This is a genomic window from Pseudomonas mangrovi (genome assembly GCF_003052585.1).
GTDB lineage: Bacteria > Pseudomonadota > Gammaproteobacteria > Pseudomonadales > Pseudomonadaceae > Aquipseudomonas > Aquipseudomonas mangrovi.
Map to the genome: position 1 here is coordinate 14,015 of NZ_QASN01000015.1, position 53,643 is coordinate 67,657.

44 protein-coding genes and 1 pseudogene are annotated in these 53,643 nt (G+C 63.1%); 19 read left to right on the forward strand and 26 right to left on the reverse strand.

Annotation, left to right across the window (positions count from 1 at the left end; genetic code table 11):
• Positions 1 to 729: 729 nt before the first annotated feature.
• The 3 genes from DBO85_RS08470 (at position 730) to DBO85_RS08480 (ending at position 4,515) form a co-directional block, all read left to right on the forward strand.
• Complete coding sequence (locus DBO85_RS08470) at positions 730 to 1,170, forward strand: c-type cytochrome (RefSeq protein WP_108106834.1); 441 nt, start codon at positions 730 to 732, stop codon at positions 1,168 to 1,170.
• Between the two features lie 3 nt (positions 1,171 to 1,173).
• Complete coding sequence (locus tag DBO85_RS08475) at positions 1,174 to 2,592, forward strand: cbb3-type cytochrome c oxidase subunit I (protein WP_108106835.1); 1,419 nt, start codon at positions 1,174 to 1,176, stop codon at positions 2,590 to 2,592.
• A gap of 81 nt (positions 2,593 to 2,673) precedes the next feature.
• Positions 2,674 to 4,515 (forward strand): nitric oxide reductase activation protein NorD, encoded by a 1,842-nt coding sequence (locus DBO85_RS08480; protein WP_108106836.1) that lies wholly within the window; start codon positions 2,674 to 2,676, stop codon positions 4,513 to 4,515.
• A gap of 169 nt (positions 4,516 to 4,684) precedes the next feature.
• Here the strand turns inward: DBO85_RS08480 and DBO85_RS08485 are convergent, their stop codons facing one another.
• From DBO85_RS08485 to DBO85_RS19110, 11 genes are all read right to left on the reverse strand, one after another.
• Positions 4,685 to 5,101, reverse strand: coding sequence for a GFA family protein (locus DBO85_RS08485; protein WP_108106837.1), 417 nt, complete (start codon positions 5,099 to 5,101; stop codon positions 4,685 to 4,687).
• A gap of 270 nt (positions 5,102 to 5,371) precedes the next feature.
• Positions 5,372 to 8,857 (reverse strand): autotransporter domain-containing protein, encoded by a 3,486-nt coding sequence (locus DBO85_RS08490; protein WP_108106838.1) that lies wholly within the window; start codon positions 8,855 to 8,857, stop codon positions 5,372 to 5,374.
• A 108-nt stretch (positions 8,858 to 8,965) separates the two neighbouring features.
• Complete coding sequence (locus tag DBO85_RS08495; RefSeq protein WP_108106839.1) at positions 8,966 to 9,955, reverse strand: helix-turn-helix domain-containing protein; 990 nt, start codon at positions 9,953 to 9,955, stop codon at positions 8,966 to 8,968.
• A gap of 179 nt (positions 9,956 to 10,134) precedes the next feature.
• The gene (locus DBO85_RS19090; protein WP_146168187.1) at positions 10,135 to 10,488 is read right to left on the reverse strand and encodes a hypothetical protein; all 354 of its coding nucleotides are present in this window, start codon (positions 10,486 to 10,488) and stop codon (positions 10,135 to 10,137) included.
• A gap of 128 nt (positions 10,489 to 10,616) precedes the next feature.
• Entirely contained in the window at positions 10,617 to 11,141 is a 525-nt protein-coding gene (locus tag DBO85_RS19095) for a hypothetical protein (protein WP_146168188.1), read from the reverse strand.
• Positions 11,095 to 12,189 (reverse strand): saccharopine dehydrogenase family protein, encoded by a 1,095-nt coding sequence (locus tag DBO85_RS08500; protein ID WP_108106840.1) that lies wholly within the window; start codon positions 12,187 to 12,189, stop codon positions 11,095 to 11,097. The genes DBO85_RS19095 and DBO85_RS08500 overlap by 47 nt, the downstream gene beginning before the upstream one ends.
• Positions 12,190 to 12,518: 329 nt before the next feature.
• A complete protein-coding gene (locus DBO85_RS08505; RefSeq protein ID WP_108106841.1) occupies positions 12,519 to 13,022 on the reverse strand; it encodes a YfbM family protein in 504 nt (167 codons plus the stop codon).
• A 106-nt stretch (positions 13,023 to 13,128) separates the two neighbouring features.
• Complete coding sequence (locus DBO85_RS19100) at positions 13,129 to 13,521, reverse strand: hypothetical protein (protein WP_146168189.1); 393 nt, start codon at positions 13,519 to 13,521, stop codon at positions 13,129 to 13,131.
• A gap of 80 nt (positions 13,522 to 13,601) precedes the next feature.
• The gene (locus DBO85_RS08510; protein ID WP_233356579.1) at positions 13,602 to 14,213 is read right to left on the reverse strand and encodes a DUF7822 domain-containing protein; all 612 of its coding nucleotides are present in this window, start codon (positions 14,211 to 14,213) and stop codon (positions 13,602 to 13,604) included.
• Positions 14,214 to 14,336: 123 nt separating this feature from the next.
• A complete protein-coding gene (locus DBO85_RS19105) occupies positions 14,337 to 14,735 on the reverse strand; it encodes a hypothetical protein (protein ID WP_146168190.1) in 399 nt (132 codons plus the stop codon).
• Positions 14,736 to 14,845: 110 nt separating this feature from the next.
• On the reverse strand, positions 14,846 to 15,205 hold the full coding sequence (locus DBO85_RS19110; RefSeq protein ID WP_146168191.1) for a hypothetical protein: 360 nt from the start codon (positions 15,203 to 15,205) through the stop codon (positions 14,846 to 14,848).
• 264 nt (positions 15,206 to 15,469) lie between these two features.
• Between DBO85_RS19110 and DBO85_RS19675 the strand changes: the two are divergent.
• Together DBO85_RS19675 and DBO85_RS19680 are read left to right on the forward strand one after the other, a co-directional pair.
• Positions 15,470 to 15,898 (forward strand): annotated as a pseudogene (locus DBO85_RS19675) (phage integrase N-terminal SAM-like domain-containing protein); the annotation flags it as partial.
• 241 nt (positions 15,899 to 16,139) lie between these two features.
• Positions 16,140 to 16,385 (forward strand): tyrosine-type recombinase/integrase, encoded by a 246-nt coding sequence (locus DBO85_RS19680; protein WP_407681456.1) that lies wholly within the window; start codon positions 16,140 to 16,142, stop codon positions 16,383 to 16,385.
• Between the two features lie 163 nt (positions 16,386 to 16,548).
• Here DBO85_RS19680 and DBO85_RS08525 read toward each other — a convergent pair whose 3' ends face one another.
• The 3 genes from DBO85_RS08525 to DBO85_RS08535 form a co-directional block, all read right to left on the reverse strand.
• A complete protein-coding gene (locus DBO85_RS08525; RefSeq protein ID WP_108106843.1) occupies positions 16,549 to 17,691 on the reverse strand; it encodes an acyl-CoA dehydrogenase family protein in 1,143 nt (380 codons plus the stop codon).
• 11 nt (positions 17,692 to 17,702) lie between these two features.
• Positions 17,703 to 18,899, reverse strand: coding sequence for an acyl-CoA dehydrogenase family protein (locus DBO85_RS08530; protein ID WP_108106844.1), 1,197 nt, complete (start codon positions 18,897 to 18,899; stop codon positions 17,703 to 17,705).
• A 90-nt stretch (positions 18,900 to 18,989) separates the two neighbouring features.
• Positions 18,990 to 21,092 (reverse strand): 3-hydroxyacyl-CoA dehydrogenase NAD-binding domain-containing protein, encoded by a 2,103-nt coding sequence (locus DBO85_RS08535; RefSeq protein WP_108106845.1) that lies wholly within the window; start codon positions 21,090 to 21,092, stop codon positions 18,990 to 18,992.
• Positions 21,093 to 21,337: 245 nt separating this feature from the next.
• Here DBO85_RS08535 and DBO85_RS08540 point away from each other — a divergent pair, with 245 nt between their 5' ends.
• Positions 21,338 to 22,246, forward strand: a complete 909-nt coding sequence (locus DBO85_RS08540; protein ID WP_108106846.1) for a D-hexose-6-phosphate mutarotase — start codon at positions 21,338 to 21,340, stop codon at positions 22,244 to 22,246.
• 220 nt (positions 22,247 to 22,466) lie between these two features.
• On the opposite strand, the gene tagQ is transcribed toward DBO85_RS08540, so the two are convergent.
• From tagQ to tagH, 12 genes are all read right to left on the reverse strand, one after another.
• Entirely contained in the window at positions 22,467 to 23,354 is an 888-nt protein-coding gene (gene tagQ / locus DBO85_RS08545) for a type VI secretion system-associated lipoprotein TagQ (RefSeq protein WP_108106847.1), read from the reverse strand.
• A 62-nt stretch (positions 23,355 to 23,416) separates the two neighbouring features.
• Complete coding sequence (locus tag DBO85_RS08550; RefSeq protein WP_108106848.1) at positions 23,417 to 25,111, reverse strand: formylglycine-generating enzyme family protein; 1,695 nt, start codon at positions 25,109 to 25,111, stop codon at positions 23,417 to 23,419.
• On the reverse strand, positions 25,104 to 26,306 hold the full coding sequence (locus DBO85_RS08555) for an ABC transporter permease (protein WP_108106849.1): 1,203 nt from the start codon (positions 26,304 to 26,306) through the stop codon (positions 25,104 to 25,106). The genes DBO85_RS08550 and DBO85_RS08555 overlap by 8 nt, the downstream gene beginning before the upstream one ends.
• The gene (locus DBO85_RS08560; protein ID WP_108106850.1) at positions 26,306 to 27,022 is read right to left on the reverse strand and encodes an ABC transporter ATP-binding protein; all 717 of its coding nucleotides are present in this window, start codon (positions 27,020 to 27,022) and stop codon (positions 26,306 to 26,308) included. The genes DBO85_RS08555 and DBO85_RS08560 overlap by 1 nt, the downstream gene beginning before the upstream one ends.
• The gene (locus DBO85_RS08565) at positions 27,022 to 30,057 is read right to left on the reverse strand and encodes a serine/threonine-protein kinase (protein ID WP_108106851.1); all 3,036 of its coding nucleotides are present in this window, start codon (positions 30,055 to 30,057) and stop codon (positions 27,022 to 27,024) included. Before DBO85_RS08565 ends, DBO85_RS08560 begins: the two co-directional genes overlap by 1 nt.
• Positions 30,058 to 30,065: 8 nt before the next feature.
• A complete protein-coding gene (locus DBO85_RS08570; protein WP_108106852.1) occupies positions 30,066 to 30,788 on the reverse strand; it encodes a PP2C family protein-serine/threonine phosphatase in 723 nt (240 codons plus the stop codon).
• 10 nt (positions 30,789 to 30,798) lie between these two features.
• Positions 30,799 to 31,467: a type VI secretion system-associated protein TagF gene (tagF, locus tag DBO85_RS08575; protein WP_108106853.1), complete on the reverse strand. Its 669-nt coding sequence runs from the start codon at positions 31,465 to 31,467 to the stop codon at positions 30,799 to 30,801.
• Positions 31,464 to 34,979, reverse strand: coding sequence for a type VI secretion system membrane subunit TssM (tssM, locus tag DBO85_RS08580; protein ID WP_108106854.1), 3,516 nt, complete (start codon positions 34,977 to 34,979; stop codon positions 31,464 to 31,466). The genes tagF and tssM overlap by 4 nt, the downstream gene beginning before the upstream one ends.
• Entirely contained in the window at positions 34,976 to 36,352 is a 1,377-nt protein-coding gene (locus tag DBO85_RS08585) for a DotU family type VI secretion system protein (protein ID WP_108106855.1), read from the reverse strand. Before DBO85_RS08585 ends, tssM begins: the two co-directional genes overlap by 4 nt.
• A gap of 3 nt (positions 36,353 to 36,355) precedes the next feature.
• Complete coding sequence (gene tssK, locus DBO85_RS08590) at positions 36,356 to 37,690, reverse strand: type VI secretion system baseplate subunit TssK (RefSeq protein ID WP_108106856.1); 1,335 nt, start codon at positions 37,688 to 37,690, stop codon at positions 36,356 to 36,358.
• A 16-nt stretch (positions 37,691 to 37,706) separates the two neighbouring features.
• Positions 37,707 to 38,180 carry a type VI secretion system lipoprotein TssJ gene (gene tssJ / locus DBO85_RS08595; protein ID WP_108106857.1) on the reverse strand — a complete coding sequence of 158 codons (474 nt, stop codon included), beginning with the start codon at positions 38,178 to 38,180 and terminating at the stop codon, positions 37,707 to 37,709.
• Positions 38,181 to 38,214: 34 nt separating this feature from the next.
• Positions 38,215 to 39,927, reverse strand: a complete 1,713-nt coding sequence (tagH, locus tag DBO85_RS08600; RefSeq protein WP_108106858.1) for a type VI secretion system-associated FHA domain protein TagH — start codon at positions 39,925 to 39,927, stop codon at positions 38,215 to 38,217.
• A 365-nt stretch (positions 39,928 to 40,292) separates the two neighbouring features.
• Here tagH and tssA point away from each other — a divergent pair, with 365 nt between their 5' ends.
• The 13 genes from tssA to DBO85_RS08665 all read left to right on the forward strand — a co-directional run.
• Positions 40,293 to 41,318, forward strand: a complete 1,026-nt coding sequence (gene tssA / locus DBO85_RS08605; protein ID WP_108106859.1) for a type VI secretion system protein TssA — start codon at positions 40,293 to 40,295, stop codon at positions 41,316 to 41,318.
• Positions 41,319 to 41,408: 90 nt separating this feature from the next.
• On the forward strand, positions 41,409 to 41,924 hold the full coding sequence (gene tssB, locus DBO85_RS08610) for a type VI secretion system contractile sheath small subunit (RefSeq protein ID WP_108106860.1): 516 nt from the start codon (positions 41,409 to 41,411) through the stop codon (positions 41,922 to 41,924).
• A 17-nt stretch (positions 41,925 to 41,941) separates the two neighbouring features.
• Positions 41,942 to 43,435 (forward strand): type VI secretion system contractile sheath large subunit, encoded by a 1,494-nt coding sequence (gene tssC, locus DBO85_RS08615; RefSeq protein WP_108106861.1) that lies wholly within the window; start codon positions 41,942 to 41,944, stop codon positions 43,433 to 43,435.
• 211 nt (positions 43,436 to 43,646) lie between these two features.
• Positions 43,647 to 44,135, forward strand: coding sequence for an Hcp family type VI secretion system effector (locus DBO85_RS08620; protein WP_108106862.1), 489 nt, complete (start codon positions 43,647 to 43,649; stop codon positions 44,133 to 44,135).
• A 68-nt stretch (positions 44,136 to 44,203) separates the two neighbouring features.
• On the forward strand, positions 44,204 to 44,635 hold the full coding sequence (locus tag DBO85_RS08625) for a T6SS effector amidase Tae4 family protein (RefSeq protein WP_108106863.1): 432 nt from the start codon (positions 44,204 to 44,206) through the stop codon (positions 44,633 to 44,635).
• Positions 44,632 to 45,054 carry a hypothetical protein gene (locus DBO85_RS08630; protein ID WP_108106864.1) on the forward strand — a complete coding sequence of 141 codons (423 nt, stop codon included), beginning with the start codon at positions 44,632 to 44,634 and terminating at the stop codon, positions 45,052 to 45,054. The genes DBO85_RS08625 and DBO85_RS08630 overlap by 4 nt, the downstream gene beginning before the upstream one ends.
• Positions 45,055 to 45,124: 70 nt before the next feature.
• Positions 45,125 to 45,916, forward strand: coding sequence for a type VI secretion system accessory protein TagJ (locus DBO85_RS08635; RefSeq protein ID WP_108106865.1), 792 nt, complete (start codon positions 45,125 to 45,127; stop codon positions 45,914 to 45,916).
• Positions 45,913 to 46,425, forward strand: coding sequence for a type VI secretion system baseplate subunit TssE (gene tssE / locus DBO85_RS08640; RefSeq protein ID WP_108106866.1), 513 nt, complete (start codon positions 45,913 to 45,915; stop codon positions 46,423 to 46,425). The genes DBO85_RS08635 and tssE overlap by 4 nt, the downstream gene beginning before the upstream one ends.
• Positions 46,422 to 48,281 (forward strand): type VI secretion system baseplate subunit TssF, encoded by a 1,860-nt coding sequence (gene tssF, locus DBO85_RS08645; protein ID WP_108106867.1) that lies wholly within the window; start codon positions 46,422 to 46,424, stop codon positions 48,279 to 48,281. The genes tssE and tssF overlap by 4 nt, the downstream gene beginning before the upstream one ends.
• Positions 48,245 to 49,270, forward strand: coding sequence for a type VI secretion system baseplate subunit TssG (tssG, locus tag DBO85_RS08650; protein ID WP_108106868.1), 1,026 nt, complete (start codon positions 48,245 to 48,247; stop codon positions 49,268 to 49,270). The genes tssF and tssG overlap by 37 nt, the downstream gene beginning before the upstream one ends.
• Before the next feature lie 206 nt (positions 49,271 to 49,476).
• On the forward strand, positions 49,477 to 52,176 hold the full coding sequence (gene tssH / locus DBO85_RS08655) for a type VI secretion system ATPase TssH (RefSeq protein ID WP_108106869.1): 2,700 nt from the start codon (positions 49,477 to 49,479) through the stop codon (positions 52,174 to 52,176).
• A gap of 101 nt (positions 52,177 to 52,277) precedes the next feature.
• Positions 52,278 to 52,601 (forward strand): hypothetical protein, encoded by a 324-nt coding sequence (locus DBO85_RS08660; RefSeq protein ID WP_108106870.1) that lies wholly within the window; start codon positions 52,278 to 52,280, stop codon positions 52,599 to 52,601.
• A 159-nt stretch (positions 52,602 to 52,760) separates the two neighbouring features.
• Positions 52,761 to 53,643: type VI secretion system Vgr family protein (locus DBO85_RS08665; protein WP_146168193.1), on the forward strand; the 883-nt coding region annotated here is incomplete at its 3' end.

A 53,643-nucleotide genomic window follows, 5' to 3' on the forward strand; every position in this document is an offset into this window, starting at 1 on the left:
TTACTTTCTTGTTGGGCAAGCAACAAGAAAGTGACTCGGCCGAGGGGCCGAAATCCGCCCGTTCAGACCACTGAGAACAGCGGCCAACCCCTGAACTGGGCGCACGCAGACCGTGTGGCCGTTGGCGCCTGAGAGCGGCTCCAGCGAACTTCTGACATTGCCGTAGGGCGACGCTCGATCACCACCTCAGCGTACCGGTCCCGCCCACGGCGGATTACGCCGCATGGCGGCTAGTCCGCCCTACGACCTCACGACTCTCGACATGAGTTTCAGGCGACTCCGAGCCAGGTCCCCTTACAGCAGGCCGGCCTCTGGAGCGGCACCGAGGGGAGGGAAGTCTGGCCGCGTAGCGGACAGACCCGGATGTCGGGGTGCCCTTCTTCTTTGGTTACTTTCTTGTTGGGCAAGCAACAAGAAAGTGACTCGGCCGGGGGGCCGAAACCAACTCGTTCAGCCCACTGAGAAAAGCGGCCAACCCTTGAACTGAGGACAGCGCATTGCGCTGTAGCGTGGTGCCAGACCGTAACCCGGCGTGTCGATCTCACTCCCGGCGGATTACGCCGCGTGGCGGCTAATCCGCCCTACGGCTGCCGCTGCAGGCCCGACATCGCGGCGACAGCAGCCCCACCCCAATCCCGACTATCCCGTTTGGTCTTTCTTGATTGCCATCAAGCGGTTTTGCCGGGGGTGCTTTCCATAATGGCCACGCATAGCCACGAGGATGCATCCATGTCAGAGACCTTCACCAAGGGCATGGCGAGAAACATCTACTTCGGAGGGAGCCTGTTCTTCTTCCTTCTGTTCCTCGCACTGACCTATCACACAGAGCAGACCTTTCCCGAGCGCACCAACGAGTCGGAAATGACCGAGGCGGTAGTGCGCGGCAAATTGGTCTGGGAGCAGAACAACTGCATCGGCTGCCACACCCTGCTTGGCGAGGGCGCCTACTTCGCGCCGGAGCTGGGCAACGTGTTCCAGCGGCGCGGCGGCGAGGCGGCCTTCAAGCCGTTCCTGCAGGCCTGGATGAAGGCGCAGCCACTGGGCGCACCAGGTCGTCGGGCGATGCCCCAATTCAATCTCAGCGAGCAGGAGGTGGACGACATGGCCGAGTTCCTCAAATGGACCTCGAAGATCGACACCAACGACTGGCCGCCAAACAGGGAGGGCTGAGAGATGACTACCTTGAATCCGCATCTGAAATTCGCCTCACAGGCGGTCGCCAAACCCTACTTCGTGTTCGCCATGATCCTGTTCGTCGGCCAGGTGCTGTTCGGCCTGATCATGGGCCTGCAGTACGTGGTCGGTGACTTCCTCTTCCCGCTGATCCCGTTCAACGTCGCGCGGATGGTGCATACCAACCTGCTGATCGTCTGGCTGCTGTTCGGCTTCATGGGCGCGGCCTACTACCTGATCCCCGAGGAAGCCGACCGCGAGCTGCACAGCCCGAAGCTGGCAATCATCCTGTTCTGGGTATTCGCCGCCGCCGGTGTGCTGACCATCCTCGGCTATCTGCTGGTGCCCTACGCCGGGCTGGCCAAGCTGACCGGCAACGAGCTGCTGCCGACCATGGGCCGGGAATTCCTCGAACAGCCGACGATCACCAAGGTCGGCATCGTGGTGGTCTGCCTGGGCTTCCTCTACAACGTCGGCATGACGCTGCTGAAGGGGCGCAAGACGGTCATCAGCACGGTGATGATGACCGGCCTGATCGGCCTGGCGGTGTTCTTCCTGTTCTCCTTCTACAACCCGGAAAACCTCGCCCGCGACAAGTACTACTGGTGGTGGGTGGTGCATCTCTGGGTGGAAGGCGTGTGGGAACTGATCATGGGTTCGATGCTGGCCTTCGTCCTGATCAAGATCACCGGCGTCGACCGCGAGGTCATCGAGAAGTGGCTCTACGTGATCATCGCCATGGCCCTGATCACCGGGATCATCGGTACCGGTCACCACTACTTCTACATCGGTGCGCCGACGATCTGGCTGTGGCTGGGCTCGATCTTCTCGGCCCTGGAACCGCTGCCGTTCTTCGCCATGGTCATGTTCGCCTTCAGCATGGTGAACCGCCGGCGCCGCCAGCACCCGAACAAGGCCGCCTCGCTGTGGGCCATCGGCACCACCGTGACCGCGTTCCTCGGCGCGGGTGTGTGGGGCTTCATGCACACCCTGGCACCGGTGAACTACTACACCCACGGCTCGCAGCTGACCGCCGCGCACGGCCACCTGGCCTTCTACGGCGCCTACGCGATGATCGTGATGACCATGATCAGCTACGCCATGCCGCGACTGCGCGGGTTGGGTGAGGCACCGGACGAGCGCGCCCAGCGCATCGAGATCTGGGGCTTCTGGCTGATGACCCTCTCGATGGTGATGATCACCCTGTTCCTCACCGTCGCCGGTGTGGTCCAGGTCTGGCTGCAGCGCATGCCGGCCGACGGTGCCGCCCTGTCGTTCATGAACACCATGGACCAGCTGGCGCTGTTCTTCTGGTTGCGCCTGATCGCCGGGGTGTTCTTCCTGATCGGTCTGGTCTGCTACCTGCTCAGCTTCCGCCAGCGCGGACGGGCAGTGCTGGCGGCCCCGGCCGCAGCCTGAGGCAACCTGAGGTGAGTGTTGCACGGCCCGGCTGATCCAGCGGGCCGTGCTTTTTTTCGCATGGCGAAGGTGAGGTGACGCATGGGTTTCAGTATCGAACTCGAGGAATGGGTCGGCAGCGTCTGGCACCGTTTCATCACCCGCCACGCCAGCCCCGATTTCCCCGAGGCGCGGGTGGAGCTGCAGACGCTGCAGCGACCGCTGGCGCTTCTGTATCGCGCCCTTGGCGGCGCTGCCGGCGTTTCCCTGGAGGCCGCTAGCGCGCGAGAACTGCTGCTGCGGCGCAATCTGCTGCAGCAGGTGGCCGGCACCTGCCAGCAACTGCCGGTGGCCTGGTGCGACAGCGACAACCTGCGCCTGCCTGCCAGTCTCGCCGTGTACCCGGAAACGGCGCTGAACGCCGAGCTGTATCGCTGGCTGGCGTTGCTCGCCGCCCGTTCCGGCGAGATGCGCCACTGGGCCCGGGACAACCAGCGCTGGACCTGCGAGCTGCTCGACGCCTACCCGGCGCTGCAGCAGCGCTATACGAATCTTGTTGAGGGACACCTGCTGCTGCGCCCCGATCCGGCCCAATTGCCGGGCGCCGAGGGTGAACTGGAAGACGCCCTGCAGCAGGCGCTGCGCACACCGGGCAGCGTCACCAGCTTCCCGCGTAGCGAACGCGCCCCCTGGCCGCTGCCGCTGTGGCTGTACCCGGCGCAGAACCTGGCTGCGCCGCAGGTCGCTGCGCTCGGTGACGAGGACGAGGGCGCGCTGAAAGCACCGGACTCGGCGCAGAAGGTGGTGCGCAAGCGCGCCAGCCGGGTCGAGGAAAACACCGGCAAGGGCGGGCTGCTGCTGTTCCGCCTGGAGAACCTGTTCAGCTGGAGCGAGCACGTCGACCTAGACCGTTGCGGTGACGACAGCGAAGACCTCGACGCGGCGCGGGTCGCCGAGGATCTCGACGAGCTGTCGCTATCGCGCCAGCGTGTACGCAAGGGGGGCGGGCTCAAGCTCGATCTCGACCTGCCGCCGGCGGATAGCGATGACATTCCGTTGGGCGAGGGGATCAAGCTGCCGGAGTGGGACTATCGGCGCCAGGTGTTGCGCGAGGATTACGTCAACCTGCAGCTGATGCTGCCGCGCGGCGCCGAACCGCAGCCGTTGCCACAGCGCCTGGCACCCCTGGCGCGGCGCATTCGCCGCCAGTTCGAGCACCTGCGCAGTGATCGCCAGTGGCAGCGCCAGCAGCCCCAGGGCAGCGAGCTGGACCTGCAGGCCTGGCTCGACTTCCATGTCGAACGCCAGCACGGCCAGTGCGCCGAGCGCGGCCTGTTCATGGAGCAGCGGCAGAACCGTCGCGACCTGGCCTGCCTGTTGCTGGCCGACCTGTCGATGTCCACCGACGCGCACCTGGACGACGAGCACCGGGTGATCGAGGTCATCACCGACAGCCTGCTGCTGTTCGGCGAGGCGCTGTCCGCGGTGGGTGACGACTTCGCCCTCTACGGCTTCTCCTCGCTGCGCCGCCAGCAGGTGCGCCTGCTCGAGCTGAAGAGCTTCCGCCAGCGCTACAGCGACGACACCCGCGGCCGTATCCAGGCGCTCAAGCCCGGCTACTACACCCGCATGGGCGCCGCCATCCGCCAGGCCACCAGGCAACTGGCCGAGCGCAAGCAACGGCGCAAATTGCTGTTGCTGGTGACCGACGGCAAGCCCAACGACCTGGACCTCTACGAAGGCCGCTACGGCGTCGAGGACACCCGCCAGGCGGTGCTGGAAGCGCGCCGCGAAGGGCTGCTGCCGTTCTGCATCACCATCGACCAGGAAGCCGGCGCCTACCTGCCGTACATGTTCGGCGCCAACGGCTACACCCTGATCCGCGAACCGGCGCAGCTGCCGATCCGCCTGCCGCAGCTGTATCGGCAGTTGACGCAGCGTTGAAACACGGCGCCTGGTTGATTGCGCAGAGCTCGCGCCGCTGCGCTGCGTGAGACTGGATGGGGTGGTGTGTCACTCAGAGGGGGCTGGCAGCAGGTCTATCTACAGCCTCAACGTCTGGCTTTGCGGCGTACCGGAGCGCAGCGTAGGTGCGTCCGCCAACAGCCAATGGTCATGTGCTGGTAGCTCGATCTGGCAGCCCCTCGAACGCTGGCACTTTCCCTGAACTCCCATTCCAAGCAGCTTTGTTTGATGAAAATATGTGTGCTGTTGGCGCCATGGAGATTTCAGTGTCCAAACACCCTGCGGGAACGACGAGCAAGCCTGGTATCTGAGTACTTGGCAATGCCGAGCCACACAACTTACAAAAGCTCTTGTTATGACGGGTGCCTGGAAGCGTAAAGGACGTCACAGTGTCTGCACCCGACCGCCAGACCAATTTTGCTGACTGAGAGAATAGATTTGCCGCATGAGCCGACCCCGTATCTTTTTGGCAATGCCGACAATGACACAGGTAAAAGCTATCGAAGTCACCTTTAACCTCAAAGCTCACGGCACCACACAGACAAGAGCCGAGATGAACAGTCATCAGAACCTCTTCCGTGGCCTGTGGATGAAATACACATAACGATAAGCTAAGGGGCGGGCTTTAGCCCCCCAGCGAGCGATTAGAGCGACTTGTTATACGATTCTCAAGGTTGCGCATATAGAGCAATAGACAACACTTGAATTGCTGGGCCTTCTATTTCCATGATCAGTTCTGGAATGCCGAAGCCTTGTTGTAAGCCAAGAAGAATAATAGGGGCAGACCACGGTTTTCAGCGAACCAAAATTAATCGTGGTCTGTCCCCTATTATGGCTAGATCTCCCAGTTCAGGGTTAGGTTGCCGCCGTTGCTGCTGAGGTTGTCGCCGAACTGGCCGGTATAACCGGCGCGAATCGTAACCCCGGGGGCAATGCGATAGCTCGCGCCAAGGTCGACCAACGCCGTATCGCGGCTGATGCTGGCACCCTCCACCGTGAAGGCCGAACTCCCTAAGAAATTAAGAGAGGCCTGAGGGTTCACATCGCTGTAGTTGTGTTGCCAACCCAAACCAGCATCCAGTTGAAACTGGCCATTATTGAGTAATACCTGACTACGCAGGCCCAGCGTGGTGGCAGTCATATCCTCATTTTGGCTGTCACCATGCAGGGCTGCATTACCGCCTTTCTCAGTAAAACTGTCGCTGGCCACCTGGCTCCAACTCAGGCTGGCATAGGGCTCAAGCTGGATGTTTGCCCCCATATTCATGGCATAACCCAGCTCGGCAAATACCTGCTGGCTGGTCGCATCGTAATCTGCACTCAGCGACTGGCGCATACCGGCTGTGTCGATGTCACGCTCGGTGTCGATGGAATGGATACCGTAAATACCACCCAGCGTCATGCGCAAGACGCCTGCATCCAATGGCAGTGTCCGACGACCATAAAGGCCAAAGCTGTAGCTGTCGATGTCAGCATGCGAGCTGCGCCCATCCACGCTCAAGCGATGATCGCCATAACGTAAGGCACCGCCGAGTATCCAGTCGTTGGGCATGGCCAACTCACCGCCCACGGCCACCGAACTACCACGTTGAATCGCTTCAGCACTATTGCCGTTACCCTCATTGCGCCGGGTGGCGCCTTCGGTTTCGATCCACAGCGGCAAGGCAGTCCGTTTGCTCTCATCCAGCTGATTGCCGGAGCGCTGGAGCAGGCTGTGACTGAATTCTTGGCCGTTCTGCAGTACGGCACCGCTAGCGCTGGCATACAACTCGCCAGAAAGCGCATTTAGCGTGCCAGGCACTTCACTGGTCTTCAGGCCGAGGATCACGCTTTGCAAGGCGCCGCCTGTTGGCAGACTGTCCAGTGCGCTCGCGGTAGCAATCTGGTTTTTACTCTGACCAAAGCCAGCCACGGCTAGATCGTTACGCAGCAGAGCAAGATAAACATTATTCAGGTCATAGGTCAGGGTTGGCGTGAGGAAGGCGTAATCCGACGTTGCGCCGGCGAAGGTAGTACCGGCAAAACCGCCAGTGGCGCTGAGAATGGTGTAAGTGGAGAGCGGTCGATAGGTGCCGTTTTCGCCAATATGCTGCACTTGCCCGGCCAAGGTTGCCACACCGTTGACCTGAATCAGATCGCTGCCTGCGCCTGTCGGATCGGTCTCAACTTGATAGATAGAGCCGCCGTTGAAGGCTAGGTCACCATTTACCACCTGGGTGCCAATGGAGTTGCCCGGCGCATACACGCCACCACTGGCCAGGGTCACACTGCCCACAGAGCCGGTGCCTTGCAGGCGCCCACCATTGTTGACCTGCACATCACCCATCAAGCTGCCATTTACCGCGAGCGTACCGTCATTAATCGTGGTGTTGCCGATATAGGTATTAGCCGCGGAAAGCGTCAGCCGGCCTGCACCAGACTTGATAAAGCCGCCCGTGCCACTCATCACCCCGGCATACACACCATCAGCCGTTTGGTCAAAGTTGACCACGGCGTTATTGAGGATATTGCCCTGCAGGGACGTGCTGTTGCCTTGTAACGTGCCAGCAGAAACCGTGGTGCCGCCGCTGTAGGTGTTAGCGCCGGAAAGGTTAAGGGTGCCGGCGCCTTGTTTGGTCACAGTACCGGTGCCACTAATGACACCCGCATAACTTGAATCATCGGAGCGGTTAAAGGTCAGCGTGCTGTTGTTGATGGTGTTGCCTGTACCCAGAGAGCCCGTGGTGCCGCCAGTACCAACTTGTAGGGTGCCGGAGGTGATGGTTGTATTGCCTGAGTATGTATTGTTGCCGGTTAACGTGGTGGTGGCGGAGCCGGACTTTGTGAAAGTACCCGTGCCACTGATATCACCAGAAAAGGTATAGGCATTACTACGGCTTATAACAAAGCCGGCGTTATTGATCACATTACCGGTAAGGGATCCGTCCGTACCAAGCAGGGCTAAAATACCTGCTGATATCGTCGTGCCTCCAGAATAGGAGTTATTGCCAAGCAGAACGACACTACCTGCTCCACTTTTTACCAGCCCCCCGGTGCCACTAATGCTGTCGTGGTAGTTGATAGTAGTACTTGATGAATCTACGCTGAGCTCCAGCGTGGCATTATTGGTGACGTTGCCTATATCAGTTATTGCAAAATTGTTCGCTATCAAGGTGCCTTGAGAAACAACTGTGCCACCCGTGTAGTTATTGTTTGATGCATTCAGCAGCAATGTGCCTGTACCGGTTTTAGTCAGGGTGCCGCTACCGCTAATCTGGCCACTTTGGGTGAGTGTGGTGCCAGCATTCGTATTAAAGGTACCGCCACCTGCGGCCAGGGTGGTGGCGCGGCTGCTTGTAAAGCTGCTGGTAGTTTGTAACGTGCCTCCATCTAATGTGAGTACACCAGTGCCCAAGTTATTGTTTGCGCTGATGCTGATGGTGCCGCCATCGATAGTAGTCCCACCGCTGTAGGTATTAGTGCCGCTCAGGGTCAGGGTGCCAGCCCCTTGCTTGGTTAGCCCGCCAACGCCTTGTAGGCCTACAGAGGTAGTGGCATTGAAGCCATTGGTGTCGATAAATCCGCCACCTGCTTTAAAAATAATATCGCCAGACTCAAAGTTTTCGAATAGGTTGTTTTGGGCGGTGCTTAAACGGAGTATGCCGCCGTCAAAGTTAACGGTTCCTGCACCTTGCCCATAATAGCCTTCAACAATATTTCTCGTGATCAACAGCCCACGACTTCCTGCCACACCCTCTATATTAAGAACCCCTGTATTCAGGGTGTCATTTGTAACATTAACATTAGCGCTAGTAACACTGGCGCCATTACGAACAGTTAAAGTACCAGATGTTGCTTGATCCATCGTGCCCGAGCCACCGATAAAAAGATGGTACGTCTGTATGCTTGCGTTACTCCCATCAACTATCACAGTAGCCCCGTCAAGGGAACCTATTCTAAAGGCATTATCCGCAATCAATGAGCCATTGGTAATATTAAGCGCGCCGAATGTAGAAAATCCAACTGAAATGTTATTTACATCAGCAGAGTAACCATCAGATATTAACGCGGTTCTATTATTGGCTATAAAGGCATAGTCAAAATCAGTAGGTAGTTGAGCTAGATCCCAGTTTCCAGCGACGCTCCATTCTGCGTTATTACTGTTCCAATTTAGAGAGACCGCATTGGCTGAGGGGCTGAGCAATAAGGATCCCAGTGCGGAGATCAATAGACACGCCAATCGCGAACTAGTTTTATTCTTTCCGCGGGCTCTTGCTGTTTCTGGCACAGCAACCCAGGCGCCCAGCGCTGCGTTGAATAGGGAGCAATAGCTACGATTCATGGCAGACCTCTGTGCCCAAAAGATCAAATCATATTAGTAGTATGAGTCTGCGACTATCCGATTTCCGCAATGAGAAAGAGGGGGGCTAGCTAGTCAAGTGGGTGAAAGTCAGGAGGAGAGGGTTGCAGAGGGCGATTCGTCGAATAACGTTCTGTAGTCGATGGCAAAGCGGCCTAGGTGCAAAAAGCCAAAGCGCATAGCCACGGCTGTAACCGTTGTGGTTTTTGGGTCTGCCGTGCGCAAGGTGGCGCGAACCCGATTGAGGCGATATAAGCGAAGATAGGCAATGGGTGACATATCGACATAGGTGCGAAAGGCGTATTGAAGTGTACGTTCGGAAACGCCAATCGCTCTGCAGATGTCGGTGATTGTCGGCACCACATCGACTGCCAGGCTGGCTTCGACGAAAGTGCGGGCCATGCGGCAGGCGTTAAAGCCGCGAGCACGCTCACTGGCTTGTGCTGGAGGCTCATCCGAACTTGGCGCTGTGGCGACCTGCAAAATACTTTCTAACAACAAGTGACGCAGCTGGCTTTCATTCACTGCAGCAGAGGATGTGCTGAGTTTGCTCGTTGTGTTGAGCCATAGGTTTATTGCGTGTTTCAGCGCTGCTTGGTGGGCCGTTTGTAGCTGTTGCAGTTGTTCGGGGGTGCTTTCCCACTTTGCCGGGTTCCGCGTACGTGCTCCATCCAGGAACTCATCCTGATTGAGGCAAACGTACGCGGTTTGTGCGCCGGCGGGTACATAAATGTCGAATTCAGTATGTGCGGGCATAAAGAACACGGTGTCCCTCTCAGCCGCCGCAAAATCGGAAAAACGGAAGTTTGGATCTGGTGTGCAGTACGACAGCGTGCAGAGGTTCGCCGGCATAACCCCTAACTTTTGCACAGCTGCTGTTTGCGACTCGCGGACGATGTGTTGGCTGCCGAGGTCCAAAATTTCCATCTGCGCCAACTGCTGTCCACGCCCGAGCTGGTAGCACTCCATCTCAATCCATGGCTGCAGCGCCGCCTGAATGCTGGCGTCTTCTACCTTGGCTGAAAGCAACAGTTGTCTGGAGTTTGCGATTGAATCCCCGTGCTGCTGATTCAATACCATAAGGTCTACTCTCTGCCAATTTACTGATGAGTTTACAGAATGTGTGAGTGGCTAGGGGCAGTTGTCGGATCTGCCTGTCCCAGACTCTCCTTTCATAGTGTGTTTCGAAGATACTGTTACACACATAGCATTTGGTTTAGCCCCTCCCAGCGAGTGAAACGAACGGTTTGAACCGGTTGTTATGCAGTTGACCACCGATGCCCCAGCGGTAAGCACTCTTCACAAAGCAATTTTCCGTTCAGTAATGCCCCGTCGAAAATTATGATTTGAATGTCATCGTTTAAGTTGAGGCCGGCTGGGTTTGTTGCTCGGTCAATCATGTAATGCCCGCATTTATCGCAATTGCAAATTGAGTATTTTTGCTTATTTAGAAAATGGGTCTCGCCGTACTGGTATTCAAACCCGTATTTTGAAAATAATGCAGTTATCTCTTCTCGCAAGCGCTCAAGTTGTTCGCCTGGAATATCTTTTTCGATATCGCTTGTAGAGTACTCAGCAGTGCAGTTGAACTTTGTTATGGCGAGATTTTTCATGTGCCACTCCTGAGATGCATAATGCTTTTGTTATGGGGAGGCGAAACGTAGCGAGGAGCGAGTGAAGTGTAACCATCCCAGCCCTGAAGGGGCGATCACCAACTCATTGTTATATGAGATGATAACCATCACTTTACTGGTTTAGTTCCAACTGTTGGTGAATACATATCTTTAGCGTGTTTTATATGGCCATAAATCAGAAACGGAACCAGCCCCGCTAGAACAACAATGTAGTGAGCCCAAGTTATCGGCTTAGAAAATTCTAAAAATATCCAGGCCAAGAAAAAGTACCCTATAAATATAACGAAGAATACTTTGGATGAGTCGCTGGAAAATACCCATTCTTCATTCGTAAGTGTGTCTTGAATATTCTTTCCGCACTTTGGACAGAGAAAGCCAATTTTATAGCCTTCCTTGTACCCATCAATCGCCTCGATGGCAGGAAACTCTTCTTTACAGTAGAAGCATTGATAATTCATAAGACCATAACGCTCGCAACACTGGACAATTTGGAGCGAAGCGGAAAATTGTTCCGAGTGCTTGCGCTTGTTATAGGCGAACTGCATCATCACCGCAATTATCTCAATCCAACCAAATAGCGGACATTCAGGCGTTTGCCTCTGTCCAGCTAATATCCATTTCTTCAAGAGCATCTAAGTACTCTTTTTTACTGATAATTCCCACGCATGCTGTTGCGCCTCTATCTTTTATTTCGTCATTGGCTAATTTCTTCGCCAATAAAATTGCTGGCATACAGGGTATGAATGGGCCATCACCACTTCGGGCTGTTAATTCAAATCGTATTGTCTTGTCCTCGCCATTCTTATCTTTCCCTGACAAGTCCATATGAAAAGCGCTGTTCGCACTCCCAAACCAATCGAATAGAAAAGACAACTTTAGAAGAGTTGGTGCTGATGACTCCAAGCTTCTTACCAGTCCGATACGCACCAACCATGACAAAGCCCATAGGCTGACATGAATAAAAGGAAGCTCTAGGCCAGCGTAAAACCGTACTGTTTTAAGTTCTTTATACATCTTTGGAAACAGCTCTAGATCAGGAATGTTACAGTTCCCAAGCAATCTCCATCCCAGTCCAGGATATTTTCTTGATCGCAGTCCTTGCCATCCATAAATATATTTCTCTTCGCCATTAATTAGAGTTTTAAATGGCTTTCCAGTGTAGCTTAATATTGCGGCGGTGGTGGCGACACCACGAGTTGTTTTTTGAGCTGTCGTTATACCGTAATCAAGGCTCTCTAGTGTCTTGAAATCATCTCGGTAGTGATCAATCAAGGCGGATGTGAGGCAAGGCACAGAACTAGCTCCGCTCACAACAAGTCTATCAGCTTTCCTGGCCTTTTGATCAAGGAGGCCAATTTCAGAAACAAACTCTCGTCCATCGGCCAGATCTATGTAATGAGCACCACAATTGATACAGGCTTCCGCGACATAATAACCCTGCGATTGAAATGGCCCTGAAGTATGAATAACAATGTTAGGCCTAAGTGCTTGCAATCGCTCTTCGAGGTTGCTGTGAATATCTATAAATGCAGCTTCTGCATTAATTTCTTGTGCTAGGGCTTCGGCCTTATCCAAAGAGCGTCCAGCAACAATAAGATTTATATTGCTTTGCTTTGCCAAGCTCCGAGAAATAAAGCTTCCAAAATTTCCGTATCCACCAATGATAAGAACACGTTTCAATTTTGCACCTCAAAGCGTCCTTTGTAACTATAGAGTTATTAGGGTCGGAGTGACTTTTTGCAACACCATCCAAGGGGAAAATTTAATTCACTCCGTCCCTTTAACCCCTGTACATTAATGCCATGTCGTAATCACCATCATATGGCGATGCACTGATTGTTGCGCGGAGATTCATGCGGATGCCTTCTAACGCCCGCGGTAAGCCGCGCCGGAGTGCGAAGCACGGAGGGCACCCGCAAGCGGAGCTTGTGGGCGTCGGCTTGACCAACCTGTTAGGCCTGGGGCGCGAAGGCACAATGTTAAGCGTGCCCCTTGGCACCGGATCGCGTTCATTGATCTGCGGTGAAAAGAATGAAACGACCATCTATGGACGCGCTTGCATACAATTCACGCACGCCTTGGAACCAGCCCCATGTGTATTCGAAGTCTTCTTCCGATAGATCAGCGTCGTAATTTTGCGCATTGATGTTGTTGTACAGAGCCCGAAAGGTAGCTGCGTCAATTGCCTCCAATGCCTTTGCAATGTCTCGAACTTGCTCAGGACTTTTGAGACTGACGATGTAGTCGTCTTTGAAGTACAACCGCTTCCCACCAAGTACCGTGTGGTTAAGCGGGTAAGTTCCTCCAGTCCATGTAAGCATCCCGTCTGACAAAGCTCGATGCATTGCATCCCATGATTTGTCGCTTTCAGCAATAAAGGATCTCGGCTCTTCAAAGTACCGCGGCTCGATTTCCTCCACTAAGTACGTGATGCGAGCTTGTTCATCCTCAAATGACTGTAGTGCTTTTGCCTCCTCTTCGGTAAGTGCGAAATGAACACCGAGACAGCTCATGTACTTGCTCCACGTTGGATTTTGAGAGGCCTAACGTTTGGTTAAGGGGCCGGCTTTAGCCGGTCCCGAGTGAGCGAAGCGAACGACTTGAACCAGTAGTTAGGTTTCACGAATACCTCGGTGGTAGCTCGCCGCCAGACTTGATAGCCTCAAAAACTGCATTAGGGTTTGACTGACACCAGTAGCGGAAAAACAGAGTTCCTTTTGAGCTATTCCAGATTTGGCCCGCAGTAATATTTTGCTCTGTGATTAGTTTTGGCTCTACCCACTGTTGCGCAACGACACCGACACAGCCTTTTCCGTAGCCTTGGGTATCTATTAGCCAAGTTGCATTTCCGCCTGCAATACTGGCTAGAGAGCAGGCTTTTTGAGCTAAATTTAGGACTTCGGTCAAGGCTGTTTCAGCCGGAACTGAGAGAGCCGCCATATGTGACTGGCAGTCGTCACCTGCGCAGACACTATCACGGTCAACTTTTAGTTCGATTAGCGGCTCGGTCATTTATAGTGGGACCTAACGTTTGGTTAAGGGGCGGGCTTTAGCCCGTCCCAGTGAGCGAAGCGAACGGTTTGAACCAGTTGTTATGCATTGGTGAAGTCGAAATATAAGATGTTTGACCAATTCCCCAGCCCCAATGAGTAAATGGACTGCATTGGGTCATATTCTTGTTTTGGAAGTTCTGGGGTGCGACCCAGTAACCTTGCAAAGAAGCTAACTGGCTTAGGTGGCTCTGCTGGGGGCGGTAATAGAGATTGCAGCGCCAGATCTATTTCAGGCTGAAGATCTTTTATCTGCGCTAGAAGCGTTAGATTTTGTTCTTGAAGCGGAGAGTCTCCCATGTCAAAAATTTCTCCGCACTCTAAGACAAAGTATTCGCTTTTATTCTCGGGCCTGTTCAGAAACTCAAGTGCTTCAGCAATTAATGGCTGGGCGGGCGTGACCGTTATTTTTGACAGGAAAGTTTCAAGATTTTTGACACCGGAAGCGTAGTTACCTACCAGCGCTATTTCTTCTTGATTTTCCCAAACTGAAGATGGGCATGTCTTCGGATTGGATGAAAGGAGAAGCTTAAAAACGATTGGTATGTAGTAGTTCCACTCCGAGATACCAATCAATTTCCGGCCATTGTCTTTAGCATTTGGGCCTGGGATAACGTTGGTTGAATAGAGGTAGCTACGGTTGGCCACGGTCATTACTCCGATGCATAACGCCAAGCTCACCGGAACATTTTACGGAGAGCATTTTTGTGAAAAAATGAAGCAACGCGGAATGCACAAAAACGAGCGCAGTAAAATGTTTCCGAGTGCAGCTTTTTGTTATGCGTCAATGAACTCTATCAATGGTTGGGATTCTGTGAGTACATTAATGCAATTATTTGTTGTAGCTACAAACCATTCAGTTATTTCGACGGCTTTACTTACGCTTAATATTCCTGGCTCGACAGCCTCCCCATTGGACCATCCACCAGATAGTATTTTGAAGACATGGTGAGGAGTGCTAAATGCTTTTGATTCCCAATAATGAATAAGATCGCCTTCATCCAGATATCGAAAACCTCTAGCATATTCAAAATACACCCTTAAGTCTCTGCGGTTTCCACTCTCATCTTTTGTGTCGATTAAAATGGTAAGGCCTTCTTTCGAATCGCTCACACTATAGATATCACTTTCGTGACGTTCATTTGTGTGTTTTGGGCCAATCGCTTCTACTTCCATGCTTGATACCTACAGTGCATAACGCCGCCAGCACAGGCCGGAGCACGCAGTGCGGAGGTCCAGCCCCGAAGGGGCGATTGTGCCTGGCCTTGTTATGTTTTGGTCCTTGCTCATATGACCTCAAGTGTGCCATCGCTACGAGTAATATTGATGCTCTCGTATTGCGATACCTCTGTGTGTATGTAGAGAGCTATACCACCAGTTAACGTAATTTTTAGCACCAGTTCATTTTCATTGCTGATGCTAGTTACCTCTTTCTTAGGTACATAGATAAGGTCTTTTGTGCTTACCCACTCACCATCAAACCAGAGCGATTTAATTCCATTTACCTCACCTTCTAGTTTATGTAGAGATTGGATCACTACACCTTTCTCGAAGGCAATTTGAGCATCATAGGGGCCAACCGACACAAGATTTACTTCTTGGCCAATTAACTCCTTTAAATGTGATTCATTCGGTAATTCGTACATATCTCAAGAAACATAACAGTGATTAGACCGCGTGCAGTGTTAATGCATAACGGTCGCGTCTATATAACTCCGGGTTTTTCCGGAGATCCATTTTTGAAAAAACCTTTCAAAACAATCACTCAGACGCAGCGATGAACGGCCGTTTGGATTCGCTTGACGTCTGCTTTTTGTGAATCTATTACTACTGTACATCCATACAGCAAGGCAAAACACATGGACAGTGTAGTCAACCGCCCGCGTCTGCAGGAGCAGTTCCGCTCGGTGATGCGGGCTCATCATTACAGTGTGCGAACCGAAAAGAGTTACTGGTACTGGATTCGCTTCTACCTGCGCTTTCATCAAATGCGCCATCCCCTGGAACTGGGCACGACGGACGTGAATCGCTTTCTGAGCTGGCTGGCCACTGAACGGCAGGTGGCCGCGGCGACCCAAAGCCTGGCGCTCAACGCTTTGGTGTTTCTCTATGCCAGGGTACTGGAGAAGCCATTGGGCGAGCTGGGTGAGGTGATCAGGGTGCGACGGCCGCCACGCTTGCCGGTGGTGCTCACGCATGAAGAAGCACTCGGAGTCATTCAGCGCTTGCGGCCACCGCACGATCTGCTGACCTCCTTGATGTACGGAGCGGGCTTGCGCGTGGTGGAAGCGACACGTCTGCGCATCAAGGACATCGACTTCAACCAGCAACTGATCGTGGTGCGCAATGGCAAGGGAGGGAAGGACCGTACTACCCTGCTGCCGCCGAGCCTGGCCGTTCCGTTGGCTGAGCGCATCGAGTTGATCCGTCGACGCTGGAAGGGGCGGGAAGATTTCTTTCAGACGCCGGTTTCCTTGCCCTTTGCGCTGCGCCGCAAGTATCCCGATGCCGGCAACAGCCTGGCCTGGCAGTGGCTGTTCCCCACGGCGGGGGGTCTGTCTGGACGAGGATGGTCATACGGTGCGCCACCATGTCCATGTCACCTCGATCCAGCGAGCGGTCCAGCAGGCGGTGCGCGCTTGCGGCCTGGGCAAGCCGGCCAGCTGCCACAGCTTTCGGCACACCTTCGCCACCGAGCTGCTGCGCCGTGGCAGCGATATCCGCACGGTGCAGACCCTGCTCGGGCACGCCGACGTGCGCACTACACAGATCTACACCCATGTGCTGGGCCAGGCGTTCGCGGGGGTGCGCAGTCCGCTGGGCTAGCGGAATGGCTGGGGGGAGATGGGGAAGTCGGCTGGTCACGGCTGTCCTTGCCGGCGGCGAATGTCGTCCTGGGAGGGTGGAGGTTAAGCCGTCGCAAGGCCGCGCGACAAGGCACAAAAAAGCCGGGCGCAAGGCCCGGCTTCTTCGTTGCTGGCAGGGCTGATCAGGCCACTTCCAGATCCTTGGCGTAGGCCTTGAGCGCGGTGTCTTCGTCACCGAACTCGTGGCCGATCATCACCAGGGCCTTGGCGTAGTGCGCGCCGTTGTATTCCCAGGTCATGCCGATCCCGCCGTGCAGCTGGATCGCCTGCTCGGCGACGAAGCGCGCGCCGCGGGTGACGATGTACTTGGCGGCGGTGAGCACGCGGGTGCGTTCGGCGTTGTCCTCGGCGTCGGCGTGGCAGGCGGCGAGCATGGCCATGGAGGTGGCCTGTTCCAGCTCGGTCTGCATGTCGACCATGCGGTGCTGCAGGACCTGGAACTTGCCGATGGGCACGCCGAACTGCTTGCGGGTCTTCAGGTAATCCAGGGTCAGGTTGCACAGCTCCTGCATGTAGCCGACCGCCAGCGCAGCCTGGGCGGCGATGGCGCGACCCTGCTGGTAGCGCAGGGCGGCAAAGGCTTCGCCCTCTTCGCCGAGCAGGTCGTCGAGCGCGACCTGGACGTTGTCCAGCAGCAGCTCGCAGGCCTTGCGCCCGTCGATGGTCGGGAACACCCGGCGCTTGACGCCGGCCGCGCTCGGATCGACCAGGAACAGGCTGATGCCGGCCTCGTCGCACTGGCCGCCCGAGGTACGCGCCGAGACGATGATCTTGCCGGCGCTGTGGCCGCCGATCACCACCGCCTTGCGGCCGTTGAGCAGGTAGCCGCCGTTGGCGGCCTTGGCCGTGGTGCTGACGTCGGCGAGGTTATACAGGCTGGTCGGCTCTTCCAGAGCCACGGCCAGCTGCAGGCTGCCGGCGGCGACTTCGGCCAGGACGTTTTCCTTCTGCGCGTCGCTGCCCAGCTGGGCGAGCAGGCCGCCCCCGTGGATCACCGATTGCAGGTAGGGCTCCAGGGTCAGGCCGCGGCCCAGCTCGGTCATGATCAGCATGGTTTCCACGCCGCCACCGCCGAAGCCGCCCAGTTCCTCGGAGAAGGGCACGGCGGTCAGGCCGAGCTCGCCAAGCTGGTTCCAGAAATCCTGGGAGAAGCCCAGTTCCGACTTGCTGTATTGCTCACGCTTCTCGAACGGATAGGCGTCACGAACCTGGCGGGCCGCGGTGTCCTGCAGCATCTGCTGCTCTTCGCTGAGTTTGAAATCCATGGTTCGACTCCTTACAGCTCAAGAATCATCTTGGCGACGATGTTTTTCTGAATTTCATTGGAACCGCCGAAGATCGACAGTTTGCGCATGTTGAAGTAGATCGGCGCGACGCCCGGAGTAGCGTCCTCGTGCAGCTTGTCGCCGTCGTAGTCCAGCTCCAGTTCCTCTTCCAGGAACGGCAGTGCGTAGGGGCCGATGATCTTGCGGCGCAGGTTGGTGATCGCCTGGCGGATCTCGGTGCCCTTGACCTTGAGGATCGAGGACTCGGCGCCCGGCACGCCGCCTTCCTTGGCCGCGGCCAGGATGCGCAAGGTGCTCATTTCGATGGCCATCAGCTGCATCTCGACTTCGGCGATCTGCAGGCGCAGCAGCGGGTCGTCGAGCAGCGGCTTGCCGCCGGACTGCAGGCGCGTCGCGGCACGCTTGAGGCCCGCCAGCGCGGCCTTGGAGGCGCCGATACCGGCCAGGCCGGTGCGCTCGTGGGTCAGCAGGTACTTGGCGCAGGTCCAGCCCTTGTTCTCTTCACCGACCAGGTTCTCGACCGGGACCTTGACGTCCTGGAAGAAGACTTCGTTGACCTCGTGGTCGCCGTCGAGGGTGATGATCGGGCGCACGGTGATGCCCGGGGTCTTCATGTCGATCAGCAGGAAGCTGATGCCGCGCTGCTGCTGGGCTTCCGGGTCGGTGCGGACCAGGCAGAAGATCCAGTCGGCGTGCTGGCCCAGGGTGGTCCAGGTCTTCTGGCCGTTGACGATGTAGTGATCGCCATCACGCACGGCGCGGGTCTTCAGCGAAGCCAGGTCGGAACCGGCGCCCGGCTCGGAATAACCCTGGCACCACCAGTCGGTTCCGTCGAGGATGCGCGGCAGGTAGTGGGCCTTCTGCGCCTCGGTACCGAACTTGATGATCACCGGGGCGACCATGTTCACGCCGAACGGAATCGAGCGCGGCGCGCCGAAGGCGGCGCATTCCTCGTCGAAGATGTGCTTTTCGACCGGGCCCCAGGTGGTGCCGCCGAATTCGACCGGCCAGCCCGGCGCGTACCAGCCGCGCTTGCTGAGGATTTTCTGCCAGCGCTGGTGATCTTCCTTGGAAAGATGCTTGCCCAGTTTGACCTTCTGCGCGATGTCGGTCGGCAGTTCGGCGCTCAGGAAGGCGCGCACTTCGTCACGGAAGGCGAGCTCTTCGGCGGTGTAGTTGACGTTCATAGGTTCCTCGTCCCGATCAGGCGATATCGAAGAGTGCCCCGTGGGGCGTTGCCGACCGCCGGCATGCCGGCGGTCGTGGTCTGGTTTGCGTTACTGGCCGTTCCAGTCACTGAACGTGCGGCCTTCGCTGGCGAGCTTCACCAGCAGCGGCGCCGGCTTCCACCAGGCGCCATGCTCGGCATGGAATTCCTGGATCCGCGCCAGCACCTTGTCCAGGCCGATCTGCTCGGCATAGAACATCGGGCCGCCGCGGTAGGCGGGGAAGCCGTAGCCGTTGAGGTAGATCACATCGATGTCGCTGGCGCGCTGGGCGATGCCTTCCTCGAGGATCTTCGCGCCTTCGTTGATCAGCGCGTAGATCGTCCGCTCGATGATGTACTCGGCGCTCAGCTGGCGGCGCTCGATGCCCTGCTCCCTGGAGGCGGCTTCGAGCAGCGGCTGCAGATCCGGGTTCGGCTGCGGGTTGCGGTTGCCGGCTTCGTAGACGAAGAAGCCCTTGCCGGTCTTCTGTCCCAGCCAGCCGGCTTCGCAGAGCTTGTCGAGCAGCACCGGCAGCTTGTATTCGGCCGGCAGCTCCTGGCGCTGGCGCTTGCGGATCGACCAGCCGATGTCGAGGCCGGAGAGATCGCGCATCGCGGTCGGGCCCATGGCCATGCCGAAGTCCTTGAGCGCGCCGTCGACCTGTTCGGGCGTGGCGCCCTCTTCCAGCAGGAATTCCGACTCGCGGCCGTACTGGAAGACCATGCGGTTGCCGACGAAGCCGTCGCAGACGCCGACCACCACCGAGACCTTCTTCAGTTTCTTGCCGATCGCCAGCGCGGTGGCCAGCACCTCGTCGGAAGTCTTCTCGGCGCGCACCACTTCCAGCAGGCGCATGACGTTGGCCGGGCTGAAGAAGTGCAGGCCGACCACATCCTGCGGACGCTTGGTGAAGCCGGCGATGACGTTCAGGTCCAGCGAGCTGGTGTTGGAGGCGAGGATGGCGCCCGGCTTGCACACGGCGTCCAGTTGTTCGAAGACCTTCTGCTTGACGCCCATGTCTTCGAACACGGCTTCGATGACCAGGTCGACATCGGCCAGATCGGCGTAGTCGGTGACGCCTGTGACCAACGCCATGCGCTTGTCCATGGCGTCCTGGGTCAGGCTGCCGCGCTTGACGCTGGCGGCGTAGGTCCCCGAAGCGCGCTCCATGGCCTTGTCGCGCGCTTCGCTGGAGATTTCCAGGATGCGCACCGGGATGCCGGCGTTGGCGAAGGACAGGGCGATGCCGACGCCCATGGTGCCGCCGCCGATGACGGCGACCTTGTCGAAGGCGCGGGTCGGGGTCTTCGGGTCCAGGCCTTCGACCTTGGCCGCCTGACGCTCCGAGAAGAAGCTGTAGACCAGCGCGGCGCGCTGCGGGGAACTCAGGCACTCGGTGAACAGTTCGCGCTCGCGCTTCAGGCCTTCGCTCAGCGGCAGGCTGAAGGAGGCTTCCACGGCGGCGATGCAGCGCAGCGGCGAGAACAGCCCGCGCATGCGCTTGGCCACCTCGGCGTGCTTGGCGGCGACCAGGGCGGCGTTGTCGACGCCTTCCAGGGCGGCGCTCTGCTCGCCGGTACGACGCGCGCCACGGCCTTCGGCGATCAGCTTCTGTGCGTAGGCAATGCCGGCTTCACGCAGGTCGCCTTCGAAGAGTTCGTCGACGATGTTGAACTGCAGTGCTTCGGCGGCCTTGATCGGTGCGCCGGAAACGATCATGTCCAGCGCCTTGGCCACCCCGGCCACGCGCGGCAGGCGCTGGGTACCACCAGCGCCCGGCAGCAGGCCGAGCTTCACTTCCGGCAGGCCGACCTGGGAATCCTTGCGCGCGATGCGGTAATGGCAGCCCAGCGCGACCTCCAGGCCACCGCCCAGGGCGGTGCCGTGGATCACCGCCACCGACGGCTTGCTGCAGGCCTCGAGACCTTCGATCACCTCCGGCAGCGACGGCGCCATCGGCGGCTTGCCGAACTCCTTGATGTCCGCGCCGGCAATGAAGGTGTTGCCCTCGCAGACCAGCACCACGGCCTGCACGGCGGCATCCGCCTCGGCGGCGGCGAAGGACTTCTGCAGGCCTTCGCGAACGGCCTGGCCCAGGGCGTTGACCGGTGGGTTGTTGACGGTGATGACGGCGATCGGGCCGCGGCGTTCGAGGCTTACCACTTCAGACATGGACACTCTCCGAGGGTGAATACGCGAGCCCGGATGGTTGAAAAAACACACATCCTTGGCACGACTTTATCGAGCCAAAGTAAAATATTGTTTCGCAGAGCAGAATACAAGCGTCACTTTTAATAAAGATGTTGCGCGGGTGCCCATAAAGCTAGACCAGTTGCCGGCGCTGTCGAACCCGTGGGCGCCACGCACGTCCAAGGCATCTGCGAGAATGCCCACCGCCATTGCACAGGGGATGAAAAATGACCGGCGCGAGCAGCAACAAAGTCGAACGAGTGGAGATGGGCGAGCTGACCTGCTGGCGGGTGCATGGCGCGCAGGGCGAGCTGCTGATCACCCAGCAGGGTGCGCAGATCCTCGAGTACCGCGAACACGGCCAGCAGCCGCTGATCTGGCTCAGCGAACAGGCCGCCCTGAAGGCGGGCCAGTCAGTGCGCGGCGGCGTGCCGGTGTGCTGGCCCTGGTTCGGCGACCTGGCGCGCAACCCGCAGAGCGTGCAGGCGATGCATGACGGCAGTGTGCCGGCGTCCGCGCACGGGCTGGTGCGTGGCATCGACTGGCAGCTGGGTGACATCCGCGAAGGCGACGGCGAAATCGTCCTCAGCCTGAGCTGCCCGACAGACGATCTGCCCGGCTGGCCGCTGGCCCCCGAACTGACATTCGAAATACGTTTGGGCGAGCACTTGAGGCTCGAGCTGATCAACCACAACCGCAGCGACCGGCCGCAGGCCTTGAGCCAGGCGCTGCATACCTACTTCGCCATCGGCGACATCCACCAGGTACGGGTCGAGGGCCTGGATGGCTGCCGTTACCTGGAAGCCCTGGAAAACTGGCAGGAGCGCCGCCAGCAGGGGGATGTCAGCTTCAGCGGCGAGACCGACCGCGTCTACCTGGACGTGCCGGGCAAACTGCACATTGAGGACCCGGCCTGGCAGCGACGCATCCATATCCACGCCAGCGGATCGAGTTCCGCGGTGGTCTGGAACCCCTGGATCGACAAGTCCCAGCGCCTGTCGCAGTTCGCCGACGACGCCTGGCAGCGCATGCTCTGCATCGAAACCGCCAAGGTCGCCGATGACGTCCTGCAGCTGGCGCCGGGTGAAAGCCACCGCCTGCAGGTGGAATACTGGAGCGAGCCGCTGCACGGCTGACGCCCGGGCCCTGAACGGGCACGCAGCTCGTGCACGTCAATGGCGCGCAGATTCGCGTGTAGGTTGGTGCGTAGGGTTGGCGCGTAGGTTGGCGCCGAGCCCTGCGAGGCCCAACAAACCCGATTTCCGCACCCTTCACCGCCACAAAAAAAGCGCCGCCCCCTCACGGGAGCGGCGCTGCTGTTCCTGCATCAGTCGGCCCGCCATGCGAGCCTGGCCATCAGGCCTTGCTGCAGCTTGGCGGAGCCCAGTCGCCCATGTCCGGGTTGTTGCACACATCGGAGACCATGCTGCGGCCGCGACTGGCGACTTCACGGCTCTCGGCACGCTTGGTCTGAACCTGCTGCACGGCGCGCTCGGTGGTAACCGCTTCCTGCGGAACCTGGCGCACCACGCGCGGCTGGCTGGCCACCGGAGTCTTGGCTGCCTCGGCGACCACCTGGCGCTGCACGCCGACCTGCTGCAGATCCTGCTCGTAGGCCTGGGTGTAGGTCTCGACGTTCTCGCCGACGCGACCGTCAACCTGGGCCAGCAGCGCATTGGTTTCCTGCAGGCCGCTGACGATCTCGTTCAGCCGTGCGCGGCCTTCGCTGTCGCTGATCGCACCGGATTTGCGCGAATCGCGCAGCGCAGAAAACTCGCGCTGGTAGCAGCTCTGGGCGGCGCTGGCGTAAGCCACGCTGCGGTCGATCTCGCCAGCCGTGCGGCTGAAGTCGCCGGCGTAGGAGGCGATGCGCTGGCGGTCGTCGGCGATCTGGTTCTGACGCTCGTTGTAGTAGGCGGCAGTGCCACCGAGCAGGGCGCCGCCGGCGGCGCCGATGGCGACGTTGCGCGCGCGGTCGTCGCTGTCTCCTGCGACTGCACCGGCGACGGCACCGAGCAGGCCGCCGGCGATGGCACCGGTGGCGACCGACTTCTTCATCGCCGAATCGGAGCTGCGCAGGTGGCTGACCGGCTCGTAGCAGGCCGGGTAGTAGTTGGCCTGGGTCGTCGCCGCGACCTGGGAACTGGGGTTCCCGGCACAGCCGGCCAGCAGCACAGAGCCACCGACGACCAGGGACAGCGCCAGGCGCGAGGTGAATGCGAAGCTCTTGCGGAAATCACTCATGGTCTTGGTCTCTTCTTCGGTTTGACTATTCCGGACACGCTGCCCGCGCCCCGGAACCCCTTTCATCGCCCGCCGGAGGCGAGCACTTCCTTCAGGATCAGCGCCGGATCGGCACGCTGCTGCTTGCGGTACTGACCGACATGGCCGACGAACACCGTAGCACGCGCTGCCAGGCTCTTACCGAGCACTGGCTGGCGATTCAGCTCCTCCATCACACGCTGGAACTGCTCCTGGATCACCGCATCGGTATAGCGCGTGCCGGTTGCCAGGTTGTCGATGTAGATCGCCACCGCGCCGTCCACCGCGCTCTGGCCGTTCTCGATCGCCCCGGCGAACAGGTCTGCGCTGGCCTGGTCGCGGGCGGCCAGGGCCTGGTCGCGGCTGTTCTTCAGGTTGGTCAGGCGAATGTTGTAGTTGTTGATGGTCTCGGCCACCAGCGCAGCGGACTGGATCAGGTTGCCGGCGGCTTCCTCGCGCTGGCGGGCGATCAGCGCCACGTCGCGCTTGAGGTCTTCGTTGACCTGCGCCAGCTGCGCCTGGATTTTCTCGTCCTTGCTCGCGGCGATGATCTCGTCGAGGCGCTTGGTCGGGTCCTGGAACTCGTCGATCTCGTCGGTCAGCCCGGCCAGGCGGCCGTCACGCTGCCATTGTTCGAACAGGTCCTGGTAGCGCGAACGCGGCGCCGAGATCGCCCCCAGCGCCACGCGCATGCCGGTGGTCTCGTTGCGCTGCTCGCTGCCGTCGGCGGCAAACAGCGGGTATTCGCGGCGCATGCCGGTGAACAGGGTCATCTCGCCTTCGAGGTAATTGCCGCCCTTGACCACGAAACCGCCGTAGCTGCCGTGGCGGCGGCCGGCGCGTACCAGCTGGAAGGATTCGTTGACCATCTCGGCGGCGTTGCCGATCACATCGTGCAGCCCGATCGGGTTGGGCTTGCGGCTGCCCACCGGGAGCAGTCGCGCCTGCTGGCCGGTGCCGCCGGAGACCTGGTTGTAGACCGCCCATTCACCCAGCGGGCCATCGCCCTCGCCGCCCGGTTGCGGCCGCGGGAACAGCCGCGCTTCGAGTTCCTGGCGACTCACCGCGTGGCCGCCGCGGGCGGCGAACTCCCACTCCGCCTCGGTCGGCAGCCGCACATGGGCCAGGCCGCCTTCGTCCGGACGCAGGGCGCGGCCGCTGATCGGCAGCGCCTTGCGCTGGTTCTTCAACAGCCAGGCGCTGTAGACCGCGGCGAAACGCTCGGCCTCGAAGCGCGACAGCTTGACCTTGGGCAGGCGCGCCTGGCCGCCGGCATCGGCCGGGCATTCGCCAGCCGGTTTGCCTTCGAGCAGGCCGGCCTGGGACATCACCTTGGCGTACTGGCCGGCACTGACTTCGTACTTGCCGATGAAATACAGCATCGGCTGCAGCGGCACCTCGCGATCGTAGCTCGGCAGTTGCGGCGCGATGCGGCTGCGCCAGGCGGCAGGCAGATCGTTGAGGCTGAACTGGCCGCTGATGTAGTCCCGCCGGAAGCCGGACATGAACGACTGCTGGTAGCCGGCTTCGTCCTCGCCGAACGGATAGCCGAGGTTGATCTCGCGGTCATCCAGGCTGCCCTTGGCCAGCACGTAGACATAGCGGAACACCATCTCGCCGCCGCAGGGCAGCGGCAGGCTGACGTCATCCGCCAGCGGGCGCGGGTTGTCCGGGGTGCCCTCATCGGCCCAGACCACGCAGGCGAAGCACGCCGCCACTGCCAACCACCACCTAGACATCCCGCAATCCCTCCGATGCTTCGATTCCTGCCGCACGCCAGCCACCGGCCGCCGCGGCAAGCAGGCTGAACCCGAGGGTCGCCGCGGCCGCGAGCAGGTACTGGTGCCACTCGAGGCGGCAAGCGTACTCGCCCGCCTGCTGCATGAACAATTGATTCAGCAGGGTTTCCGCCGCGAGATACGCCAGCCCGCCGAGCAGCAGACTGATCAGCCCGGTGTAGAGCGCTTGCAGGCTGACGAAGGCGAGCAGCGCGGCAGTCGGGAAACCGATCAGCCGCAGTACCGACAGCTCGCGATGCTTGCGTGCCACCGCTGCCAGGGCGCTCGCGGTCATGGCCGCAAAGGCGCCGGCCAGGCCCAGTCCGGCGATGATCCAGAACACCACACCGAGGTTGCGGCTGAGTGACCGCACCTGGGCGATGGCCTCGGCCTGGGTCGCCACTTCCTGGCCCTCGGCGGCGAAGCGCTGGCGCAGCGTCTCCACTGCATCGAGATCGCGGGCATAAAGACGGAATCCCGGATAGATCCGCTGCGCCGCGCCGGAGCCCTGCATGCCCGGCCAGTCGAAGGCCGCCACGGCACGGCCGTCGCGGTAATCCTCGACGGCCTCGAGCAACTCCAGGCGTCCGAACAGGGCGTCGCGCTGGAAGGCCGCCAGGGGCAGCACGCCGACCACCCGCAGGCGGGTGCGCTGATACTCCGCGACGCCACCGTCAAGCCGACCGAAAGCCGCTAGCAACTCATCACCGACGCCCGCCCCGAGCTTTTCCGCCGCGCTGCGGCTGAGCAGCACTTCATCCAGCCGCTGCGGCTGGGGCAGTGCGCCGAGCAGGGGATCACCGGGACCGGTCGGCAGCATCTCGACGCTGACCACCGGCCCTGGACGGTTCGGGTAGAGATCGGCCGTCGCGGCAATCTGCCGGGTTCGCGGCAGGGCGAAGGCCACCTCCGGCAGGCGGCGCAGTTCATCGATTCGCGCGGCGCTGTAGCGACCACCGCCCAAAGGGACGATCTCGCGCACGCCGGGGTCCTGTTCCAGGCGATCGGTCAGGCTGCCGACCAGCCCGGACTTGAGGCCGAACAGCACCAGCAGCGGTGCCAGCACCGCCACCAGCGCCAGCACCGCGCAGGCGGACAGCCGCCAGTCGGCGCGATAGTCATGCCAGGCCAGCCTGGCCATCAGCCCGGCGCGCATCAGCCGGCACCTTCGAGGGTGGCGGTGACGCCGCCATCGGCGTCGCGGCGAACCTGCAGACCGAGCAGCGACAGGCCGACGCTGCGTGCCAGCTGCAGGTCATGGGTGGTCAGCAGCAGACAGGCGCCGCGGGCCTGGCTCTGCTCGACCAGCAGTTGCATGACCCGCGCGGCGTTGAGCGGGTCGAGCGAGGCGGTCGGTTCATCGGCCAGCACCAGCTTGGGTGAGTGCGCCAGGGCGCGGGCGATACCGACCCGCTGGCGCTGGCCGACCGAGAGCGCCGAGGGCCGCTTGTCGAGCTGGTCGACGATTTCCAGTTGCTCGGCGAGCCGGCGCACGCTGCCATCGTCGCCCAGGCCGAGCAGCTCGCGGGACAGGCCGATGTTGCCGCGTACATCGAGAAAGCCGAGCAGACCGCCGGTCTGCAGCACGTAGCCGAGCTCACGACTGCGCAGCTCGGCGAGTCGATCCTGCCGCCCGGCGCGCCAGAGCGCCGCGATGTCCTGCTCGCCCTGGGCGCTGCGCAGGCTCAGCTCGCCACCCGGATCGGGCGACAGCACCAGCGCAAGCAGGTCGAGCAAGGTGCTCTTGCCACTGCCGCTGGCGCCGACCACCGCCAGACGCTGACCCGGATACAGATCCAGGCGCGGCACCCAGAGGCTGAAGCGCTGGCTGCCGCTGCCGCGGCTCTTGCGGACGTCGCGCAGGCGCAGCATCAGGGCAGCGTCGACAGCGGGACGCGGTAGAGCGCGTCGCCTGGCTCGGCGTCGCCGAAGCGCACCCAGTTGGCCAGGTCGTTGTGGAAGGTTTCGTAGAGACGGATCTTCGATTCCAGCTCGTCGATGAAGTCCTGCTGCTCGGCGACGCTGAGCGACAGCCAGAGGTCCTGGGTCATGTTCAGCGACTTGCTGCGATACGGCAGTCCCTCGAGGTATTCGCCGAGGATGCCGCTGTCGACCAGGTTGCTGCCGCGTGCCAGCGCCGACGGATCGCGGCTCATGTGCGCACTGGCGCTGGCGATTTCGGCGAAGAAGTCCTTCGGCGAGCTGCGCGTGCGGCGTGCCGAATCGACGATCAGCTTGAGCGACTGCTGCAGGTCGTTGAGCTGCAGCTTGGTCAGCAGCACGCAGACCTGGAAGCTCGGCAGTGCCGGGTTGGTCAGGTCGCGGTCGCTGGTCCAGGCGGTCACCAGCTGCGGCGCCTGGATGCTGTCGCGCCGCCCGAGGAAGTCCATGTGCATCGCGTAGCCAACCGCGGCAGATTTCTGCGCCAGGCTCGGCGCCTCGGTCCAGCTCGGCGCGACCATGCGCCGCTCGCCGGCCGCGGCGTGGACCAGCTCGGTGAAGGTGCCGGAGATCTCGCGGACGCGCTCGCCGAAGCGCGCCACATCACCACCGGGCACCGGCACGTAGAGGTCGCCGATGGTCGGGTTGGCGTCGGCGGTCAGCGCGCGGTACTGGCTCTCGGCGTAGGCGTGGTTGTTGCGCCCGGGGTCGGTCTTCAGGTGCAGGGCGAAGATGCGGATCTGCTTGGCGCGTGCCGCCTCGCGAACCTCGGCCTCGTTCATCCGGGTGCGCCCGAGCGGATCGTTCTTGCGCAGGGCGCCGGCGTCGGTGATCAGCAGCACGATACGCCCCGCGTAGGGGCTCCAGTCCATGCCATCCACCGCTTCCATCACACCGGCGAAGGCGTCCTCGTTGAAGGCGTGGCTGGAGACGGTGGTCGCCTGGACCTTGCTCGCCTCTGCGAGGAAGCGATCGGGGTCGCTGCCCTGGTCCAGGGTTACCAGCGTGCGGGTGACGTACTCCAGCCCCGGCGTCTTCGCGACGCTGCTGCGAAAGCCAACCAGGCCGAAGCTGACCTTGTCCAGCTCGCCACGTGCAGCCAGCTGGCCCTGAACCTCGCGGACCACCTCGCGCACCCGGTCGATGTACGGCTGCATCGACACCGAGGTGTCCACCACCAGCACGATGCCGGTCCGGAAGACCTCCGGCGCGACCACGGCGGCGCTGCTGCCACCGCGCTCCTGCGGCGTGTTGCCCGGGTCGATCGAGGCGATGTTGAGCAGCTGCGCCGGCTGGCCGCTGGCGTCGAAGCTCTCCCATGACTCGAGGATCGGCAGCAGGTAGAACTGATCCTGCGGGATGGCGCTGGCAGTGGGCTCGATCGCCAGAACCTGGTGATCGCCACCGGTCTCAACCCGGCGCAGCGCCTCTCGCGCCAGCTGTGGATCACCCAGCAGGCGTTCGAGTTCGGTGGCATCGCGCAGGAACATCACCGGTGCCCGGCCGCTGCGCTCGGTAAAGCGCAGCACCAGGCTCTGCTTCCAGTCACTGGTCTGCGGCGCCGCCAGCCAGCCGTCGCTGCGGCCGTCGCTGCCGACACCGATGCGCAGCCAGGTCTCGCCAGCCTGTTCACGACGTTCATAGACGTAGGCCACGGTGAACGCCGGCAGCGCCTCGCCACGCGGCGTGCCACCCGGCTCATCGAGCAGGCGCGCGCCGGGCTTGGTCAGCACGCGCTGGAACAGGGTCTTCTTGCCGGCCATCAGCAACGGCCGCTTGCCATCGTCTGCCGGGTCAGCTCCTTGCCCACTGGCCTTCGGCCCGGCCGGCTGCCCGTCTCCTGCCTCCTGGGCCACCTTCGGCTCGCTGCCGGGGCCCGAGAGGGCGAAGTACAGGCCGCCGCCGATGGCCAGCGCCACCGCGATGGCCACCGCCGTCAGCAGCGGCGCACGGCTCTTGCCGGGCGGGGCAACGGGCGTAGGGCGCTGCTGCTGCGCAGTCGGCGTCGGCGTTGGCGCAACCGTTGGCCGCTCGTCTTCGCTGCGTAGCGGGGGAATGCTCACCGACACTGCAGCCGGCTGGCCGGGTACGCTCTGTTCGAAGGCCGGTGCGCTGCCGGCCACCGGCATCACCACGGTGGCATCACTGTTGGTGGCGGGGGGCGCGGTGGCCAACAGCGCGTCCAGCGCGGCGATGAAGGCAGCGGCGGTGGGGAAGCGGTCCTTCGGATCTTTCGCCAGCAGGCCACGCAGAATGTTCTGGAAACGACCCTGGTGAATCGGCAGTTCCGGCAGCGGTTCGGTCAGGTGCGCCAGGGCGGTGGAGAGCGAATCGCTGCCGCTGTAGGGCAGCTTTCCGGTGAGGATCTCGTAGAGCACCACGCCCAGGGCATAAAGGTCGGCGCGACCGTCGATGTCCTGGCCGCGTGCCTGCTCCGGGCTCATGTAGCTGGGCGTGCCGACCGAGAAACCGGCCTGGGTGAACTGGGTACGGTCATCCAGCGACTTGGCAATGCCGAAGTCCGAGAGTACTGCGGTGCCATCGGCGCGGAACAGGATGTTGGCCGGCTTGACGTCGCGATGCACCAGCCCCTTGGAATGGGCGTAGCCCAGTGCCTGGGCGACCTGACGCAGGTAGCCGATGCCTTCCTCCGGGCTCATCCCCTCGCGCATGCGCTCCTTGAGGGTGCCGTTGGGCAGGTACTCCATGGCCATGTAGTAGAGGTTGCCGACGTTGCCGATGTCGAAAATGCCCACCGTGTAGGGGTTCGACAGCTTCGCCTGCATCTTGCCCTCACGCAGGAAGCGCTCGCAGAAGGTCGGGTCGGCGGCGAGCGCCGCGGACATCACCTTGAGTGCGACCTTGCGCTCCAGCGAGCGCTGGGTCGCCAGGTAAACCTTGGCCATGGCGCCTTCGCCGAGCACGCGCTCGATGTCATAGCCGGGAATCTCGATTTCGCTGTGCATGGGCTCTCTCAGACTGCCTTGACGACGAGCGCCGTGATGTTGTCCGGTGCGCCGCGGGTCAGGCCCAGATGGACCAGGCTGCGCACCACCTCGTAGGGATCGGGGTAGCGCAGCACCTCGCCCAGCTCATGATCTTCCGCCGTGCGGGTAAGGCCGTCGCTGCAGAGCAGGAAGGTATCGCCGGGCAGCACCCGCAGCGATACCCGGGCCAGTTCGACATGCTCGTCGACGCCAACGGCACGGGTGACGATATTGCCCATCGGATGGGCGCGCGCCTCCTCCTCGTTGAGCAGATTGCTGTCGATCAGCTCCTGCACGTAGCTGTGGTCGCGGCTGATCGCCTCCAGTCGGCCATCGCGCAGACGGTACAGGCGACTGTCGCCAGCCCACAGGCAGACCGCCTGGTCGTCGCGCGCGGCAAGCAGGACCAAGGTCGCGCCCATCATCTCCACACCCCGCAGGCTGGCCTCGGCGCGCACCTGGGTGTTGACCTGTGCGACGCCTGCGCAGAGTGCCTCGACATAGTCATCGAAGCGCTCGGCCGGGGCGATCGCGCGCAGGCTGTCGACCAGCAGATTGCTGACATAGTCGCCAGCGGCGTGCCCGCCCATGCCGTCGGCGACCAGCCAGAGGCCGTCTTCGGCCAGATCCAGGCAGGCGTCCTCGTTGACCTGGCGAACCATTCCGACATGGCTGTAGCTGGCGGAGAGGTACTGCGGAAAGACCAGCATCTGCGACTCCTCAGACCGGGACGCCGGACTCACCGGCGGCACCGAGCAGACAACGGGCGAAATCACTGGCGGCTGGTAGCCCGGCGCAGCGCAGCATGCCGGCCGGCACGCGCTCCGAACCGCGTCCCCACCACAGGCTGCTGCGCTCCAGGGAACAGCTGGCCAAGGCTTGCAGACGCTGGCCGGGCAACCATGCCGGACAATGCTGCAGACCATTGCCGAGCGACTCCCAGGTCGCCGCCGGCAGGCAGTCGGGGCTGCCCAGCGCGTTGACTGCACTCTCGAACACCTCGAACTCGGCATCCTCGTCGAGGGTCGACAGCAGCAACGCCTCGGCACGCTCGAACCAGTCGTCGGCACCGCCGACGATCAACGACAGGTCACTGCCGGCCGGCAGCGGCAGCAGGATGCTCAGCGGGAAGTAGCGGCCGACGCGATCGACGCTGGGCATCATCACCCCGATCAGCGCGTCTGCACCCAGCAGCGGGGCCGGCACGGCAAAGCGCCACAGCGGGCTGACCAGATAGGTTTCCAGCCAGCGCGGACCGAGCTCAGTCTGACTGGCGGCGATGCCGGCGGCCAGCCAGTCGTCCCAGCTCTTGATCAGTGCCTGGGACAGGCCGCGGCTGACGAAATCACCGCGGCCGGCCAGCTTGCCGTAGAAACCGGGCGCCGTCACAGCCGCTCCGGCAGCTGGAAACTGCTCAGTACACGGCTCTTGAACGGGTTGAAGGCACTGCTGGCGCGCAGCTCGCTGGAAATGCTCGCGCCATCCACGCGCATGCGCAGGGTGAAGCGATCCGGCGTGCTGCCCGCCGACAGCTCGGACTGATCAAGCAGGCGGAACCAGGCCCAGGGGCCATCCACCGTCAGGCCGGAGCGCCCGCTGGCCGGCGGCGGGGTGATCGACAGGCGCACCAGGCCGAGGTTGTTCGGGCTCGGCCACTGCATCGCCACCGGCCGGCTCGGGCCATGGTCATAGGTCAGTTGCTGGCCGTCCAGATCGAGCAGGAACTGGTCGATGGAGGAATCCATCGCCACCGGACGCAGCTCGAAACGGACCATCGGCTGGGTGCCGCCGGAGCGGAAGAAGGCATCGCGAATCTCCGCCGCGCGCTGGAAGGTGACCAGCGCCGAGGAGGAAAGGCCGAGTTTGTCGGCCGCGCCCGGCTGCCAGCGCCAGGGCGTCCGCGAGCTGTCGACGTAGGGCTGCAGATAGCGACGGAAATAGTTGTCCATCACCCCGCCGACGCCGAAGAAATGGCCGAAGTCTTCCAGGGTCGCGTCGCGCGAGCTGTTCGGGTCCAGCGGGTAGCGGCCGGCCAGCGAATGCCGGTAGACGTTGACTACTTCGCTGGTCCAGGCGGCGTTCAATTGCTGGCGCACGCCGCCCATCATGCTGCCGGTGGTGGAGCCGACGACCGACTTGACCAGCCCGCGCACCAGCGGCGGCTGGCGCTCTGCGCCCAGGCTCAGGCGCTGCGCGGCGGCGGCGGTCTGGTTCTTGGCTTCGCCGAGGATGGCATCGCCACTGGCACCGACCATGCCGCTGACCTGTACGTAGAGCGCGTTCATGTCCGCCAGCAGGCCTTCGATCGGCGGGCTCTGGCCTTCCGGCGCGTTGACCAGGCTGTTCAGCTCGGCGAAGCGCTGGGTCACCGGATCGACCGCCGCCGGCGCCTGCTGCTGGGTTTCCCCCGGCTGGCCGACCAGGCTGCCGAGCTGCTCCTTGAGCTTGTCGACCTTGCCGGTGCTCTGGCCGAGCTTCTCGGCAATCAGGCGGTCGTCGCGGTACAGGTCGGTCTCGCGGGCCACCGCCGTGAGCAGCTGCTTGAGCGGTGAATTCGGCCCGGACAGCACGCGCAGCACGTCGGCGGCCTGGGCGACGCTGGTGACCGGAACGAAATCGAGATCGGCGAGCAGGGCTTCCCAGTGCCGCAGGTAGTCCTCGAAATACAGCTGGCGTACTTCCATTGCCAGCGAGGCGACGTCCTGGCCGTCGCTGAAGTTGCGCCCGAGCACCCACTGCTCTTCGGCCAGGGTGCCGGACTGGCTGAGGCTGGCGGTAAGGAACACCTCGCGATAGCCGCGGTAGGTGAAGAAGCCGCTCAATGGCTCGCTCAGCGGCTTGCCGCTTTTGCGCACGAAGACCAGCGAGGCATCACGCCCGGCGGCTTCGGAGAGACGAAAGCCCGGCAGACCGTCCGGCAAAGGCTGCCGCTTGACCCGGTCGTAGACCCGCTGCGCCACCGACAGACGCTGCAGCTGGCGGCGTACGTCCTCGACCAGGTTGTCATCCAGGCGCGCCGCCGGCGGACGCCGGTCGAACAGCGAGACCAGATGGCGGTCGAGCGACTGGCGCTGCTCGGCGGTCAGGTCGCGCGGCAGGGTCTGGTCCCAGTCGAGGCTGATCCAGGCCTTGAGGAAGTCGGCGTCGTAGTGATCGCCGCCCGAGAGCATCAGGTAGGCCTTGAGCCCCTCATAGAGAAAGTCCGAGCTGCCGCCGTTGCGCAGCTGTTCCTCGATACGATTGAGCAGGCGTGGGGCGAAGACCGCGATCAGCAGCTTGCGATAGACGCTGGCGGCCTCGCTACCAAGCATGTCGCCCTGATACAGGCCCAGGCCTTCGGCCCAGTCCGGCGGATTGTCGGCCGAATCGCGCATGGCGTTGAGCAGCGGCAACACGTGCAGTACCTCGCGCTGCGCCGGGCTGAGCTGCTCGATCTGGCCGCGCAGCGGCTGCACCCGCGCATCCACCTCGCTGATGTACTGCTGGTTGGCACGGTAGCTGGCGATCCACAGCGCCGAGACCGTCAGCACTACCAGTGCGGTGGTGGCCAGTGCGCCTATGGTGATCAGCCGCCGGCGCTTCTCCACCTTGGGATTGGCGCCGACCAGGCCGCGCTCGCCAAAGGCCACCTCGCGGAACAGCCGCTCGATGAAATAGCTGCGTCCGCTGCCGGTCTGCCGCGCCAGGTGCTGGCGATCGAGGTTCATCGACTGCGCCATGGCGCCGATCAGGCGATCGATCGGACTGCCTTCCTGGGTGCCGCTGGTGAAGTAGACGCCACGCAGCAACGCCGGCTGCTCGTAGGGGTTGGGCTTGAAGGCGGCGGTGAGGAAGCTGCCCAGGCAGTCCTTGAGCGCGGCGAACTGCTGCGGGAAGCCGTAGATCAGGTCGCGGCGGGTTGGGTCGCGCTCCTGCTGCAGGCGCTCGACCAGACGCTCGTTGAGGCGTTGTTCGAGGGCCAGGAACTCGCTGTCGAACACCGCCAGCGGGCCCTGCTCGCTCTTGCCGTCGTCGAGGGCGAAAGTCATGCCCCAGACCTGCGCGCGCTCCTCGCGGCTGAGCGAATCGAAGAACTCCATGAAGCCGGGCACCAGGTCGAGCTTGGTCAGCATCAGGTAGACCGGGAAACGCACGCCGAGCTGGGTGTAGAGCTCCTGCAGACGGGCACGGATCGCCTTGGCATGCGCCGCGCGCTCGGCTTCGCTGCCGAGCAGCAGGTCGGACAGGCTGATGGCGATGAAGGCGCCATCGATCGGCCGGCGTTTGCGCTGGGTCTTGAGCAGATCGAGGAAGCCCAGCCAGGCGGCCTTGTCGACCTGGGCGTGGCTGTCCTGGGTGGTGTAGCGGCCGGCGGTATCCAGTAGTACGGCTTCGTCGGTGAACCACCAGTCGCAGTTTCGGGTGCCGCCGACGCCGCGTACGGCGCCACTGCCCAGCTGCGCCTCGAGCGGGAAGTTGAGGCCCGAGTTGACCAGTGCGGTGGTCTTGCCGGAACCGGGCGGGCCGATGATCACGTACCAGGGCAGCTCGTACAGGCTGCGGCGCTCGTCACCGCCGAGCTTGGCGCGCTTGAGCAGGCTCAGGGCCTCGTCCATGCGTTGCTTGAGGGTCGCCAGCTCCTCCGCGGTGGCCACGCGGGTCGGGTCCGGTGCGACGTCGGCGGTCATGCCCTGCATCACCCGCGCGCTGTTGCGCCGCGCCTGGACCATGCGCAATACCCGCAGGCCGATCCAGATGGCGAACAGCAGGCCGATCAGCGTCCAGCGCACCCATGCCGGCGCCAGTGGCTCGAAGCTGCCGATGGCGATCAGCGGGCCGATGAACCAGATCACCAGGCTCAGGGCGATCAGGCCCAGCAGCGGCATTACCCAACGAACTAGAAAACTGAAGAAGGACTTCACTCCACGCCCTCCGCGAAGACGGTTATTTCGACCCGGCGATTCTGCGCCCGGCCTTCGGCCGTGGCGTTCGAGGCCACCGGTTCGGTGTCGCTGCGCCCTTCGGCGGTGAAACGCTCGGCCTGGCCGCTGCGCGAGGCGAGCAGGTCCATGACCTGCTGCGCACGGGCCTGCGACAGCGCCCAGTTGGACGGGAAGCGCAGCGTGGCGATCGGCCGGTCATCGCTGTGGCCGGTGACCCGCACGTTGCCCTTGACCTGGCGAATGGCGTCGGCGATGCGCGCCATCAGCGGTTCGTGCTGGGAGGCGATGCTCGCGCTGCCGGAGGCGAACAGCGAGTCACCACGGATGGTCACCACCGAGCGGTCGACCTTGTCCTCGACCGCCACGCGGTTGGCGCGGATGTCGTCGGCGAGGAAGCCGGCCAGGCGCGGACGCTCGATCAGCTTGGGCTGGATCGGACGCGGCACGATGGCCTGCACCGGGATTTCGCCCAGTGCGTGGATGTTGCGGTACACCGGTTCGGCGTCGGCTGCCAGCTTCAGGCGCAGGCCGAACAGCAGCGCCAGCAGCAGCGCCAGGCCGATGGCCACGCCGACCCAGGGCGGCATGAACTGGCTCAGGCGATTGCGCACCATCTGCAGGCCACGCCAGCGCGGCGACAGCTCCTGCTCGCGCTCGCCGCGCACGCTGCGGATCACTCCGGCGGTGCGTTCGCGCAGCGCCTCGAGCTGATGCCGGCCGTCATGCATGACCCGATAGCGACCTTCGAAGCCCAGGCACATGCACAGGTACAGCAGCTCCAGCAGGTTCAGCCGCTGCCGCGGGTTCTGCAGGCAGTGGTCGAGCAGCTGGAAGGATTTTTCGCCCCCCCAGGCCTCGTTGTGCAGGGTGATCAGCAGACTCTGCTTGCTCCACTCGCTGGCGCTGCCCCAGGGCGTGCTGAGCACCGCCTCGTCGAGCGCGGTGCAGAGCACGTAGCGGGCGAGCATCACCTCGTCCTGGGGAATGCCGGCCTGACGTGCCTGCTCCTCGAACTGGCGCAGATGACCGAGCAGCTGCGCACGCAAACTGGCCGGCGCGGCATGGGCGATGGTTCCCCGCAGACGGGTGAGCAGCGCCAGCAACGGGCCTGCGGCCTGCTCCATCGGGTTGAGGCCGCGGCCCTTGCCGGTGAGCATCGGACCGCTGGCGGCCGGCGCGAAACCCTGGCCCTGCGGGGGGCGTGGCGCGCCGGCGGGTGCCTGGCCGGGCTCTGCTGCGCGACCACCGGGCCGCGGCATGATCAGAGTGCGATCGCTGGCGCCGTTGTCGGGCGTCGCACCGGCACCGCCGCCATTACCCGGCGTGCCGAATGGATCGTCGATCGGATGCATCGCTTACCCTCGAATGGCCCAGAAGGCCAGGTTGAGGCCGGGAAACTGACCGGCGATGTGGAAGGCGAATCCGCCGGAGTGCTTGAGCTGCTTCCAGTGGTCGCTGCCACGGTCCAGCTCGAAGTACACCGAGCCGGCGTGGTAGGGCAGCTGGCGCGGCGCCACCGGCAGCGACAGCAGGGCAATGCCCGGCAGCTGCAGGTTGACCAGGTCGCGGATGTGCTCCACCGAGCCGACCTTGGCCTGCTGCGGGAAACGCCCGCGCAGGGTTTCGCCGGGCACCTCGGCACGCACCACCAGAATGAAGCTGGAGTTCTCCAGCAGGGTCTTGTCGGCCAGCATGGCGACGTGCACGCCATAGGCCTTCTCGACGATCGGAATCGGCACCGCGCGCGAGTCGATCACCGCCGACAGCGCCTGGCGCAGCGCCAGCATCACCGGGGCGAAGCTGGCCTGCAGGTCGTCGTGCTCGTAGGCGGGGAACTCCACCGGGCGCTTGCCGGCCTCGGTGAAGGTGGCGAACTCACCGGCCAGCGCCACCAGTTCGCGGTAGAAGGACTCGGGATGCACCGGCGCCAGACGCGCCAGGTGGGCGATCAGCGGCTCGGCGCGGTTGACCAGCTGCAGCAGCATGAAATCGGCGATCTCCGATGCGCCGCCGGCACTCGACGCCACCACCCGCCCGGCGAGGGCTTCGCCGCGCTGGTGCAGCAGGCCGAGCAGTTCCTTGCGGAAGGCATCCAGTGCCGCCGCGGCGGTGACATCGAGCACCGGCGGCATGTAGGCCTCGTCCAGCGCCACGCTGCGGTCGGCGCGCCGCTCGAGCACCCGCGCGACCCCTATCGCGGCGTACTCGGCGAGGCCGTCACGTTCGGTCAGCAGGCGTAGCGCGCAGCCGCCTACCGCCACCGGTGCACGGCTCTCGAATGCCGCGTTGTCGTCACGCACCTCGCGCACCTGGCTGCGATAGCGCGCGCCGCCCAGCGGCTCGCCCTCGTCGACGGTGTCGCGCACCCCGGCGCGCCGCAGTGGCATGGCCAGATAGACGACCCCGTCGCGCAGCCAGTCCTCGACTGCCAGCGGCGGCGGTGCGACGTCATCGGCGGGGATGTTGAACGGCGTGCCATCCGGCAGCAGGCCGCGGGCGGAGACGATCGCCAGCTTGCCCTGGGCCAGCAGAGCGGCATCCAGCTGCAGTTCGGAGAAGCCCCAGCCAGCCGGCACCAGGCTGCGACAGCGGCCATCGACCAGGTTCTCCAGATAGCGATCATGCTGCTGGAAGTGCTGTGGGCGGAGGAACATTCCCTCCGACCAGACCACACGGTTATTCCAAGACATGCGTTCTCCTGCCGGGCTATTTCGCCGCCGGGGTGGGCGCGGGCGCGATCACGACGGACCGAGCATCGAAGGTGATGATCATGCGGGTGGTCTGCTGCGGCGCGACAGCGACCGCACGACGCCAGATGGCCCGGTCCAGGTCGCGGAAACCGGCTACCACGCCCAGATGACTGGCAGTGCTATCGATTTCCCGCTGCAAGGTCAGGGTCTCGCCCGGACGCACCAGCAATTCCTCCTCCTCGACCAGCTCGGCACCGAGGGTGGCGCTGCCCTTGTCGAACAGCGCGAAGAAGTCGGCACGGTCGAAGGTAGCCGTGCCCTTGAGCTGGTAGAGCTTGATCCGCAGCGGCGCGGCGCTGCCCAGCGCGGTCGGGTTGAGCTGATCGCTGGCCATCAGGGTCAGCTCGACCAGGGTCGGCGGCGGTGGGGGCGGATCGGAAGCGCAGGCGCCGAGCAGCAGCACCAGTGTGAACAGCAGAATCCTTGGCATTGTCGGTTCTTCCTCTGTGGCAGCTTGCGTGCGCTCAGGAGCGCTGCAATCGGGCGATCTGTTCCTCGTAGGCGCGACTGAACTCGCGACCGAAAAGGTCCTGGAAGTCTTCTTCGGCTTCGCGCGAAATGCCTGCGTAAAGCTGGGTGAACAGCTCCCAGTACTTGGCCTGGCGCGCGCCTGGCAGCAGCGCGGAGAGGCCGCCGGGCTTGTCCAGGCGACCCTCGAGCGTGCGCGGCTCGAAGCGTGCGAGCAGATGGCGGATGGCGCCCTGGATGCCGGCCATGACCGCGATCTGGTGCGCCTTGAGATCCTCGAAGCTTTCGCTGACCGCCTGATCCGGTGGCATGAATGCCTGATTGCCCTGGCGCAGCAGCAGCAGCAGAGCCTCCTCGACATTCGGTGCGAACTTGAGCGGGTTGTTCTCCACCGGGCGGATCATGGTCTGGCTCATGCGGAACTCGCCCTTGAGGCTGGCGCGGGCGCGCAGTACATCGACCAGGCCCTCGACCATCAGTCGATAGCTGCGGCCGATGGCCTCCATCTGCGCCACCCGATCGGCCGGCTGGATCTGCAGTCGCTCGAGGCCTGCGCCACGCAGAAATGCCTGCAGCAGCTCCGGCTCGGCGAGCCCGGCGGCGGCAACGGCCGGTTGCACTGCGGCGGGGCGGCTGGGCGGAACAACGGGTGCTTGTGCTGGCGGCGACTGCGGCTGCGGCTGAGCTGGCGGCAGCGAGGACGGCTGCTCGGCGGCGGCCGGCGCCAGACCTATCGCGGCGAAGGGGTCGGTCTGCGGAACGCCTGACGGCGTGCCGGTCAGTGGTTTGGCGGGCGGGACCATCTCGGGCGACTGAAGCCCGTCGAGCGCACTGCTGGCCGCCGGGGTGCCGCCCAACGGGGTGCCATCCAGGGCGGTTACTGCCGCCAGATCGAAATCCAGCGGCAGGGGGCTGGACGGCAATTCGAGCGGGTTGCCGGGCTGCACCGGCATCTCGAACGCCTGGGATTGCGGTGCGGCCTGGACTGCCGGTGTCTGGATATCGGCGAACGGGTCCCAGTCGGCCGGAATCCCTCCAGCGGGTGCGCCTGATACCGGCGGCACCGAAGCGGGTGTCACGATCGGCTGCTGCGCCACCGGCGGGGTGAAGGAGTGCATCTCTGCCGGGATGTGATCGGCGCGAGGCGCCTGGCTTGGCGCTGCAGGGGTGCCGAGGAAATCGAACAGGTCCGGCTTGGTATCCAGTGGCGAGCCGCCCTGAAAGTGCGCCTGGGCGCTGCTCATGCCGGCAAAGGGGTCCGCCGAGGGCGCACTGCCGCCGCCCAGCAGTGCATCGAAATCGGTGAAGGCCGCGCCTGAGGCGGGCGCGGAATAGCCGGGAGCCGCGCCGAGGAAAACATCCTGTGCGCTGCCCGAGGAAAACTCCGGAGCCTCGACGCGCACCTGAATCTCGTAGTTGCCCAGCCGGACCAGCTCGCCATCCTGCAGCAGTTCGCTATTGCCACGCCGCAGGCGCACGCCTGAGCGCTCAAGGGTCACGCCGTTGGTGCTGGTATCGGTGAGATAGTAGGAGCCATCGCGAAACTGCACCACGCAGTGCCTGCTGGAAACCAGACGCTCCGGATCGGGCAGCACCCAGTCGCAGTCCAGCCCACGGCCTATCGACAGCTCGCCACGGTCAAGTCGCTTCTCCGAGCACTGGCCGGGTGTGAGCTTGTGGTAACTGGTGATGGTCAGGGAAAGCGGCATTGCAGCTCCTTGCATTGCTTCGCGCAGTCGTGGCGGACATCGACTTCCAGGATGCCGGGCCCCTCTTCTGACGCACGACTGGCACGCGCAGCCCATTATTCTGGCGCAGAACCTGTTGGACGGAGGTGTTTTTTTCCAAGGATTCTAGTTCTCGTCTAGCCAGGCCGTGAACCACCGCACATCCGCCGGTCCGATTATCCCTGGCCGCCTTGACAGACCACTGGCAGGCTCCAAGAATCCTCCGCTCGGCAGGCTGCGGGGCAAACCTCGTGTCCGGCAGCCGTGCAATCCGATGGATGCGGATTCTCCTGAAGTCATTCGCACCGCAACGGGCCTTCCAGGTTCAGATATGGAGATCATCTGTCGTGTTGGATGTGTCAATTCTGCTCACCCCGGTCAGTGCCGACGCACCCAGCGGTGAAGACCTCGAGTACGACGCCTCCTATCTCGAACTGGAGCGGATAGCCCAGGGCCAGCCCGAACGCCAGATGGGTGATTCCGTGCTGGCCGCCGAGCCGCCCGACTGGCGTGCGGTGCGCGAGATGGCCTGCCAGCTGTGCAGTCGCACCAAGGACCTGCGGGTCGCCAACTACCTGGTGCAGAGCAGCATCGCTCTGGATGGCCTGCCGGGCTTCGCCCAGACGCTCGGGCTGATTCGCGACCTGCTCACCCAATACTGGGATGACCTGTATCCGCAGCTGGATGCGGACGACGACAACGACCCCACCTTCCGAATCAATGCCCTGGCCGGGCTCAACGCCGAGACCATCCTGCGCCTGCTGCGCGAGGCCGAGCTGATCCGCTCGCGCGCCTTCGGTCCGGTCAGCGTGCGCGCTGCGCTGAATGCCAGCGGCCTGCTCAGCTTTGCCAGCGAGACCCTCAGCAGCGAACAGCTTTCCGGTGCCTTTCGCGACTGCGAGGAAGAGCGGCTGGACAGTCTGCGGGCAACCCTGAATGAAACCCTGGGCGCTCTCGGCGAGATCGAGACACTGGTGTCTTCGAAGGTCGGCTCGCGTCAGGGCGTGGATCTGCAGGCACTGGCGCAGGTGATCAAGCAGATGCTGCTGGTGATGTCCGAGCACGCCCCCTCCAGCAGCGCCAGCCAGAGTGCCGACATGAGCGAATCCGCCGATCAGCAGCAGGACAGCAGCGGTGCCGCCAGCGGCAGCGCGCCGCGGGTTTCCGGCGAAGTGCGCAGCCGCGACGACGTGCTGCGGGCGCTGGACAAGATCATCGAGTACTACGCCCGCCATGAGCCTTCGAGCCCGCTGCCGGTGCTGCTGGGCCGCGCCCGCGGCCTGGTCGACGCGGACTTTGCCACCATAGTGCGCAACCTGATTCCCGATGGATTTTCCCAGTTCGAAAACCTGCGGGGCCCGGACTCGTATTAGCGCGCACAGCGCATCCGGACCTCGAGACACCCGTTACCGGCCCGCGACCGATGACGCCAGCAAGCCGCCCTGTGGCGGAGGAGGAGCAAAGTGGCAATCACCAGCAGTCAGAAATTCATCGCCCGCAACCGGGCGCCACGCGTGCAGATCGAGTACGACGTGGAGCTCTACGGGGCGGAAAAGAAGGTCCAGCTGCCCTTCGTCATGGGCGTCATGGCCGACCTCGCCGGCAAGCCGGCCGAGCCGCTGCCGGCGGTGGCCGACCGCAAGTTCCTCGAGATCGACGTCGACAACTTCGACTCGCGCCTCAAGGCGATGAAGCCACGTGTGGCCTTCAACGTGCCCAACGCCCTGACCGGCGAAGGCAACCTGAGCCTGGACATCACCTTTGAAAGCATGGACGACTTCAGCCCGGCCGCCGTAGCGCGCAAGGTCGATTCGCTGAACAAGCTGCTTGAGGCCCGCACCCAGCTCGCCAACCTGCTGACCTACATGGACGGCAAGACCGGCGCCGAGGAGATGATCATCAAGGCGATCAACGACCCGGCACTGCTGCAGGCCCTGGCCAGCGCACCCAAGCCCCAGGACTCCGAGCCTCAAGCCTAATTCGAAGGATCCAGATCATGGCCGAGACCATCCAAGAAACCCAAGCCCAGGCCGGCGCCGTCGGCGAACAGAGCGAGTTCGCCTCGCTGCTGCTGCAGGAGTTCAAGCCCAAGACCGAGCGTGCTCGCGAAGCGGTGGAAACCGCCGTGCGCACCCTGGCCGAGCATGCCCTGGCACAGACCGACCTGGTGTCGAATGATGCGATCAAGTCGATCGAATCGATCATCGCCGCCATCGACGCCAAGCTGACCGCGCAGATCAACCTGATCATGCACCACGAGGACTTCCAGAAGCTGGAAAGCGCCTGGCGCGGCCTGCACTACATGGTCAACAACACCGAGACCGACGAGCAGCTGAAGATTCGCGTGCTCAACATCTCCAAGACCGAGCTGCACAAGACCCTGAAGAAGTTCAAGGGCACCAGCTGGGACCAGAGCCCGATCTTCAAGAAGATGTACGAAGAGGAATACGGCCAGTTCGGTGGCGAGCCCTACGGCTGCCTGGTAGGCGACTACTACTTCGACCAGTCGCCACCGGATGTCGAGCTGCTCAGCGAGATGGCCAAGGTCTGTGCCGCGATGCACGCCCCCTTCATCTCTGCCGCCTCGCCGACCGTGATGGGCATGGGTTCCTGGCAGGAGCTGTCCAATCCGCGCGACCTGACCAAGATCTTCACCACGCCGGAATATGCCGGCTGGCGCTCGCTGCGTGACTCCGACGACTCGCGCTACATCGGTCTGACCATGCCGCGCTTCCTCGCTCGTCTGCCCTATGGCGCCAAGACCGACCCGGTCGAAGCGTTCGCCTTCGAAGAAGACACCGACGGTGCCGACAGCGACAAGTACACCTGGGCCAACTCGGCCTACGCCATGGCGGTCAACATCAACCGCTCGTTCAAGCTCTACGGCTGGTGCTCGCGGATTCGCGGCGTGGAATCCGGTGGCGAAGTGCAGGGTCTGCCCGCGCACACCTTCCCGACCGACGACGGCGGCGTGGACATGAAGTGCCCGACCGAGATCGCCATTTCCGATCGCCGCGAGGCGGAGCTGGCGAAGAACGGCTTCATGCCGCTGTTGCACAAGAAGAACACCGACTTCGCCGCCTTCATCGGCGCGCAGTCGCTGCAGAAACCGGCCGAATACGACGATCCGGACGCGACCGCCAACGCCAACCTGGCTGCACGCCTGCCGTACCTGTTCGCCACCTGCCGCTTCGCGCACTACCTGAAGTGCATCGTTCGCGACAAGATCGGCTCGTTCAAGGAACGCGACGAAATGCAGCGCTGGCTGCAGGACTGGATCCTCAACTACGTCGATGGTGACCCGGCGCACTCCACCGAAACGACCAAGGCTCAGCACCCGCTGGCCGCGGCCGAAGTGGTGGTCGAGGAAGTCGAAGGCAACCCCGGTTACTACAGCTCCAAGTTCTATCTGCGGCCGCACTACCAGCTCGAAGGGCTGACCGTGTCGCTGCGTCTGGTATCCAAGCTGCCCTCGGCCAAGGGCGCATAAGCAGTAGGCCTGTTCAACGTCCCGCGGGTGCGAGCTGCAAGCGGTGCGGGGTCGAGGGTGGCGCAATGTCGACAGACATCTCGCCAGCCTCGCCGCCAACCCGATGTAGCAACGCCGCCTAGCGGGCCTGAGGTCAGGTTCAGGGGTAATTCGCACCATGGCAGGTGCAGAAAACAGCAAACAGCGTGGCACGAGCCACACAGGAGGAATCATGGCTGTTGATATGTTCATCAAGATCGGCGACGTCAAGGGCGAAGCCAACGACAAGACCCACGCCGAAGAAATCGACGTACTCGCCTGGAGCTGGGGCATGTCCCAGTCCGGCTCCATGCACGTAGGCGGTGGCGGCGGTGCCGGCAAGGTCAACATCCAGGATCTGTCGCTGACCAAGTACGTCGACAAGTCCTCGCCCAACCTGATGATGGCCTGCTCCAGCGGCAAGCATTATCCGGAAGCCAAGCTGACCATCCGCAAGGCTGGCGGCGATAGCCAGGTCGAGTACCTCATCATCACCCTGAAGGAAGTTCTGGTCTCCTCGATCAGCACCGGCGGCAGCGGTGGCGAAGATCGCCTGACCGAGAACGTCACCCTCAACTTCGCCCAGGTGCTGGTCGACTACCAGCCGCAGAAAGCCGACGGCGGCAAGGATGGCGGGCCGGTCAAGTACGGCTGGAACATCCGTCAGAACGTCAAGGTCTGACACCCGACCATGGGGCGGTTCTGCCGTCCCATGGCTCTCCCCCGGCGTTACCCCGCGAGACCAGAGAAATGGCCCGGCCTGCATTCATCAACCTCTGGAACAGTTACCCGACTGTGAATGATCCCTGCGACGGCCCCTGGAGCAACCAGTGCGCCATCCGCATGAGCCTTGCGCTCAACGACGAAAAGACCCTTCTGGTCGACAGATTCACCTACTCCGAACCCAAATGCGCACATGGCCATGCCCGTGGCGCCGAATCATTGGCCAACTGGCTGTGGCGCCGCCATCTGGGCCGCCCGAACATTTTTACCAGCGGGGCCATCGCCAAGCGCACGCTAGCGGAGAAGAACGGCATCATCTTCTTCAAGGACTGCTATCCCCGAGGCGGCGAGATCCGCGCTACCGGCGACCACATCGACCTGTGGCAGCGCGGCATGACCAAGGGCTACAACGACCCCGGCAACAAGTCTGCCCAGGTCTGGTTCTGGGAGCTGGCATGAGCGCACTGCGGCTGCTGCTTGCCTGCCTGTCGATAGCCAGCCTGTACGCCTGCGCCGATGGCGAGCGGGCTGACGTCAGCAACTTCGCCGGGCAGACACTCAGGTTGTCCGCACAGGATGACGCATGTCTGCTGACTAGTGACGCGGCCGATCAGCCGGCGCTGCTGCTGCAGTTGCCATGGCCCTGTCAGTTCAATCGCGGTCGTGATGGTCAGCTGCGCGTCGAAACGGTCGACGACCAGCCGACGTTGCTGGTCGAGCACAGTGTTGCCGAGCCGGCGCCAAGCCGTGATTGCCGCACTCGGATTCAGGCAGTCAGGCTGCGGGACGGCCAGCTGCAGGCGTCACCGCACACCAATCTGGCCGCGAGCTGCCTGCCGGCACACTGGGACGCGAAGATGTTCCAGGGGCTTTTCTGAACCGTCCGCCGCATTTTTTCGGCGCACCAAGAATCAACCGGCCCTTGAGGGCAACTGCAGGAAATTTCCCATGACCGCTGAAGAACTACTCCGCGCCGGACAGCTCGACCAGGCCCTCGCTGCGCTCCAGGACCGCGTTCGCAGTAAGCCTGCCGACGCGGCGTTGCGCGTTTTCCTGTTCCAGCTGCTGGCAGTCATGGGGCAGTGGGCCCGCGCGGCCAACCAGCTCAAGGTAGCCGGCGAGCTGGATGCATCGACCCTGCCGATGGTGCAGACCTACAGCACGGCGCTGGAATGCGAGGCGCTGCGCGCGCAGGTCTTCGCCGGTCGTCACACACCGGTAGTGCTGGGCGAGCCGGGCGACTGGCTGGCGCTGCTGATCCAGGCGCTGAAGCTGGATGCCGAAGGCCATGCCGACGCCGCCAGCCAGTTGCGTGCCCAGGCCTTCGAGGCCGCACCGGCCACTTCCGGCCAGGCCAACCAGCGACCGTTCAGCTGGTTTGCCGATGCCGATCCGCGCCTGGGTCCGGTGCTTGAAGTCATGGTCAACGGCCGCTACGCCTGGCTGCCGATGCACAACATTCGTGAGCTGCGCACCGAGGCGCCCTGTGATCTGCGCGATCTGGTCTGGCTACCGGCCGACCTGACCCTGAACAACGGTGGCAGCATGGTCGCGCTGATTCCCAGTCGCTACCCGGGCACCGAAGCGGCCAGCGACGATGCGTTGCGCCTGGCGCGGATGACCGACTGGAGCGAGCAGGGCCTGCCGCTGGGCCAGCGTCTGTTCGCCGATGACAATGGCGATACCGCCCTGTTCGAGCTGCGCGAACTCGGCTTTGCCGGCGAGACCGACGCGCAATGAGTGAACTGACGTCCCGCGAGCGCCTGCAGCCGTCGCTGCTCGACCGACTGACGGACGAGGAGCCTGGCAAGAATGTGGAAAGCGCGGACAAGCGTGTTCTCTCGCTGACCCAACTGAAGGCCTCGGTGCTGCGTGACCTGGCCTGGCTGTTCAATACCACGGCACTGTTCGACGCCGACACCACCACGCACACCCAGGCGGGCAGTTCGGTAGTCAACTTCGGCTTGCCGGCGCTGGCAGGGCAGACGGCCTCCAGCGTCGACGTGCATGCCGTCGAGCGCCTGCTCTGCGACGCCATCTGCGCCTATGAACCGCGCATCCTGCGGCAAAGCCTGCGGGTACGCGCGCAGCTCGAGTACGACCAGATGAACCACAACGCCCTGAGCTTCGAAATCGAGGGCGACCTCTGGGCCCAGCCCATGCCTCTGCGCCTGCTGCTGCGCACGGAGCTGGATCTGGAAACCGGGCATGTGCAAGTGGTGCCTTCCGATCAACGGAGACGCACATGAACCCGCGTTTGCTCGATTACTACAACCAGGAACTGGCGCACATCCGCGAGAGCGCGGCAGAGTTCGCCCGCGAATTCCCCAAGATCGCCAGCCGCCTGACCCTGTCGGACATCGACTGTGCCGACCCTTACGTCGAGCGCCTGCTGGAAGGCTTCGCCTATCTGACCGCGCGGGTGCAGCTGAAGCTGGACGCCGAGTACCCGACCTTCACCCACAACCTGCTGGAAATCGCCTACCCGCACTATCTGGCGCCGACGCCCTCGCTCACCGTGGTACAGCTCTGCCCCGACCCCAACGAGGGCTCGCTGGCCAGCGGCTTCACCGTCGCGCGCGGCGCACCGCTGCGTGGCCTGCTGGGCAAGGACGACCAGACCGCCTGCGAATATCGCACCGCACATGACGTGACGCTCTGGCCGCTGCAGATTGCCAAGGCCGAGTACTTTGGCAATCCGGCGTCGGTTCTCGGCCGGCTGGGTGCCAGCGAACCGGGCGCCCGCGCCGGCCTGCGCCTGACCCTGCGCAGCGGCGCCGACATTCCCTTCGACAAGCTCGACATCAAGTCGCTGCCGCTCTACCTGCACGGCGCCGACGAGCAGCCCTTCCGCCTCTATGAGCAGTTGCTCGGCAATGCCTGTGCGATCTTCGCCCGCGCCCCGGACAACAGCTGGGTCGAACGGCTACCGGCCGATGCCCTGCGCGCCAAGGGTTTCGATGATCGCGAGGCGGCGCTGCCGGTGGTACCGCGTGCGTTCCAGGGCTACCGGTTGCTGCAGGAATATTTTGCGCTGCCGAATCGCTTCCTGTTCGTCGAGTTCAGCGGGCTGGAACAGGCCACCCGGCGCTGCAACGCTCAGGAGCTGGAGCTGATCGTGCTCTTCGATCGTATCGACAGCAGCCTTGAAGGCAGCATCGGTGCCGAACAGTTCGTGCCCTTCTGTACGCCGGCGATCAACCTCTTCCCGCGCCGCGCCGACCGCATCCATCTGAGCGATCGGGTCAACGAGCATCATCTGATCGTCGACCGTACCCGGCCGCTGGATTTCGAGGTGCACTCGCTGGTCGATGTGAGCGGTCATGGCAGTGGTCCGGAACAGCCGTTCCTGCCGTTCTATGCGGTGCGCGACCCGTCGCGCTACGGCCGCGAGCAGGCCTATTACACGGTGCGTCGCGAACCGCGCGTGCTGTCCAGTGGCGAGCGCCGCAAGGGGCCGCGTTCGAGCTACACAGGCAGTGAAACCTATCTATCGCTGGTCGATGCGCGCCAGGCACCCTATCGCCACGATCTGCGCCAGCTGGGCGTCAGCGCGCTGTGCACCAACCGCGACCTGCCGCTGTTCATGCCGATCGGCACCAGCAAGAGTGACTTCACGCTGGAGGACAGCGCACCAGTGCTGAGCATCCGCTGTCTCGCCGGTCCCAGCCGGCCGCGCCCCAGTCGCGCGCATGACGCCGGCGCCTGGCGGCTGATCAGCCAGCTGTCGCTCAACTACCTGTCGCTCAGCGAACAGGGGCAGGGCGCGGCGGCCCTGCGTGAGCTGCTGCGACTCTACGGCGAGATGGGCGATCCTGCCCTGCAGCTGCAGATCGAAGGCCTGCGCGATGTGCGCAGCAAGCCCTGCACCCGCCGCCTGCCGATGCCCGGTCCGATCGTCTTCGGTCGCGGCCTGGAGATCAGCCTGGAGTTCGACGAGAACGCCTTCCGCGGCACCGGCGTGTTCCTCCTCGGTGCGGTACTGGAGCGCTTCCTGACTCGCTACGTGTCGATCAACAGCTTTACCGAAACCCTGCTGCGCAGCACCGAGCGCGGCGAACTGATGCGCTGGAAGGCGAAGCCCGGATGCCGGCCGAACCTGTGAAGATGCTCGAGGAAATGGCCGCCGCGCCCTGGGAGTTCGACTACTTCCAGGCCCTGCGCCGGATTCAGGCCGAACACCCGGAGCTACCGCGCCTGGGACACTCGCAACGTCTGGCGGAAGACCCCTTGCGACTGGGCCAGACGCCGGACTGCAGCTTTGCGCCCTCCACCCTGTCGAATGTCATTGCCGGTCGCGACGGCATTCCACCGCGACTGGAGCAGTTCTTCTTCGGGCTTACCGGGCCCAACGGGCCGCTGCCGCTGCATCTCACCGAGTACGCCCGCGAACGCCAGCGCAACCATGGCGACGCGACCTTCAAGCGCTTCATGGACGTGTTCCACCACCGGCTGCTGACGCTGTTCTTCCGCGCCTGGGCCGAAGCGCGCCCGGCGGTCAGCCACGACCGCCCCGATGACGACTACTTCGCCGCGCGTCTGGCCGCGCTCTCCGGTCGTGGCACGCCGCATCTGCTCGGCCAGGGTCCGCTGCCGGACAACGCGCGTTACCACTACACCGGCCACCTCTCTGCGCAGACCCGCTACCCGGATGGACTCAAGGCGATCCTTGCCGAGTTCTTCGAGTTGCCGGTGTGCATCGAGGAATACATCGGCCAGTGGCTCGAGCTGCCCGAGTACAGCCGCCTCGGTGTGCAGGCCAGCCAGCTGGGCACCGACCTCTGCCTGGGCACCCATGTATGGGACCGCCAGCACAAGTTCCGCATCGTCATGGGGCCGCTGAACCTGGTCCAGTACCAGCGCCTGCTACCCGGTGGCGATCGCTTCCGCGAGCTGGCCGCCTGGGTCGCCGAATACCTGGGCGAGGAGCTCGACTGGGAGCTCAACCTGGTGCTCAAGCGTGACGAGGTGCCAGCGCTGGAACTGCGTGGGGGTGACCGTCTGGGCTTCGATACCTGGCTCGGCCGCCCGGCAAACGACGCCGCCGACCTGCACCTGGCCGCCAGTCACCTGAACCACCAGGAGGCCGGCTGATGGCCAGGCAGTCATTTTTCGGCAGCCTGCACGTCCGCTGCGTAGCGGCGAGCGGCTCCTTCGCCGCCTCTTTTCGCGCAATCGCGATGCCGCCCTGCGGAGCTGCGCACGCTGCGCAATACAGCAATCCCGGACAATGCCACCCCTAATCATTCACCCGCGCGGCAGCCCACAGGAAGTATGCCGGCAGACCAAGGAGAGCAAGCATGAGTGAAATCAGCCGCGCCGCACTGTTCGGCAAACTGAACAGCCTGGCCTACAAGGCCATCGAATCCGCCACCGTGTTCTGCAAGCTGCGCGGCAACCCTTATGTCGAGCTGGTGCACTGGATTCACCAGATCCTGCAGCTGCAGGATTCCGACCTGCACCAGATCGTGCGCCAGTTCAGCCTTGACCCGGCGCGCCTGGCCAAGGACGTGACCGAGGCGCTGGATCGCCTGCCGCGCGGCTCGACTTCGATCACCGACCTGTCCTCCCACGTCGAGGAAGCCGTCGAGCGCGGCTGGGTCTACGGCAGCCTGATGTTCGGCGAAACCCAGGTGCGCACCGGCTACCTGGTGGTCGGTGTATTGAAGACGCCGAGCCTGCGCCACGCGCTGTCGGCGATCTCCCGTGAGTTCGACAAGGTCAAGGTCGAGGCGCTGGTCGAGCGCTTCGCCGAGTACGTCGGCAACTCGCCAGAAAATGGCCAGTCGGCCTCCGATGGTTTCAGCGCCGGTGCTGTGCCAGGCGAGGCCAGCGGCGCCATGGCGCCGGGCGCGATGGGCAAGCAGGAGGCGCTCAAGCGCTTCACCGTGGATCTGACCGAGCAGGCGCGCAGCGGCAAGATCGACCCGATCGTCGGCCGTGACGAGGAGATTCGCCAGCTGGTCGACATCCTCATGCGTCGCCGCCAGAACAACCCGATCCTCACCGGCGAGGCCGGTGTCGGCAAGACCGCGGTGGTCGAAGGCTTTGCCCTGCGCATCGTCGCCGGGGACGTCCCGCCGTCGCTCAAGGATGTCGAGTTGCGTGCTCTGGACGTCGGCCTGCTGCAGGCCGGCGCGAGCATGAAGGGTGAGTTCGAACAGCGCCTGCGCCAGGTGATCGACGAGGTCCAGGCCTCGGCCAAGCCGATCATCATGTTCATCGACGAGGCGCATACCCTGGTCGGCGCCGGTGGCGCAGCCGGTACCGGCGATGCCGCCAACCTGCTCAAGCCTGCGCTGGCGCGTGGCACCCTGCGTACCGTCGCAGCCACCACCTGGGCCGAGTACAAGAAGCACATCGAGAAGGACCCGGCGCTGACCCGTCGCTTCCAGGTGGTACAGGTCGAGGAGCCGTCCGAGCACAAGGCGATCCTGATGATGCGTGGCGTCGCCGCGACCATGGAGAAGCACCACAAGGTGCAGATTCTCGACGAAGCGCTGGAAGCCTCGGTCAAGCTGTCGCACCGCTACATCCCGGCGCGCCAGCTGCCGGACAAGTCGGTGAGCCTGCTCGATACCGCCTGCGCCCGCGTGGCGATCAGCCTGCATGCGGTGCCGGCCGAGGTCGACGACAGCCGTCGGCGCATCGAGGCGCTGGAGGTCGAGTTGTCGATCATCGGCCGTGAAGAACAGATCGGCGTCGCCATCGGCGGCCGGCGCAACGACGCTGAAACTGCCCTGGGCGAGGAACGCGAGCGTCTGGCTGCCCTGGAAGCCCGCTGGGCCGAGGAGAAGGCGCTGGTCGACGAGCTGCTCGATGCCCGCGCCCGGCTGCGCAGCAATGCCGAGGCGGTAGACGCCAGCGCTCGTGAGCCTGGCCCGGAGCAGTCGAGCCTGAGCGATGCCGAGCGCGCCGCGCTGCACGAGCGCCTGGCTCAGCTGCAACAGCAACTGGCCGAGCTGCAAGGCGAAACGCCGCTGATCCTGCCGATCGTCGACTACCAGGCGGTGGCCTCGGTGGTGGCGGACTGGACCGGTATCCCGGTCGGACGCATGGCGCGCAACGAGCTGGAAACCGTGCTCAACCTCGGTACCCATCTGAAGAAACGCATCATTGGCCAGGATCATGCGCTGGAGATGATCGCCAAACGCATCCAGACCTCGCGTGCCGGGCTGGACAACCCGAGCAAGCCGATCGGCGTATTCATGCTCGCCGGCACCTCCGGGGTCGGCAAGACCGAGACCGCGCTGGCGCTGGCCGAAGCCATGTATGGCGGTGAGCAGAACGTCATCACCATCAACATGAGCGAGTTCCAGGAAGCCCACACCGTTTCCACCCTCAAGGGCGCGCCGCCCGGCTACATCGGCTACGGCGAGGGCGGCGTGCTGACCGAGGCGGTCCGCCGCAAACCTTATAGCGTGGTGCTGCTCGATGAGGTCGAGAAGGCTCACCCGGATGTCCACGAGATCTTTTTCCAGGTCTTCGACAAGGGCGTGATGGAGGACGGTGAAGGCCGCCAGATCGACTTCAAGAACACCCTGATCCTGCTCACCACCAACGCCGGCACCGACATGATCGCCGGCCTGTGCAGCGACCCTGAGCTGATGCCAGAGCCGGATGCCATCGCCAAGTCGCTGCGCGAGCCGCTGCTGAAGATCTTCCCGCCGGCGCTGCTTGGCCGTCTGGTGACCATCCCCTACTACCCGCTCTCCGACGAGATGCTCAAGTCGATCACCCGGCTGCAGCTGGAGCGGATCAAGAAGCGCGTCGAAGCTACCCACAAGGTGCCCTTCGACTACGCCGACGCCGTGGTCGACCTGGTGGTATCGCGCTGCACCGAGACCGAGAGCGGTGGTCGCCAGATCGACGCCATTCTTACCAACAGCATGCTGCCGGAACTGTCCCGGCAGTTCCTCAACCACCTGCTCGAGGGCAAGCAGATCAGCGGTGTGTCGGTCGCAGTCGAGGACGGGGATTTCAGCTACGAATTGGCCTGAGCCATACGCACGCGCATGCATGGCCGCTGCAGCGGCCGTGCCGGCCTTACGACTGAGCCGGCGGAGGTCGGGGCAAGCGCCAGGTGACCGGGGGAAAGCGTATGGAAACTGCCAAGCGGCGTGCCCCTGGTGCCAGGCCAGTCGTACACGAGGGTGTGCGCTATGAGCAACGGAGTGCTCCCAGGGCGGATGGCTTCAAGCAGTTCGGCGCAGTGATAGCGGCGATCGACGAGGCTATTGGCGAGCAGTTGTGGGCCGTGCAGCTGTACGAGACCCTGTTCGATCCCGCCGAAGAGCAGGACGCACAAGAGGTCTACGTCAGCGAACTGTGCCTGGACGCCAAGCAGGGCGTGCTCAAGGCAACGGACGAACGTAAGCGCGTCTGGCTGATTCGGCTGAGTGACGGGAGTGTCAGCCTGCAGTGAGCCGCGCGCCTCTTCATTCGACTCCGGTGGAGTCCCCCGACATGGCCGGTATTGCCGACTTGGTGTGCCTGGGTGGTTCGCGGAGACCACCGGTCGCAGATTTTTCGTTCAACAGACATCGGCTACGGAACCGCGTGAGCCGATGAAGCAAGGATCGTAATGGCACTGACACAACAGACGCGCCTGGCGAAGGTCTTCAGCCCGCTTGGCGACAACACCCTGCTGCTCGAGCGTATGGACGGTGTCGAGGAGCTCGGGCGGCCTTTCGAGTTCGAACTGAGCCTGGTTTCCGAGCAGATCGCCCTGCCACTGGATGCGCTGCTGGGCAAGCCGATGGGCCTGTCGCTGCAACTGCACGACGGCGGCGAGCGCTACTTCCACGGCATAGTCGCGCGCGCCAGCCAGACCGCGGGCTCCGGCCAGTTCGCCGGCTACCGCGTCACTCTGCGGCCCTGGCTGTGGCTGATGTCGCGCACCTCCGACTGCCGCATCTTCCAGAACATGACGGTGCCGGACATCATCAAGAAGGTCTTCCGCGACCTCGGTTTCTCCGATTTCGAGGACAGTCTCTCTCGCGGTTATCGCGAGTGGGACTACTGCGTGCAGTACCGCGAGACCAGCCTGGACTTCGTCACCCGGCTGATGGAACAGGAGGGCATCTACTTCTGGTTTCGCCATGAAAAGAGCCGCCACGTGCTGGTGCTTTCCGACGCCTACGGCGCGCATTCGACGGTGCCCGGCTACGCCTCGGTGCCCTACTACCCGCCGACCGAGGAACAGCGCGAGCGTGACCACTTCTTCGACTGGTACATGGCGCGCGAGGTGCAGCCCGGTTCGCTGACGCTCAACGACTACGACTTCGAGCGCCCCAGCGCTCGTCTCGAGGTGCGCTCCACGGTGCCGCGCGGTCACACCGCCGCCGACTACCCGCTCTACGACTACCCCGGTGAATACGTACAGACCGGCGATGGCGAGCACTATGCGCGCACCCGCATCGAGGCCATCCAGACCCAGTTCGAGCGCGTCCAGCTGCGCGGCAAGG

What these genes read in the sequence shown, in the direction of transcription:
- DBO85_RS08470 (WP_108106834.1), top strand. Translation starts at nt 730, where the DNA reads ATGTCAGAGACCTTCACCAAGGGCATGGCGAGAAACATCTACTTCGGA.
- DBO85_RS08475 (WP_108106835.1), top strand. Translation starts at nt 1,174, where the DNA reads ATGACTACCTTGAATCCGCATCTGAAATTCGCCTCACAGGCGGTCGCC.
- DBO85_RS08480 (WP_108106836.1), top strand. Translation starts at nt 2,674, where the DNA reads ATGGGTTTCAGTATCGAACTCGAGGAATGGGTCGGCAGCGTCTGGCAC.
- DBO85_RS08485 (WP_108106837.1), bottom strand. Translation starts at nt 5,101, where the DNA reads ATGACTGTTCATCTCGGCTCTTGTCTGTGTGGTGCCGTGAGCTTTGAG.
- DBO85_RS08490 (WP_108106838.1), bottom strand. Translation starts at nt 8,857, where the DNA reads ATGAATCGTAGCTATTGCTCCCTATTCAACGCAGCGCTGGGCGCCTGG.
- DBO85_RS08495 (WP_108106839.1), bottom strand. Translation starts at nt 9,955, where the DNA reads ATGGTATTGAATCAGCAGCACGGGGATTCAATCGCAAACTCCAGACAA.
- DBO85_RS19090 (WP_146168187.1), bottom strand. Translation starts at nt 10,488, where the DNA reads ATGAAAAATCTCGCCATAACAAAGTTCAACTGCACTGCTGAGTACTCT.
- DBO85_RS19095 (WP_146168188.1), bottom strand. Translation starts at nt 11,141, where the DNA reads ATGCTCTTGAAGAAATGGATATTAGCTGGACAGAGGCAAACGCCTGAA.
- DBO85_RS08505 (WP_108106841.1), bottom strand. Translation starts at nt 13,022, where the DNA reads ATGAGCTGTCTCGGTGTTCATTTCGCACTTACCGAAGAGGAGGCAAAA.
- DBO85_RS19100 (WP_146168189.1), bottom strand. Translation starts at nt 13,521, where the DNA reads ATGACCGAGCCGCTAATCGAACTAAAAGTTGACCGTGATAGTGTCTGC.
- DBO85_RS08510 (WP_233356579.1), bottom strand. Translation starts at nt 14,213, where the DNA reads ATGACCGTGGCCAACCGTAGCTACCTCTATTCAACCAACGTTATCCCA.
- DBO85_RS19105 (WP_146168190.1), bottom strand. Translation starts at nt 14,735, where the DNA reads ATGGAAGTAGAAGCGATTGGCCCAAAACACACAAATGAACGTCACGAA.
- DBO85_RS19110 (WP_146168191.1), bottom strand. Translation starts at nt 15,205, where the DNA reads ATGTACGAATTACCGAATGAATCACATTTAAAGGAGTTAATTGGCCAA.
- DBO85_RS08525 (WP_108106843.1), bottom strand. Translation starts at nt 17,691, where the DNA reads ATGGATTTCAAACTCAGCGAAGAGCAGCAGATGCTGCAGGACACCGCG.
- DBO85_RS08530 (WP_108106844.1), bottom strand. Translation starts at nt 18,899, where the DNA reads ATGAACGTCAACTACACCGCCGAAGAGCTCGCCTTCCGTGACGAAGTG.
- DBO85_RS08535 (WP_108106845.1), bottom strand. Translation starts at nt 21,092, where the DNA reads ATGTCTGAAGTGGTAAGCCTCGAACGCCGCGGCCCGATCGCCGTCATC.
- DBO85_RS08540 (WP_108106846.1), top strand. Translation starts at nt 21,338, where the DNA reads ATGACCGGCGCGAGCAGCAACAAAGTCGAACGAGTGGAGATGGGCGAG.
- tagQ (WP_108106847.1), bottom strand. Translation starts at nt 23,354, where the DNA reads ATGAGTGATTTCCGCAAGAGCTTCGCATTCACCTCGCGCCTGGCGCTG.
- DBO85_RS08550 (WP_108106848.1), bottom strand. Translation starts at nt 25,111, where the DNA reads ATGTCTAGGTGGTGGTTGGCAGTGGCGGCGTGCTTCGCCTGCGTGGTC.
- DBO85_RS08555 (WP_108106849.1), bottom strand. Translation starts at nt 26,306, where the DNA reads ATGCGCGCCGGGCTGATGGCCAGGCTGGCCTGGCATGACTATCGCGCC.
- DBO85_RS08560 (WP_108106850.1), bottom strand. Translation starts at nt 27,022, where the DNA reads ATGCTGCGCCTGCGCGACGTCCGCAAGAGCCGCGGCAGCGGCAGCCAG.
- DBO85_RS08565 (WP_108106851.1), bottom strand. Translation starts at nt 30,057, where the DNA reads ATGCACAGCGAAATCGAGATTCCCGGCTATGACATCGAGCGCGTGCTC.
- DBO85_RS08570 (WP_108106852.1), bottom strand. Translation starts at nt 30,788, where the DNA reads ATGCTGGTCTTTCCGCAGTACCTCTCCGCCAGCTACAGCCATGTCGGA.
- DBO85_RS08585 (WP_108106855.1), bottom strand. Translation starts at nt 36,352, where the DNA reads ATGCATCCGATCGACGATCCATTCGGCACGCCGGGTAATGGCGGCGGT.
- tssK (WP_108106856.1), bottom strand. Translation starts at nt 37,690, where the DNA reads ATGTCTTGGAATAACCGTGTGGTCTGGTCGGAGGGAATGTTCCTCCGC.
- tssJ (WP_108106857.1), bottom strand. Translation starts at nt 38,180, where the DNA reads ATGCCAAGGATTCTGCTGTTCACACTGGTGCTGCTGCTCGGCGCCTGC.
- tagH (WP_108106858.1), bottom strand. Translation starts at nt 39,927, where the DNA reads ATGCCGCTTTCCCTGACCATCACCAGTTACCACAAGCTCACACCCGGC.
- tssC (WP_108106861.1), top strand. Translation starts at nt 41,942, where the DNA reads ATGGCCGAGACCATCCAAGAAACCCAAGCCCAGGCCGGCGCCGTCGGC.
- DBO85_RS08620 (WP_108106862.1), top strand. Translation starts at nt 43,647, where the DNA reads ATGGCTGTTGATATGTTCATCAAGATCGGCGACGTCAAGGGCGAAGCC.
- DBO85_RS08625 (WP_108106863.1), top strand. Translation starts at nt 44,204, where the DNA reads ATGGCCCGGCCTGCATTCATCAACCTCTGGAACAGTTACCCGACTGTG.
- DBO85_RS08630 (WP_108106864.1), top strand. Translation starts at nt 44,632, where the DNA reads ATGAGCGCACTGCGGCTGCTGCTTGCCTGCCTGTCGATAGCCAGCCTG.
- DBO85_RS08635 (WP_108106865.1), top strand. Translation starts at nt 45,125, where the DNA reads ATGACCGCTGAAGAACTACTCCGCGCCGGACAGCTCGACCAGGCCCTC.
- tssE (WP_108106866.1), top strand. Translation starts at nt 45,913, where the DNA reads ATGAGTGAACTGACGTCCCGCGAGCGCCTGCAGCCGTCGCTGCTCGAC.
- tssF (WP_108106867.1), top strand. Translation starts at nt 46,422, where the DNA reads ATGAACCCGCGTTTGCTCGATTACTACAACCAGGAACTGGCGCACATC.
- tssH (WP_108106869.1), top strand. Translation starts at nt 49,477, where the DNA reads ATGAGTGAAATCAGCCGCGCCGCACTGTTCGGCAAACTGAACAGCCTG.
- DBO85_RS08660 (WP_108106870.1), top strand. Translation starts at nt 52,278, where the DNA reads ATGGAAACTGCCAAGCGGCGTGCCCCTGGTGCCAGGCCAGTCGTACAC.